Consider the following 57,538-nt stretch of genomic DNA (forward strand, 5'->3'; position numbering starts at 1 on the left):
GCTAGCTGGTCGGCTGTAGGAACTGCCTCGCCGTTCTGATCTGTGGCGGATGGAGCGGTACTGGGTTTCTTTTTCGCCATGAGTGTAGATTCCTTAATGCGACTAAGTTCACAACCTTTGCTTTACCCTCTCTTAACGTTAGCAGGCGACTGGCGACCTTTCGGCAACTTCGCATACCGTTTTATTCAAGAGAGCCTGTCAGTAGTCGGGGGCAGTAGATTTTATGATGGGTGAGTTGATGATAGGCAAAACTCATGCAGGTTGGAATATTAGGGACAGGGCTGATGGGTGCGCCGATGGCTTTACAGCTGCACCAGGCGGGCTTTGAAGTGACGGCCTGGAACCGGACGCCTGAGAAGCTCGCGCCCTTACAGCAGGCAGGCATGACGACGGTCGGGTCGGCGGCAGAGGCGATTGCGTCCTCCCCAGTTACCATCACCATGCTAAGCGATGCCGCCGCTATTGAATCGGCTGTACTCGCTGAACCCGCCGCGCTAGAAGGCCGTACTATCCTGCAAATGGGCACGATTGCCCCGGCAGAAAGCCGTGAGCTAGATCAAAAAATTCGAGCAGCGGGCGGGGAATATCTGGAAGCACCGGTACTCGGCAGCATTCCTCAGGTGAAAGCGGGTTCGCTGATCGTGATGGTAGGGTCAACGACTGAGCAGTACGACCAGTGGCTACCCGTACTGAAGTGCTTCGGGCCAGCGCCTCAATGGATGGGCGCAGTGGGGACGGCAGCCGCCACTAAGCTGGCGATGAATCAGCTGATCGGCACGCTAACGGCAGCATTTTCGATGAGTCTGAGCCTGGTTCAGCAGGAGGGGCTAGACATTGATAAGTTTATGGACATCGTGCGGGAGAGTGCGCTGTACGCGCCGACCTTTGACAAAAAGCTAGCGCGGATGTGCGATCGCAATTTCACCAATCCTAACTTTCCCACCAAGCATTTGCTCAAAGACATGAACCTGTTTGTCAAAGCGGCCCAAGATCAGGGGATTGACGCGACAGTAGCAGCAGGGGTGAGTCAGATGGCAGAAAGCGCGATCGCTCAGGGCTTAGCCGACCAGGACTATTCGGCTATCTATAGCGCGGTCAATCCTCCATCGGATCAACCTGAATCGACCTGATTAGAAATTTCCGCTTTTCTGAGGTCAGCCGGTATATTTTGGGTTCGGCTTTGCCGATGATATATCCCTGCGCATAGGCCACCCCTAGCTTATGCAGTTGGTGCAGTGTGATCGGTGACTGTTCATCTAGCCCTTCGACAACGATTTTTGCCAGATGGAGTTCGCTAGATTTGGTCACTATTTCGCGCACAAAGCGAATGATGATTTCGGCTTGCTGCTGATGTAAAATTTCTCGGTCAATTTTGACATGGGGCGGCCTGAGCCCGGCTAGCCGTGAGACGGATGCATAGCCAACGCCGAAATCATCAATGCCAAACTGAATTCTCAGCTCCCGAACATACTGTATGAGCTTTGCTTTAAAGGCTTCGAGCGGAAACTTTAAGCGAACACCATCCTGATAGGCTGGCAGGTCAGCTTTTTCGGAAATCTCTAAAACTAGACTGTCAGATGGCAGCAGCGTATAGCCGTCTCTATCGGGCGTGGTAATTTCACGAACGGCCTTAAAATAGGCCGGTCGCATCAGTGATTCTGGATAGACATTGACCGACAGCGGGATGATCTCATTGACTCTTCTATTCCGGCGGGCATTGAGACCGGCCTGACGATAGCTCGTAGCCGCTAGCTTGAGCAGTTGCATATCTAGCTGAACGATAAACCGACTGCCCCACAGCTCTGCGGCTTCAAAGAGATCAACCGGGGCTCTCAGGCTGAGCGGATCTCTTGCCAAAGCTTCCCAGCCAGTAATGGCAACTTTTCTCAGGTCAAGAATAGGTTCAAAATAGATGACTATTTGGGAGAGGCGATCGCAAAAAAGCTCAAATCTGCGGTTATAAAACGAAAGCGGTAAAAATCCGTGATCACGCTTAAGGTCATCTAGAATGCTCGCTTCTACCCTTGAAGGCTGCCAGTGAGGATAGGCATGAAAGCACTGAGCGGCGCTATAGAAACTGGTGATAATTTTCGTACAGGCATCGTTCAAATAGTGGGAATCTTTTGACAAGCCGCAAACGCCTATGAATTCGGGATCATCCGACGAATCTAGAGGAATTAGGATAAATGCTTTGGCCGCCTCTGTTGTTTCGTCATAGACTATACGGTATGTGCCGTGATGACCAGCCATAAAAACAGATTCGCTAGCAATACTCGCGAGCACTTCGGCTTTGAGCATTTCGGTATAGTCACCGCTGTCTATCTCCCTGCTTAATCTACTTTGCGCTTTGAGCTGCCAGCTATTTTGCCCCTCAGATTGGCTCATTAAAAAGACCCAATCTGCATTGGAAGCCAGCCGAATTAGCTCAAGCGTATCGCCTGTTGTCACAGCGCTAGAAACGTCGCCAGATCGACTGTGAGAAAAACAATAATTCTTAAGCTGTTCTATCAATCTCTCGATCAGCGGCTTGAGCGGCAGCAACAAACTAGGGATGGCATTATAAGCTGTGTCTTCTTCCGATCTACTCTCTAACAGAACCTCTCCTAGATCTATCTCTTGTTTTTTGGTATCAGGTGATTGATCGCCTTTAGCCCTCGTTTTAGATAGGATAATTTCCCAGCCTTCATCTTCCCAGCCTTTATCTTTGACAATAACAAGTTTAGGCGTCACATCAGAAATGTCTTCCTGAACCTTTTTAGTCGCATATTCATGTAGCTCTAAAATAGAAACTTGCCCGTCTTGATTCAAGTCTCCAGCGCCTGTTTCGATACCTTCAATTAAATGGCGGGTGTAGATAGAGAGACCTGCACGCTTATGTTCACAGGAGTACTGAGTAGCGTTAGATGACGCTAAGACAACCCTGCCCTCGGCACCGAGCTGCCCTTGCAGATCAAATGAGCCATCATCTTTCGCCTGTAGCGCCGGATCAAAGGCACCGCTAAAGCAGCAGTCTAAAATGATGGCCTGTTGCCTGGCACGGCTATAGGCCATAATCTCATGAATAAACTGCGCGGGTACTGCAGTTGACCGGCTGAGACCTCCTTTAGCATTTTTGCGAGTGATGCGAGTGGCAAAATAAAGTTGGTTTTTTTCGTCTTTAAGCCCGTGTCCAGAAAAAAACAGCAGAACGAGATCATCCTGGCTACAGCCTGTGAACAGCGTCTCGATTTCATCTTTCATCGATTGACAATCGGGATCAGCTAAGACTTTTACCTGATCAAAGCCTCCTAAGTCGGGGGCTATCAACACTCTGTACATAGCTTCCACATCGTTTGTGGCAGCAGGCAGCGGACTGAGTGCTCGGTCGTGCGCTCGGTCGTATTTACTTACCCCAATCAACAACGCTTTCTTTGCCATCTCCGCTGACCCACCCCGCAATAAAACCCTGCGCCGCTGCGCTCTAAGGCTTTATCTTACTGGTATTCGCCTAGTCAGTGCCAGAGAGATGTGTTGCGAACATAAAGCTTTGCTAAAGAGGATCTGCTGCAAGGTGAGTTCGAACTGTGAGCCTCTGGTCACATGTTATTTTTAGCAATTTCCTATTTACCTAATTCTATTTTAGGGCCTATTTTTGGTCCATTTTTGGGGCCTATTTCTAGGGCTCTGGCAAAAAACGCTTCAGCAGGCTCTGCCAGTCTGACTCACTTTGCTCTTGCAAAACCTGAGCGCTAATGGTCTCTGACATAGGCGAGTCTTCGGTCATAGCAAACACGTAGCGACGAGCCTGCAGGCCAGTAGACTGCACGGCGAGCCGGTTTTTGAAAGATTTTTTGTTGAGGTAGCGCAGCAGCGCCGCATCATAAACGAACGCATTGAGCTGGCCTTGATCGACTGCGTTTAGCCCATCTGTTGGCGTTTTGACTGGCTGAAATGAAATCTGCTGCTGCTTTAATGCCTCAGCGGCACTAGAGCCTTCTATACTGCCGACCTTAATCACTTTGAGATCGGCAAACTGAGTGAGCTGACTGCTTTGGTCTTGCGTTAAGACCGAGGTAATAGTTGCCGTCAGGCTAGCGATAATGCCCATAGCCACGAGCATCCACAGTAGGGCGACGATTCGTCCGCCCACAGAGATCGGGGCTTTGTCTCCGTAGCCGATGGTCGTCATGGTCACCCCAGCCCACCAAAAACTATCCCAAATGCCCGATCTTGGCTTGCTATCGAACATTTCTTCGTTAGGCCCGCGTTCAAACAGCCAAACAATGACGCCCACAATCAATAACAGTCCCGATAGCCACAGGCAAATCCAGAGAAAACGCGGCGATAGTACGGAGCCTACGGTATCCAGCAGGCTTTGCCGCCGGGTTTGGGCAATGCCTAGAGAGGAGATGTAGTAGCTCTGGGTAAAGTCAACCTGCTGCTCTGCTTCAGCCGGGTGAGGCGTCTGCCACTCATACTGAATGTCAAGTTCTTCGGCAACTTCTCGCCAGAGATGTACGCCAATGCCATCCCAATCGCTGCCGCTATCAGTGGAGGTCTCAATGGCAAAGGGCGGCGTATGGCTGACGCCCACTTTCATCCGAGTCGATGCGTCTGTCGTGGGTGCGTCTGTCGCGGGCTGGCCTACAGCAGGTAACGAGCAAGCAATCCAGCTGGCTAATAAGGTGAGGCTCCAGCAGAGGGGCTGAGCGATCGCCTTAGTAGTGGGCACTAAGCCACCAGCCGGCACAAAGAGGGATAGTCACATAAAAGAAACACTCGAAAAGATTTCGCTGCCTGCTGAAGCAGCCACAGGCCACAATTCATCAGACCCTATCGCCTTCTTAGCGTCAGTCGCGTCTGTAAAAAGGCCAATTGCCACAAGACCCTTTTACGACGCTTTAGGCCGCTAGCGTTGGGGCATGACTTTGGAGAGAACGGTGCTGGCAGACCAGTGCTATACACTTCTGTCTATAGGCTTAGTGGCTTATCCTAACCTAAAGCACGTCAGAGACTCTGTAATGACTACAGTTCAGCAGTGGCACGCCCTCGATATCGACCAAGCGGTAGAAGCGCTAAGCGCCAGCCCTGAGGAGGGTCTGTCGGCGCAAGCGGCAGAGCAAAGACTCGCTGAGTATGGCACCAACGAACTCAAAGAGACCGGTGGACGCAGTCGTTGGCAGATCTTGCTTGATCAGTTCGCCGATGTCATGCTGCTGATGCTGATTGGGGTGGCAGTGGTGGCAGCGGTGCTGGATATCAGAGCAGGTGATTTTCCGAAGGATGCGATCGCCATTACCGCCATTGTCTTGCTGAATGCGGTGCTGGGCTACTTTCAAGAAAGCCGGGCTGAGCAGGCGCTGGCAGGGCTTAAAAACTTATCGGCTCCTAGCGTACAGGCCATTCGAGACGGTCAGCGGCAGCAGGTGCCTGCCAAAGACTTAGTCCCCGGCGACGTGGTGCTATTAGAAGCTGGCGACCAGGTCGCCGCAGATGGACGGCTGCTAGAAGCGGCAAGTCTGCAAGCGCGGGAGTCGGCGCTCACAGGTGAAGCGACGGCGGTAGAAAAGCAGGCTGATACAAAGCTGTCGCCAGAGATCGATCTGGCCGACCGCAAGAATTTAGTTTTTCAAGGTACAGAGATTGTCCACGGGCGTGGCAGAATGCTGGTCACCCGCACGGGCATGAAGACTGAGATAGGGCGAATTGCCGAAATGATTCAGTCAGTATCAGTGCTGGCGACGCCTCTGCAACAGCGGCTGGCGCATCTGGGCAACACGCTGGTGATCGGGTCGCTGACGCTGGTGGCGCTGGTGGTGGTTGGCGGTTGCCTGGCACTGGGCTGGCAAGCATTTGAAGATCTGCTGACGGTATCGCTAAGTATGGCCGTAGCCGTCGTGCCAGAAGGACTGCCCGCTGTGATCACTGTGACACTGGCGATTGGCACGCAGCGCATGGTCCGGCGACACGCACTAATCCGGCGGCTACCGGCAGTAGAGACGCTGGGATCGGTAACGACGATTTGCTCAGATAAAACCGGGACGCTGACGCAAAATAAAATGGTGGTGCAGTCGGTGCATGTGCCGGGGCTGCCGTTTGAGCGCGACTTTACGGTGAGCGGTGAGGGCTATACGCCGGAGGGATCGTTTCAGCTAGGCGAAAAGTCGGTTGAGCCTTTAGAGAAGCCGACACTGGCTATGCTGCTACTAAACTGCGCGCTGTGTAACGACGCGGCTTTGCAAACTGAAGCGGGAGAGTGGGCGATTGTCGGCGACCCCACTGAAGGGGCGCTGGTGACGCTGGCGGCTAAGGCGGGGCTAGAGAAAAAGCAGTTGGAATATGAGTTCACCCGGCAAGATGAGTTTCCGTTCTCTTCTGAACGCAAGCGGATGAGCGTGGTGGTGACGGTGCCCGAGAGCAACCGCCTCGGCATTGAGGCAGCGGCGGTCGTTTTTGCTAAGGGATCGGCGGAGCTGCTGCTGGAGCGGTGCGATCGCATCGGGCGAGAAGGGCAATCGCTCACCGATGCGGCCCGTCAAGAAATTTTGCAAAAAGCGGAATCGCTCGCGGCTGACGGTGGGCGCGTACTGGGCTTTGCCTACCGGCCTTTAGGCAAAAACGAGACCACCACCGAACTCACCGAAGCCGCTGCTGAGCAAGATCTCATTTGGCTAGGTCAGGTGGCTATGCTCGACGCCCCCCGCCCCGAGGTTCGCGACGCCGTCAAACGCTGTCAGAGAGCTGGCATTCGCCCGGTGATGATTACCGGAGATCACCCGCTGACTGCCAAAGCGCTGGGTGTAGAGTTGGGTCTGCTAGCAGATGGTGAGACCAAGGCGTTGACCGGCCAGCAAATAGAGGCCATGAGCCAGGATGAGCTAGAAGCCGTCGTAAAATCGGTCAGCGTTTACGCGCGGGTGTCGCCAGAGCACAAGCTGCGGATTGTGCAGGCGCTGCAAGCACAAAATCAGGTGGTGGCCATGACCGGAGATGGGGTCAACGATGCGCCAGCGCTGAAGCAGGCAGACATCGGCGTGGCGATGGGGATTACCGGCACCGACGTTAGCAAAGAAGCCAGCGACATGGTGCTGCTAGACGACAACTTCGCTTCTATCGTCTCCGCGACCGAAGAAGGGCGGGTGGTGTATAGCAACATCCGCCGCTTTGTAAAATACATTCTCGGCTCCAATATTGGCGAAGTCATCACCATTGCCCTTTCTCCCTTATTGCTGCCGATTGTGGCAGTGCCGCTGACGCCGCTGCAAATTTTGTGGATGAACCTGGTGACTGACGGCTTTCCGGCCCTGGCCCTGGCTCTAGAGCCGCCCGAGCCGAATATGATGGACAGACCGCCACACGATCCCAAAGAGAGCATTTTTGCCCGAGGACTGGGGTTCTATATGGTTCGGGTGGGCATTGTCTTTGCGATTTTGGCAATTACCCTGATGCTCTGGTCTTATGGCTACACGCACAGCACACCCGGTAACCCAGACCGCTGGAAGACGATGGTATTTACCATGCTATGTCTGTCGCAGATGGGGCATGCGATCGCCGTTCGCTCTGACCGACGCTTAGCAATCGAAATGTCGCAGTTTTCTAATCCCTACGTGCTGCTGGCAGTCGTGGTTACAACGATATTGCAACTGCTGCTAATTTACGTGCCGCCGCTACGCAATTTCTTTGGCACTCACTATCTTTCGCTGACAGAATTGACGGTCTGTGTGGGCTTTAGCACGCTGCTATTTGTGTGGGTTGAGCTAGAGAAGTTGTTTATTCGCAGTCGCACGGCTGCCAAGTAGGCAAGAAGTGACGGGGGCAACGACTAGCGACCTGAGGATACCGGCCTCGATCCCAGAAAGTTCCCTGTAAGATAGGAAGTGTCGTCTGGTTTTATGTTATGAAGTCTCGCTTGCCTGATCCTTACCGCCAGCAGCCTGCTCCATTGAAGCGCGATCGCTTCTCCAAAACGAAGCGATCGCCGATTTTCCGCTCTTTGCAGCTATTGGCAATTGCGATGACTGGCGGCGCTGTGATCGTGGCAAGTCTGGCTGGGCTCGCCTTTTTACGCTCAGGCAGTCGGTTTATAGAAGGCATCCAGCTAGCGCTCACTCCCAAGCCACCCGAAGAAACGGTCGATGTGCGTACTGTGGTGATCGAACAGGTGCAGAATGTGAGTGAGCTGACGACGGCAGTCTTTACGATGGAAGCAGTGGTGCCGGCGCAGAGCGATCGCAAGCTGGGCGAATACACTATTGGCCAAACCAACCTGCTCTATGTTGCCTATGGCGAAGTGCGAGCGGGTGTAGATTTGGCTGAGATGAGCACCGCCGATGTCAGCACTTTTACAGCGGCAGATGGCGGACAGGGCGTCAGGCTAGTATTGCCGCCGCCCCAACTGCTAGATACCAAGATAGACGTAGAGCGCTCTAGCGTATATGACTACAGCCGGGGCTGGTTTAACCTGGGGCCAGATCGAGCGCCCGAACTACAGGATCTAGCTCAAAGGGAAGCGCTCACTAAAATTGAGCAAGCCGCTTGTGAACAAGACATCTTAGGCCAGGCTAACGACCGCGCCGAACTGGTTGTCAGAGAGCTGCTTGAGAGCACAGGCTTTGAAACGGTGACTGTCGAACCGTCTCCCAATGACAGCACTGCTTGTCAGACCGCTAGCTAGCTCGGTTTGCCGTCGTATGTTCAGCCACTCGCTTCATCTCACCCCGGTTCCCATGTCCGACTATGCAAAGTACAGAGCGCTGTCGCCGACTGCCTACGCTGACGGCTTAGGCCGCGAGCAGTTTATGGATATTGGCCTGCAAGAAATTTGGCCGCAAATGCGGCGCATAGCCGGGCCTGCCTATACCGCTCGCTGCGCCCCCGGTGACAATTTGATGTTTCACGCCGCAATCTACCGGGCTCAGCCGGGCGATGTGATTGTTGTCGAAGCCGGAGATAGTGACTACGCTCTCTGTGGGGGTAACGTATGTGCGATCGCCCAAAAAAGAGGCATCGCTGGTTTTGTGATTGATGGCGCGGTGCGAGATCTCGCTGAAATCAGAGCAGCCCGCTTTCCGGTGTTTGCGAGAGGCTGTATCCCCATTCCTGGAGCAAAAGAAACGCTGGGTTCACTGAATACGCCAGTTGTCTGCGGCGGTGTGCGTGTGTCACCCGGCGATATCATCATTGCCGATGAAGAGGGGATTGCGGTTGTGCCAATAGCCCGCCAGGAAGAAGTCTGGCAGATTGCCAAAAATAGAACAGAAAAAGACGCGGCTCAGTCTCTGGCTGAGTGGGAGAACGCCCACCAGGCAAAAGTGGAGAAAATTCTAGCCGAGAAGGGCTTCAAATAGAGGTTGAATCTGCTTTTAAGACAAAGCTAACGCTTCTGCAAGGCTATGCCGGTCGGTCTAATAAAGGCTTTTAAAGAGCAGCGACTCACTGATGCCTGGACGGTCGGCTAAAGCACGTCAGCTCATCCCTTCACACGTGAAAATTTTCTTGATGATTAAGCTAATTACCTCTACGCAGGTATAAAGTATGTGGGCCTTATAAAGCCTCCTCAGGTTTACGGACATCTAATATTTTTTGTGGATAGATATAGCAAGGGCATAACTGTTACGAGGTAGCTGCTTCAGTAACAGTCCGCATTTCTGTCTGTTCTTAATAAATTCTCAAATGAAGGTGTCTATGAACCCAATGATTACATTCATGAAGAAGCAAGGGCTGAAGGTATCTTTACCGCTTCTTCTGCTGGCGACTGGCTGCGATACTCAGAGTCTGTCGGCTGCTCTTCGTCCTAGCAATGTAGTGTCAAGCGACTTCACTGCTGATGTTGTAAGGCCTGGCTCAGGTACTCCTGAGACTAGCAGCACTGCTACCATGCCCTCTCCTGCTGTAGCTTCTGATGGTTCAAGCAAAGGAACGGCAACGGAAGCTCCCGTGCCCTCTCTTTCGGTAGCTGGTGACACAGCTGCTTCAGTGCCCGAGCCTGCAACTTTAGCAGGTTTGGCGATCGCCGGACTAGGTATGGGCGCAATCAAGCGAAAGCGCACTGCCTAGATTGCTAATGAACAGTCAGTGGTTTTAGCATCAGGTGTTGACTTGCAGATTAGGGGCTGACGCCCACGAGCTATTAGCCCTACCCAGCTAGACATCTGAACTAGAATCACGCTTGCTTATCTGATATCTAGCGCCCAGCAAGACACCGATGAGTTCGTTAGTACCGGATCACCGAAGCCTTGTTTGAGCTATTTAGAGTCGAGATTAAAGTAAGCGGAAGACCCCAGCTCGGCCAGCCACCCGGTAGCCGAGCTTTTTTCATGCGGGCTCAGCGCTCGCCTACTGTCTTGATGTATTCCTATCTCTATATAACCCCGAGCTGACCCATTGCTATCTCAGGGGATAGACCGATCTCACCAAAGCTATAATAACTTGAAGTTAGTCGTTGCTACGGAGTGCGACAGCTATCTTTTTGCCTCTCAAATCTTTTGTCAATGAATCCGATGGAGCATTCTTCGCTTGAACAGCTGCTAGCTGATCTCAAACAGTCGGATGCAGCCGTCCGCGATCGCGCCTCAGCCACCCTTTGGCACCTGTGGTTTCACCAAAAAGGCGTCTATGGCTTCCAGCAGCTCATGCAGGCTCAGAAGCTGCTAGAAGAGGGCCAGCCCGATCAGGCTGAAGCGCTGCTAGACGATGTTATTAGAGTCCAACCCGATTTTGCCGAAGCCTGGAACCGGCGGGCTGTTTTACACTACACCCGTGGCAATTACTGGCAGGCGATCGCCGACTGTCAAAAAGTCATTCAGCTGGTGCCTCACCATTTCGGTGCGCTTCACGGATTAGGGCTTTGCCATTGCGCCGTTGGTCATTACGCTGCCGCTATTCAGTCTTTTCGACAGGCGCTCATCGTGCAGCCCTATGCGACGGCCAACCAGCGAATGATTTTAGAATGTACCGCCCAGCTAGCGTAGCTGACGCGCAGTCTTCCTGACGATCTGCGGCCAGTCGCACAGATCACATCTAAATTGTCAGCAGCAAAACGTGAACTAGATACTCAAGAGAAACCGCTCAAAGCGGTGCATTCTATGGCAACCTGAAAGGGAATCCCTGACCTGATGTACCGGGTTAACTGCACTCGATCCTCACTATGCCAACTCTGTCTTCTCCCCCTGCGCCTATCAGCACTTCATCTGATACCCCTGCTGAGGCCGCTGACTTTGAGACCACCATCATCCGGCGCAAGACTCGCCCGGTAAAAGTGGGCGATGTCACCATCGGCAGCGGGCACCCGGTCGTGGTGCAGTCGATGATCAATGAAGACACGCTCGATATTGACGGCTCGGTAGCCGGCATTCGGCGGCTGCACGAAATTGGCTGTGAGATTGTGCGGGTAACGGTACCTAGCATGGCTCATGCCCGCGCCTTAGCCGAAATCAAAGACCGGCTGGCCAAGACCTATCAGACTGTGCCGCTGGTCGCTGACGTTCATCATAACGGCATGAAAATCGCGCTAGAGGTGGCTAAGCACGTCGATAAGGTACGGATTAATCCGGGTCTGTATGTCTTTGAAAAACCGGCGAGCGATCGCACCGAATACACCCAGGCCGAATTTGACGGCATCGGCGCAAAAATCCGCGAAACCTTAGAGCCGCTCGTCATTTCGCTACGAGATCAGGGCAAAGCCATGCGCATTGGCGTCAATCATGGCTCTCTGGCAGAGCGAATGCTCTTTACCTACGGCGACACGCCCGAAGGCATGGTGGAATCGGCCCTAGAATTTATCCGCATCTGTGAGTCGCTAGATTTTTATAACATCGTCATCTCGCTTAAGGCTTCGCGGGTGCCCGTTATGCTAGCGGCCTATCGGCTGATGGTAAAACGCATGGACGAACTCGGCATGAGCTACCCCCTGCATTTGGGCGTCACTGAAGCGGGCGATGGCGAATATGGCCGAATTAAGTCAACCGCAGGCATCGGCACGCTCCTGGCGATGGGCATTGGCGATACCATCCGCGTCTCTCTGACCGAAGCCCCCGAAAAAGAAATTCCGGTGTGCTACAGCATCTTGCAGGCTTTGGGATTGCGCAAAACCATGGTGGAGTACGTCGCTTGCCCCTCTTGCGGTCGTACCCTGTTTAATTTAGAAGAAGTACTGCATAAAGTACGTGAAGCCACTAGCCACCTTACCGGCTTAGATATCGCCGTGATGGGCTGCATCGTCAACGGCCCGGGTGAGATGGCTGACGCCGACTATGGCTACGTCGGTAAGCAGCCGGGTACCATTGCGCTCTATCGAGGCCGCGAAGAGATTAAGCGCGTGCCCGAAGCCCAAGGGGTAGAAGAATTGATCAACTTAATCAAAGGCGACGGCCGCTGGCTAGAGCCCGACACAGAAACCACAGCTGCACCGGTCGGCGCTACGGTGTAAAAGCCTGGTAGCAGTTGGGCGGCTATAGTTTGCTTGCGGTTATATAGCGTTGGTCACTTGGCTTGAATACAGCAACGCAGGCAACCCCTTTGCATAACAACAGGCCAAGTGACTCGCGCTACCCAAATGCATCCGGGTAACGCTATATGTTCGCTTAGAAAACTGGTCTAAACCCCAGATAATAAGCCTTGACTTTGTCTTACCTTATATACTTAAGTACATCCTTTAAACGAGCGAGGTATCTCTTTACCCTAAGCTCAGACTACTAATAAGGGGTGTGTGCTAAATTGGGCATATTGATGTCCTCCTCACAGGATTCTTAATCTTTATGGCAGTTACCAAGCGCGGTCTTATCCTTGGAGCAACCGCATTAGCGAGTGTCGCCGTCGTCGTTACAGGCACCGGTATTCACCTGGCCGATGGCCAAGCATTCTTTAAGGAAAGCCCCAAAGAGCTGATCGACGAGGTCTGGCAGCTCATCGATCACGAATATGTCGATGGGTCATTTAACTCCGTTGACTGGGAGGGCGTTCGGACGACATATCTCAACCGCACCTACACGGACCAAGAAGAAGCTTACACAGCTGTGCGCGAGATGCTAGAGCAGCTTGAAGATCCCTACACCCGGTTTATGGATCCTCAAGAATTTAGCAACATGCAAATCGACACCTCGGGCGAGCTGACCGGGGTCGGTATTCAAATCACTCAAGAAGAAGAAACCAAAGAAATAGTCGTCGTTTCACCGATTGCGCAAACGCCCGCTTACGAAGCCGGACTGCTCTCTGGCGATGTGATTACCGCTATCGATGGGCAAAGCACTGAGGGTATGGCGCTGAGCGACGCAGTCAACCTGATTCGCGGGCCGGTTAACTCGCAGGTACAGATCTCGGTCAATCGTGACAGTCGTCCGATGGAGTTTGAGCTTACGCGGGCACGCATCGAAATTCATCCGGTTGAATACTCTGTAGAGACTGGACCTGAAGGGTCGGTGGGCTATATTCGCCTGACGCAATTTAGTGCTAACGCTGCGGCTGAAATGCGCGAGGCGATTCAGTCGCTAGAGAAGCGTGATGTGACTGGCTACGTGCTTGACTTGCGCTCTAACCCGGGCGGCCTGCTCTTCTCCAGTATTGACATTGCTGAGATGTGGATAGAAGAAGGCACTATCGTCTCGACGGTAGATCGCAATTCGATAAGCGATGAAGAGGTGGCGCACAATCAGGCGCTGACTGACCGGCCCCTGGTGGTGCTGGTTGACGGCGGCTCAGCGAGTGCCAGTGAAATACTCTCTGGCGCACTGCAAGACAATAATCGAGCTACGCTGGTTGGTACCCAAACCTTTGGTAAGGGATTAGTACAGTCGGTTCGCGGCCTGGCAGACGGCTCGGGTGTAGCGGTCACCATTGCCAAATACCTGACGCCAGACGGTCGAGATATCAATAAGCAGGGCATTGAACCTGACTTTGTCGTGGAGTTAACCGAAGAACAGCGCGACATGCTCGCAGAAGATCGCGAGAAGATTGGCACACCAGAAGATCCGCAGTACGCTAAAGCGCTGGAAGTGCTTACCGACTCTATTCGCGCTCAGCGACAGTCGGCTAGTGCTGTAGGGACTGCTAGGCAGTAGTTGCTTTTAGTGGGTAGTACGCAGTAGGCAGTAAATAGTAACCAGTAGAGTTCCCTCTACTGGTTCACTTTCAGGTTTACCTTTTAGATAGGGCTAGCTGGGCTGACATTTTCCTGCTCTAATCAGGCCGACGCGCTTGGCAATGGCCTGACTTTGCGTTTCAAAGGGTCCCCAGCGCTCTGAACCTTTATCCTCTGAAGTTTCTAGCGCCTGCGCGGAGACAATTTCGCACTGTTGAGAGGCTTGTTTGACGATGTACCAGTTTTCTTCAGGGGGCATCATGCTGGGTTCTTTTTCTGTGGGGATATTCAGACAGCTCTACTATTTACTTTTAGCAGAGTTTGATAGGGCTTTCTAGAGATCTGTGCTATTTGTGACTGGGCGATAGGCTATAGCTGAGGGCAGTGCGTAGGCTGTAGGTGATGATGGCGGCAAGTATGCAGATCAGGGCGAGCGATCGCAGTAACCCAGCCAACCCAATACTCTCTTGCAATACAGGTAAACCCAAGGCCCCCAGTACCGCACCTGACTTAGCAACAGCACCCGCTAACCCGGCTCCGCTTGCTCTAATGGCCGGAGGAAACACCTCACCCGACAGTAGAAACGTCGTAGAGTTAGGCCCTAGATTCATCATCAGATTGAACACGATAAAGCCAGTGAACAGTAGGCCGATCTGCGTCGAGCCCGCAAAGGAGAGCAAACAAAGACCTGCTGCCATTCCCATAAACCCCCCTATCTGTAAAGGAATACGGCCCACCCGGTCAACCAACAGCACGGCTATCAAAAAGCCAATCACTAAAAACACGTTGACCATTGCCGCCCCCCGTGCCGAGGCCATCTCCTGCATCAGCAGACTGCTCTCTTGAGAAAAGGCCAGGGTGGCGATGATCGTCGGCGTGAAGATGCCGATGCCGTAAGTGGCGATATCTTGTAGAAACCAGGGAATAGCGGCCAGTGCCGTTTGGCGACTGTAGGCAGGTGAGAACAGATCGCCATAGCCCAGAGTTTTTGAAGTATCCGCCTGCTCACCGGCTTCTTGAGGAGCATCGGGTTTGAGAACAATAGATTTCTCTAACAGCTGAGAAGCCGCCTCAGACGCGGCTGCATACTCTCCTTTTGCCAGATAGTAGCTAGGGCTTTCTAATAAAAACAACAGCCGCAGTCCGCCGACTAAGATAGATAAAGCAATGCCGACACCCAGCATCCACCGCCAGGCATAGCCAACTGCCAGATCTGGCGCGGTCTGTTGAAAGGCCCAGATAATCGCCCAGCCGACCAGTGCGCCCAGCAGCGCCCCTACCGACTGAAAGCTGAACGCGCCAATCACCATGCGACCGCGCAGCCGAGCGGGCATATTTTCGGTAATGTAGGCGACGCTAATTGGGTAGTCTGCGCCAATGCCAACGCCGACTAAAAAACGAAAAATCAACAGCGACCAGGCATTCCATGCTAGCGCTGTCGCGGCTGAGGCGACGATAAACAGCCCGATGTCGACTACCAACATGCGCTGACGGCCCACTTTATCGGTGACGGGGCCAAGGGTGAGTGAGCCGATGAGCGCGCCGACTAGCGCGGCAGTGGCGATCGCCCCCACCCACCCCGTATTCAGGCCAAAGTCTCTTTGAATAAGCGGCATCGCCACACCGATGACAAAAAAGTCGAAGCCGTCTAGCGCAATCAGCCCAGCAGAGAGAATCCACAGCATCCACATCGGGCGAGTGAGAGGGGCGCTGTCAAGCTCAGCCTGAAACTGCGCTTCTAGATCATCTGTTTCTAAATGAGCCGACGCTGGCGAGTCTGTCTTTACAGCGGCAGGGTCTAGAGACATAGCATAAGTGACTAATCGACAGTTCCCTGAGCATAGAGGGCGCTTGTCACCCGCCAAACTACCTGTGGAGATAACTGGCGTCATGTCTCCATGAGCGTATCAGCCCCATTATGAACCTTCCGATGAGACATCAACGACGGAATTGAGCGGGTTAGGACTCACAGTCGCGGGCGGTGTCGTCGGGACGACTTTTGGGTAAACCTCCAGGCTGTCACCTTCTACCCAGCCAGAGTAATAACGGACTTGAGTACTTTCTTCTGTCAAGAGAAGCAGATCAAAATCGCCTCGGATGGCGTCAGCGTCTTGCGTAATGCCGATGGGTTCATCAGATGAAGTGAGTCCGTAGGGGCCACCACCGAACAGACTGAGGGAGACTTCGTCGAGACCGCGCACGAAGCGATCGCCATTCCAATGCCACTGTCGCCCAGCCCAGAAAATAGAGTTTTCTTCAGATGAGCCGAATGCCACTTCGTTTATCTGATAGCCACCGGGCACTAGCTGCGTCTCAAATCCCGGCTCGTAGACCACTTCATAGCGAAGCTTACTCAGCTCGCCGTCTCGGGTATATGCCTGGCTGAGCCACAGCACTTCAACCTCGGATTGGGTGAGTGTGGTAGCGGATTCATCGGCTAGAAAGCTGGGGTACAGATCTACGCCCGTTGCCGGTAAGCTTGCCGTAGCCGTAAACTGCCAGCAGTTCCAGCTTTCGGCATCGTCGGGCGTTTGCCACGGCACCTGACAGACGCCGTTACCCGTACCTACCCAGAGTGAGTCGCCCGCGACGGCTAGCTGAAAGGGAATAGCACCCACCATTGGGCTGTTGCTGACGGTGTAGGTCGTCAGGTTTTCAGTAGTTGGTTTGTAAGCTACCAGGCCGTGGGCGGGGATGTAAGGATTGCCTTCACCCGCGATTTGAGTGCCAAGCCATAGCGTCGGGTCTTCGGGGCTGCCAGTGGCGGCGATCGCATTAAACTGATCGCCCTGAATCTGATCGGGCTGTTGAACGGTCAGATCACCAGTTCCGGTGCGGTAGCGTATCAGGCTGGCAAAGCCGCTGTTACCCTCGCCCTGTTCGGCAGTGGCAGCTAGCCAGATGTCATCACCCACAGCGACAGCCCCAGCGATTCGAGGCGGTCCGAGGGAGGCTCCTAAATCGGCAGCTTTCAGGTCTTCTAAAGTGTAGAGCTGACGGTCGATAGTGATGCCATCAGGCGTTTTTAGCTCAAAGTGTACGGCGTTGTCTCCGTCAGAGCGATCAACGGGTGGTGACACTGCGGATGGATCTGACTCGGAGCGAATCTGCTCGTCGAGCCAATCAGCCTGTAGCCGAATGCGGTATTGGTAGGGCTCTCCGTTGACTTCGATAGTTTTGTAGGTAGGGTTGGCCATCTCCTGTAAGAGGCTGCTGTAGCTATCTTCCTCTGGCACAGCTTCGGTAGAGGTGATTGACCAGGTGGAATCGCCCTGACAAAAAGAGAACGTGTAGTAAGGTGTTTTGACTGCAATAATACCATCGGTAATTTCGATGCTCTGCGGTCTGAAATTAAACTGCTCGTAGGCGGGTTGATTTTCTCGTGTGGTCAGCGGTGAAGGGGCATCGGGAAGATCGCAAGTTACTGGCGCTGAGGAGTCAGTAGCTGTGTCACTCACCGTTTCAGCTTCAGGGCTGGCTGCTGGCGTACTTGTACTTGGCACCTGGCAAGCCCCTAGCAGCCAAAGCAGGCTCACAGCAGCCAGTAGATTTCGATTTTGCATGGGATGTTGTCGCCGCTGTCGGTCAGGTTAAAACAAACCGAGATGCGGTTCTGATAGTCTTCTGTTGTGATCCTAACGACCCATTCAAAAACTGTAGTCTAAGCTACTGACACCTGACAGATTGGCTTCTGCTCTAAGGCCCTTGATTTTGAGGTAAGTCAGCTGCCATCTTAGTGAGCGGATTGGGCGCTGCTTTATCAGGAGGCGTGACGGCGATAAGCTTGGGATAAATTTCCAGTTCAGCGCTCTCTATCCAGCCAGAGTAGTAGCGTACTTTGGTCGCTTCCTGACTCAGACTCAGCAGATCAAAACTGCCGCGAATGGCGCTGTGATCAAACGCCAGGCGGTCGTCATCAGTCGATGAGACCAGGCCATAGGGGCCACCGCCTACCAGGTTTAGGGCGACTTCATCAAAGCCGCGCACGAAGCGATCGCCCTCCCAGTGCCACTGCCGTCCCGGCCAAAAAATCGGCTCTCCTCGAACCGCTCGCTGAGCCACCGGATTAGCCACCCGATAGCCGCCCTGAGAGAGCTGCGCCTCAAATCCTGGTTGATAAGCGACTTCGTATCGAATGGGCTCTGTATTAGCCTGATCAGGCTGATCCGACTGAGCTTGTTCGGCCCAGAGCACTTCTACTGCGGATGCGCTCAGGGTGGCAGCGGGCTCGGTTGCGAGAAAAGTGGGATAGATCTTTGCCCCCTCTGCCGGTAGGGTGGCTGTGGTCGTGGTCTGCCAGCAGCGCCAGCTTTTGGCCTGATCGACGGTTTTCCATCGCACCTGACAGATGCCGTTGCCAGTCGCTACCCACAGTGACTCGTTAGCGACTGTCAGCTGATGTGGAATCGCTCCCACCAGAGAACTGTTGGTGACGGTGTAGCTTTTGAGTTTTTTGGTTTTGGGTTGGTAGGCAACCAGGCCATTAGCGGGTAAGTAAGGATTGCCTTCACCTGCGCGCTGCGTGCCTAGCCAGAGTATTGGGTTTTTGGGATTGCCGGTGGCGGCGATCGCCGTAATCTGGTCGCCTTGAATGTCTTCGGGCTGATCAACAGTCAACTCGCCCGTATCGGAGCTGTAATGTAGCAGACTGGCAAAGCCACTATCGCCTTCTCCCTGGCTAGTCGTCGCTGCCCACCAAATTGTTTTTCCGGTGACTATCGAGCCTGCAATCTCGGGCGTCCCTAAGCTGGCACCAAGCTGAGCCTCTCGCAATTCGGCTAACGTATAGAGCTGACGGCTGATAGTCTCGCCATCGGGCGTTTTTAGCTCAAAGTACACGGCGTCATCGCCTTCGTCATTGGATGCAGCAGCGGGATCGGTTGCTGAATTCAGTTGTTCGGTGAGCCAGTCGGCTTCTAGTCTGATCCGATATTCGTAAGTCTCACCATTCACCTCTAGTGTTTGATAGGCGGGGTTGGCTAGCTCTGCCAGGAAGCGCTCGTAGTCAAAGTCTTCTTCTGTGGTGGGTTCAGTTGAGGTGATGCGCCAGGTGCTATTCCCTTTGCAAAGAGAGAATGTGTAGTAAGGCGTTTTGACCGCTACGTTGCCGTTGGCGATCGCCATCGCTTCAGGCTGAAAATTGAACTGTTCGTACACCGGCATATCGGCGGGTGTGGCTAGAGGGGAAACGGTGGGTTCAGGGCGATCGCAATCGGCAACGGCCAAACTGACATCTGGGTCAGTTTCAGTCTCGGGCGGGGTAGCGCTAGGTGTCGGCGCGGGGGTCGCCACTTCAGGACTCGCCACCTCAGGCTCTACAGGCGTTCGCGTCTGACAAGCGCCCAGCACCCACAGCAGGCTCACAGCAGCTATCAGGGTTTGAGTTCGCATAGGTCAGCCACCGTATCAGCTAGTTTGAAGCAAACCAGCACAGTCCTCTGTGAAAAGTTTTTCTACTTCAATGATATCGACCGGCCTCACAATCACCTAATGCCCAATCATCTAATGAGGGAAAAATCTCAGCGATAACTCAGTGATAGATTCTAAAATAAAACCTCACAGCCAGACTGCCAGGACAGATTGGCCATCATCCACCCACGTATCCCCCACGAGGACATTTTGAGCTATCTAGAAACCGTTGCCGACTTTTATACAGAAGTTGCTGAAACCCCTGACGTTGGGCTTTGCTGCGTGCAGAGCACCCCTCTAAAAATGCCGGGACTCACTGTCCCTTGTCAGATGCAGGAAATGAACTATGGCTGCGGTACGACCGTTCATCCGGCTGAGCTGACGGGTGACCCGACGGTGCTGTATGTCGGCGTGGGCGGTGGTTTGGAGGCGCTCCAGTTTGCCTATTTTTCTCGTCGGGCTGGTGCGGTTGTCGCCGTTGACCCGGTTGAGTCTATGCGGGCGGCGGCAGTGCGTAATTTGGCGATCGCTGCTGAGCAAAATGACTGGTTTGACCCTGCCTTTGTCAGCATTCAGGCCGGTGATGCTTTTAATTTGCCGATGCCCGATAATTCGGTAGATGTAGTGGCTCAAAACTGCCTTTTTAATATCTTTGAGCCGGAAGACCTTGCCAAAGCTTTGGCCGAAGCCTACCGGGTGCTCAAGCCCCGAGGCCGTCTGGTGATGAGCGATCCCATTGCGACTCGCGAAATTCCGGCACATTTGAAAAAGGATGAGCGACTGCGGGCGATGTGTCTGTCAGGCGCGCTCACCTACGAAGGCTATACCCAAAAAATCGTCGATGCGGGGTTTGGTCAGGTTGAAGTCAGGGCTCGTCGTCCTTATCGCTTACTTAACGCGAAAACCTATCAGATGGATAAGGACCTGATGTTGGAAAGCTTAGATTCTGTTTCCTTTAAAGTGCCCGTTCCGGCGGATGGGGCCTGCATCTTTACTGGGAAGATGGCTGTTTATGCCGGTGATCAGCCCTATTTTGACGATGGTGACGGCCACATTCTACAGCCGGGTTTGCCGCTAGCGATTTGCGACAAAACGGCGAATGCTCTAGCAGCCTCTGACGAGGTTACCGTTACTGACTCTAGCTGGTACTATGACGGCGGTGGCTGCTGCTAAAGATATCTCTTACCGTGCTGACACTCAGCAGATAATGATGACCAGAAACGTTGCCATTCTCATTTTCAATGACGTTGAAGTTTTAGACTTTGCTGGCCCTTTTGAAGTGTTTTCAGTCACAGGGAAGCGAGATGGCAGCAATCCTTTTAATGTCTGTACCGTTGCTGAGTCTGCGACTATTTTGGCTCGGAATGCGCTGACCATCAACGCTCACTATATGCTGCACGACTGCCCGCCGCCTGACATTTTGGTTGTGCCGGGCGGGGGCGGCTACCGGGCTGATGGCACGCCGTATGGCACTCGTACTGAAAGTGGTCACTGCTTAGAATAGCGCTGCCTTGTATGGGTACGGCTAGTTTCTACGCCTCCCTAACTCGGCAATGGACAACTGAGCCCTTGAGACTGTTTGCTAAACAACAGATTCTCTCGATAGTCAATTGGGCAGTCAATCACAGCAGGAACATTCTGTTCTAACGCTTCTTTGAGCGTAGGCACAAAGTCTTCTGCTGATTTGATGCGGTAGCCTTTCAGGTTCATACTTTCGGCAAATTTTACAAAATCAGGATTGTTGAACTTAATGTAAGAAGACTCGTGGTAATGAGATTCTTGCTTCCATTCGATCAGGCCGTAACCACCGTCATTGAAGATAATGGTGACAAAGGCGGTGCTGATGCGGTGGGCGGTTTCTAGCTCCTGGCAGTTCATCATAAAGCCGCCGTCTCCGGTGACAGCGACTACTTTACGAGAAGGATGCACGAGTTTGGCTGCGACGGCTCCTGGGATGGCGATTCCCATTGAGGCAAATCCGTTGGAAATCAAGCAGGTATTGGGCCGAGCGCAGTGGTAGTGGCGGGCAATCCACATTTTGTGCGCACCCACATCGGAAATCACAATGTCTTCAGGATCGAGCACCTGGCGCAGGTCGTACAGCAGCTTTTGAGGCTTGATCGGGAAGCCCGTATCGGTAGCGTATTTTTCGTAGTCGGCCTGCATTTCGGCGCGAAGACTGGCGAAGGGAGTGCCGATAGTGTGCGGCTGATTGGTATCACTTTGGGGGCGATGGATGCGTTTGCCAATTTCGTTGAGCGCGTCAGAGATATCGCCCAGCACTTCTACGGTGGGAATGTAGCTGCTGTCAATTTCAGCCGGAGTGACGGCGATATGCACAATCGGCAGGTCGCCCTGAGGATTCCACTTTTTAGGGCCATATTCAATCAGGTCGTAGCCGATCGCAATAATCAGATCGCTTTCATCGAGGGCGCAAGCAATGTAGTCTCGCTGCTGCAGTCCAACGGTCCAGAGCGATCGCTCATCTCGATAGTCAATCACCCCCTTGCTCATAAAGGTATTGGTCACCGGAATATTTAGCGCCCTAGCAAAGCGAGTAATGGCCTCGCTGGCCCGATTGCGAATCGCCCCATTACCAACCAAAATCATGGGGTTGCTGGCCTGGGAAATCGCGATCGCCGCCCGCTGTAAACTCTCCACAGATGCCACCGGAATCGTCGGCGGATCGGCCCGCAGGGGGGCTCCTTCAGCCGTCATCTCAGCAATATTTTCGGGCAGGTCAATATGCACCGCCCCAGGCAGTTCGCTCTGCGCTAGCTTAAAGGCCTTACGCACAATCTCGGGCGTATTGCTGGGCCGTACAATCTGCTTATTCCACTTGGTAACCGGCGCAAACATAGCGACCAAATCTAAATATTGGTGAGATTCGATATGCATCCGATCAGTGCCCACCTGCCCGGTAATCGCCACCAGCGGTGCCCGGTCTAAGTTAGCATCGGCGACGCCGGTCATCAGATTGGTCGCGCCTGGCCCGAGCGTCGAAAGGCAGACGCCCGCTTTGCCGGTGAGCCGCCCGTAGACATCGGCCATGAAGGCTGCGCCCTGCTCATGACGAGTGGTAATGAACTGGATAGAAGATCGTTTGAGCGCCTGGAGAAAATGCAGGTTTTCTTCGCCGGGTAGGCCGAAGATGTATTTCACACCTTCGTTTTCCAGGCAGCGGACGAGGAGTTCGGCGGTGTTCATGCGTTCTATTTAACCCAGACGGTTTTGGCATTGACAAACTCTAGCAGGCCGTAGCGGGCAAGTTCGCGGCCATAGCCAGACTGCTTGATGCCACCAAAGGGCAAGCGCGGGTCAGATTTTACCAGGCCATTGATAAAGACAGCCCCGGCTTCTAGCTCGTTAATTAGCTGCTGCTGCTCGGTTTCATCAGTAGTCCAAGCGCTGGCTCCCAGGCCAAACGCGGTGGAATTTGCCAGGGCGATCGCGGCCTCAATATCCGGCACCCGAAAAACCAGCGCCACCGGGCCAAAGAACTCTTCCTGATCGGCTGGCGTGCCAGGAGGGATGCTGGTGAGAATCGTGGGCGGGTAAAAATTGCCAGCTTGCAGCCGGTCGGATAACTGCTGCTTCAGCGCTTCAAAATCGCCGCCAACCAAGACAGTTGCCCCTTGATCGATGCAGGCTTGCACCTGCTCGTGCAAATCTTCCAGAATGCCAGGCGTTGCCAGTGGCCCGATGTCGGTCTCAGGATCTAGCGGATCGCCTATGGTCTGCTGAGCAAATTTTTCGGCGAGCCCTTGCTCAAAAGCATCGGCAATATCGCCAACCAAAATGAATCGCTTGGCTGCAATGCAAGACTGGCCATTGTTCAGCAGGCGGGCGGTGGTAGCAGTGGCGATCGCACTCTCCAAGTCGGCACTCGGCAGCACAATAAACGGATCGCTCCCCCCCAGCTCCAGCACCGCTTTTTTGATATGGCGGGCGGCAGTAGCGGCGACGGCGGCACCCGCAGGGCCACTGCCCGTCAGCGTGACGGCCTTAACTCGCTCATCAGCAATCATCGCCTCTACCTGATCTGCGCCGATTAGCAGGGTTTGAAACATCCCAGATGGGAACCCGGCAGTGGTGAAAATGTCGGCGATCGCCAGCGCCGACTGCGGCACATTAGAAGCGTGCTTCAGCAAAATAGGATTACCGGTCATCAGGGCCGGAGCCGCCGCCCGAAACACCTGCCAAAAGGGAAAATTCCACGGCATCACCGCCAGCAATATGCCGATTGGGAAAAACCGGACATAGCTGTGGCTAGCATCAGTGGTAGCGGATTCGTCTTGCAAAAAACCTTCGGCTTCGTCTGCGTAGTAGCGGCACACCCAGGCGCACTTTTCTACTTCGGCGATCGCGCTACTCAGCGTCTTACCCATCTCCAGGGTCATCAGTTTGCCCAGATCGGCTTTTTGGGCAGTTAGTTCTGCTGCGGCCTGGTGCAGCCACTGACGGCGCTGACTGAAACCCACCTTTTTGTAGTCAACAAACGTCGCCTGAGCCTGAGTCAGAGCCTGCTCTATTTGCTCGGCAGTCAGCGGTGAATAGGTTTTGAGCGTTTCCCCGGTGGCTGGATTAATGCTGGCGATCGCCATTGTTCCCTTCCTTACCCATTGGCTGTAACACTCTTCTTTTACTGTCGCTCCAAAGCAAAGGCAGTTAGGAGAAAACAGGGAATTTATTATAGGTTCGTATAGATTGTTTATCAATCGCGGCTGACCAAGCTCAGCGCAACTGCCTCCGCGACTTTAATCCCATCTACCGCTGCCGAGAGAATGCCGCCTGCATAGCCCGCCCCTTCTCCAGCCGGATAGAGCCCGATGGTGTTGAGGCTTTGATAGTTTTCATCGCGCTTAATGCGAATAGGAGAAGACGTTCTCGTTTCTACGCCAGTGAGGACCGCGTCGTGCATGGCAAAGCCTGGGATCTTTTGGGCAAAGGCAGGGATGGCTTCGCGAATGGCGGCGATCGCATAGTCTGGCAAACTCGTACTCAAATCGCCCAAATGCACCCCAGGCCGATAAGACGGCTTCACCGCTCCCAGCTCAGTCGAAGGCCGCCCCGCTAAAAAATCTCCCACGAGCTGCCCCGGTGCTTCGTAAGTACCGCCGCCTAGCTCAAAGGCCCGCGACTCTAACTGACGCTGAAGCGCAATGCCTGCCAGCGCATCATCCGGATAGTCAGCGGGCGTAATGCCGACCACAATGCCGCTATTGGCGTTTTTACCGCTGCGCTCATACTGGCTCATGCCATTAGTCACCACCCGTCCCGGTTCGGAAGTCGCTGCTACTACCTGACCACCCGGACACATGCAAAAGCTATACACCGAACGCCCATTGGTGCAGTGATGCACCAGCTTATAGTCGGCAGCGCCCAGCACCGGATGGCCCGCCTTTTCTCCAAAGCGGCACTGATCGATCAGTGGCTGCGGATGCTCTATGCGAAAACCCACTGAGAAGGGCTTAGGCTCAATGTAAACGCCCTGCTGCTGGAGCATCTCGAAGGTGTCACGGGCGCTGTGACCAACGGCGAGGATAACGCGATCGCTCCGAATAAATTCACCGCTCTCCAGGGTCACCCCTCGCACCCGCCGATTTTCTTGGGTGCCTTCTACCTCTACGGTCTCCACCCGATTTTGAAAGCGAATCTCGCCGCCTAGCGCCGTAATCTGATGGCGCATATTTTCAACAATCTTCACCAACCGGTAAGTGCCAATATGCGGCTTGCTAATATATAAAATCTCTGGCACCGCGCCGTGATTGACCAGCTCTGCGAGCACCTTACGCCCGTGATGGTCGTTGTCTTTGATCCGGCTATAGAGCTTGCCGTCTGAAAACGTACCGGCCCCGCCCTCACCAAACTGCGCGTTTGACTCAGGGTTAAACTTGCGCTTGCTCCAAAAGCCGAAGGTATCGACGGAGCGCTCATGTACGGCTTTGCCCCGCTCGACAATAATGGGCCGAAACCCCATCTGCGCCAGCAGCAGCCCAGCAAACATGCCACAGGGCCCGAGCCCAATCACTACCGGACGGGAGCCGTCAGCGAGTGTAGTAGGCGCTTGAGCTACATACCGATAGATCGTGTCAGGCGTCGGCAAAATTCGCGTATTTTTTTTGAACTGTTTGAGCAGCTGCTTTTGCTTTGGCGTCTCTATATCAAGCGTGTACACCAGAGAGATGGCATCGCGCTTACGGGCGTCATAACTCCGTTTAAAGACTTTGTAGCCCTGCAAATCGTTTGCAGAGAGCTTAAGCTTTTGAAGAATAGCTGCTTGCAAATCTTCCTCAGTATGATCGAGAGGGAGTTTGACTTCGGTGAGGCGCAGCATAGGCGAAAAGGTACGAGAGGCAGGATACGTAAAAAGCAGACGGTGTAAAAGACAGAGCGTGCAGGAAACAGGGCCAGACTGCCCGCCCTTCCATTTTCTCATAGCGCTTCAAATTCATGTTGCAATTCGGACGACTGGCCGCAGGCAATCCATAAACGATCTAAACTATGGCCCGAGCCATTCAGCTAAACAATGAAATCGCTGAGCAGCGCTATCTTTTAGAAGGGACGGTCAAAAATCACGTCACCAGCATTTTGAGTCGGTTAGGGCTGCGCGATCGCACCCAAGTTGCCCTGCTAGCCCAGTCCATACAGCGCCCCTGAATAGCCGCAAGATCGCATTACCCATCAAAAAAATTAAGCACGATCAATAGAAACGAAACAAAATAGGGTACAAATAGACAGCCATTCGAGCTGCCGCCTGCTAGAACCCTTGACTGCAATTTCTTCCCAATCGCCGAAAACATCCCAATATCTATCAAATTCCACCTTGACGAATGTCACCGATATTGCTCTAATTTGACTACTTATCCGGCACTCATCTGGCGTAATTTGTCAATTGAACGGTGCCTGAGCCCTCAGCGCTCATCACTGCATCGCCTGTCTCTTAAATAAAACCCAAGCAAGAAAAACCGAACCTAAACGACTCCCTTTCCTATGAAGCCTTCTCATCCCGCTGAATCTGCTCAGTCACCTCAGGCCCACTACGCTCCGTCTGTTCCGATGTCAGTGTATCGGGAGTTAGCGGCTGAGTTGAGAGCTGATAAAGCTGTGATCGATTCACTCAACAGCCGCAATCAGCTCCTCCAGCAGCAGAATCAACGCCTCAAGCAGGAAATTCACAGCGTTGTGCAGGCAACGCTGACTTTAGGCCAGTTTGCAGGCGTAGCCCGGCAGTCGTCTCCAGAAGGGTTTCCGAGTGCGATCGCGCCTGACACTTTGGCCAGACTGGTTCGCACCGAAGCCTCAGCCACGGATGCTGCCCTTCCAGAAGAAACGGGCTTATCGCTGTTAGATAGTCTTCAGTCAGAGACGATTACCGCCCAGACAGCACCGCCTGCGCCTGCCCGTCAGCGTGTGCCTCGGCCAATTTCACCTCAGTCGTCTTTACAGGCCGCGCCCTATCCGGCGATCGCACCGGCTCCCCAGCCCGCGAAGCGCCAACGCTCAGACCAGCCCGCCAAAAAGTCAGCCGGTCGTCAAGGCAGCCGCCGCACCGAATCGGTTTTGGGAATTGGCGCGCTAGCACAGAACGCTTCCAAACTATTTACTGAGAAATCTGGAGAATATCGTAGCTCTGCGCTAGATTCTCCAGAAAATAAGGAAATTAGCAGTATTTGGCTGGTATTGTCCATTATCTTGATAATTGTGACGGCTTTTGGCGCAGGGTTCTTAATCATGAAGCCACTGTTGAACGATCGCTAAAATCTCTTATGGTAGTAATGGATACAGAGCCGGGGGGTGAAACTTCTGGTATAGACTATGTAGCGCTACACCGATTCATCCAGTCTCATGCGAAAGCTAGTGCCTGAGCCATTTGCTCAAGCGATCGCACCTGAAGACCTGGTACAGCGCCGTAGCTATCCAAACGGGCCAATATTGGGAGAAATATATTTAAGCCATGAAAAGAGTTGAAGCTATTATTCGTCCCTTTAAGCTAGACGAAGTCAAGATTGCTCTCGTGAATGCGGGTATCGTAGGGATGACCGTTTCGGAAGTACGCGGCTTTGGTCGGCAGAAGGGGCAAACAGAGCGCTACCGGGGATCTGAATATACGGTGGAGTTTTTGCAGAAGCTGAAGCTAGAGATTGTCGTTGAAGACGCTCAAGTACAGATGGTGGTCGATAAGATCGTGGAGTCTGCTCGCACAGGCGAAATCGGCGACGGTAAGATATTTGTGAGCCCGGTTGATGAGATTGTGCGGATTCGGACGGGTGAGAAGAATTTGGAAGCGGTTTAGGAGACAGGAGTCAGAAGTCAGGAGTCAGAAGTCAGGAGTCAGAAGTCAGGAGTCAGTACCTGAACCGTTGGGGGGTAGCGAGAGCTATGCCCCTTTATTTTTAGGAGTTTTTTATGCAGACGCCTTCTGCGCCGCAGCCAACCATTCGGCAAAGGGTCGAAGCTCGTCTGGAAACCTACGCCCGCTTTGGTGTTGAATTGGGGCTAGATCAGATTAACAGCCTGCTAGCGGCGCTGGGCAATCTGCAGCAGCAGGTGCCGATTATTCACGTAGCAGGAACCAATGGTAAAGGCTCGGTTTGCGCGTATTTGTCTGCGGTACTTAGCGCTGCAGGCTACCGCACCGGTCGCTATACCTCACCTCATCTGGTGAATTGGACAGAGCGCATCTGTATAGACGGCGAGCCGATTAGCTGGGCAGATTTGCAGTCTAGCCTCGCAATCGTCGAGCAGGTGATTTCATCTGACGGCTCTACCCCCACACAGTTTGAAGTCTTCACTGCCGCCGCCTGGCAATACTTTGCCCAGCAGCAGGTTGATATTGCCGTGATAGAAGTGGGCCTGGGTGGTCGGCTCGATGCCACCAATGTCTGTGCAAACCCACTGGCTACGGTGATCGTATCTATTGGCCTTGATCACTGGCAGCGATTGGGGCCAACGCTAGCAGATATTGCCGGTGAAAAAGCTGGCATTCTCAAACCTGGCGTTCCGGCGATCGCTGGCCCTCTGCCACCAGCAGCGCAAGCTGTCATCACCACCCGCGCTGCCCAATTACAGGCCCCCCTGACTTGGGTTACACCGGCTGAAGTCGCTGTCGCAGCTGACAATTCTCTAGCGCCAGAACTAATTTATGACGGTATTCAATATCCTCAGGCCCTGCTCGGCGACCATCAGCGGGTAAACTCGGCCTGTGCGATCGCCACTCTCCAGATCCTCCGCGCCCAGGGCTGGCGTATTCCTGATGAAGCAATTGTCAGCGGCATGGCTCAAGTACAGTGGCCCGGACGCCTGCAAAAAGGGTGCTGGCAAGGCCACGAGTTGCTGATTGACGGGGCTCATAATGCTGACGCGGCGCGATCGCTCAGAGCCTATATCAACCGCACTTTTCCAAACCAGTCAATTACCTGGCTGATGGGCATGTTGGCAACTAAAGACCATGCTGACGTTTTTGAAGCGCTGCTGCGGGAGGGCGATCGCCTGCATCTGGTACCAGTACCCGGACATCTCAGCGCTGAACCCTCAGAACTCGCCGCGACAGCGAGGCAGATCTGCCCCAATCTTCAAGTGGCAACCGTTCACTTTGATCTCAAGGCAGGGTTGGCCGCTGCTGTTCAGACGGGCCCTGTGGTCTTATGCGGCTCGCTATATCTAATCGGCCACTTTTTTGAGAATTTTTCTGAGCACTTCACTGGCCTTCATTCGCCCTATATGAAATCTTCACAGACTTCATGAAGCTATTTGTGTTTTCACTTGAACTCCAGAGAAGCTGCTTCTATAAGGTAGGAGGTCTAAAAAATATAAAAAATGTAGGCAAAAACATTGTGAAAAAGTTTAGGAAAAAGCTGGCGATCGCCACCGGCACGATTGCCATCACGCTGCTGCCCCTTCAGGCTCTAGCCAAAGACTACAGCGCTCTAAATATTTTTGGCGATAGCCTGCTAGACGCTGGCAACCTATTTAACTTAACCGGCCTGCCCCCTTCGCCACCTTATGACCAAAAGCTCTCCAATGGTCCAGTCTGGGTAGAGCAGCTAGCTGTCGAACTCGATCTTGAGCCAGTGCTAGTCACTGAAGCCATCCCCAACTTGCTCAGGGGCAAAGTACCCACCGAAGGCATCAACTTCGCCTTGACCGGCAGTCTCAGCTCAGATGTCAACGTCGTCAGCCCTTTGCTGCCGGGCCTGCAGCAGCAGATCGAGACATTTGGCGGGCTAGCGACTTTCATACCCCCTAAGTCAGACGCGCTCTTTGTGCTGCTAGCAGGCGGCAATGACTATAACGAAGCTATCTTTAGACCCAGCTCAATAGATTCGGCTGCGCTGCCCAACCAGGTAACTGACAATCTTACCAATGCTGTCGCGGCGCTGATTGGCTCAGGGGCCAAGCAACTGCTGGTTAGCAACCTACCCAACTTAGGGCAGCAGCCCTTTGCTGACTTTCTCGATCAGGTCAATCCTCAAAGCTCTGCCCTGCTCACCAGCTTTTCCACCCAGCACAATCTGCTGCTAGACCAAAAGCTCACTGCCCTAGAGACGGCTTCTGGCGCTCATATTACCCAACTTGATCTAGACAGTCTTTTTGCCTCAGCCATTAGCAATCCGGGTGAATTTGGCTTTACCAACGTTGATGATGCCTGTCTGACTAATTTTCAGCCGGGATTTGTGTTTGAAGGGGTCTGCGATAATCCCGACGAGTTTTTATTCTGGGATAACGTTCATCCGACAACTCAAGCCCACGGCCTGATTGCGCAGCTAGCGCTAGAGACGCTGCATAAACAAGAACCCGGTGAAGGCGCTCAGAGCGTTCCTGAACCGAGCGGCACAGTTGGGCTGCTAGCGTTGGGCGGGGGCGCGATTCTCCGAAGGAGAGGCTTCGCCATCGCTGCCTATCGGTCACGCTCCAAATCGCGCAATCAGGCCATGTAGCTCGCCTGATCCGACACCTCCTCAACGGCTGTCAGTCTTCGTCGCCCATCGGTGTCAGATAGCAGCCCGCAATTTTCCAATCGCCCCTGGGCTGTTGCTGCATCATATAGGTCGCCCGAATCAGTTGGCCGTCTTGATCCATCAGCATCACCTGCTGCGAGGGTAAGCCGTCAATTTTTAGCAGCGCTTCAAAGACGACTGATCGCGGTCTATACACAGTCGGGTAGGCAGCTTCTACCATCCGCGCAAAATTTTCAGCCGTGCCAAACTGCCGCTGGATACCGGGGGCCGCCTGAGAAAAAGCCACCAGCACATTGTTCTGCTGAAAAGCCGTAATCTGCTGCTCAATCACTTGGCGAATGGCCTGTGAATCTGCCTGGGTGATGTCTTTATCCATGTTCTATGCTGCTATCTTAATCGCCTCTCCTCGCTGATGCTTTTATCATCGGACAACCGAAAGCCTCAGGCAGCAGCCCTCAGACAGAAAACTCATTAAAAAGGTAATGGTGACCTCAGACGGTTTAGCGATAGTATCTGACCGCTAAGTCGCCAAAGCTATATGCGCTGAGGTGATGCACTATAGAAGTAGGCTCTTAATTACAGCCTACAAACAGGGGCGAAGCACTTCGTATGCCGATTATCGATGTTCAAAATCTAGGTAAAGTTTACCCAGTGGCCGTCAAAGAACCCGGCATGAAGGGGACGCTGCGACACTTTTTCCGCCGAACCTATCGCAATATCGAAGCGGTTAAGCAAGTCTCGTTTGACATCGGAGCAGGTGAAATCGTCGGTTTTTTGGGTCCGAATGGGGCCGGTAAGACAACCACGCTCAAGATGCTCACGGGCCTGATCCATCCCTCTACCGGCAAAGTAAAAGTCGCTGGTTATCGGCCCTTTCAACGAGATTCCAAATTTCTGCGGCAGATCACGCTGGTCATGGGCCAAAAGCAGCAGTTGCTTTGGGACTTGCCCGCGCTCGACTCACTGCGGATAAATGCGGCTATTTACGATTTGACTGACGCTGAATTTCGTCAGCGCGTCGGTGAACTCGCAGACATGCTCTCAATTCAAGACCAGCTCAGACAGCCAGTACGCAAGCTCTCTCTCGGTGAGCGAATGAAGGCAGAGATGCTAGCGGCCTTGCTGCACCGGCCTCAGGTACTGTTTTTAGACGAGCCGACCCTCGGCCTCGATGTCAATGCGCAGGTAGCGGTTCGCAGCTTTTTGCAGGAATACAACCGGCGCTATGGGGCGACTGTCTTGCTAACCAGTCACTATATGGCAGATATCACGGCGCTGTGCGATCGCGTCTTAGTCATTCATCAGGGCAGCCTAATCTACGACGGCCTACTCGATGGCTTACTCACACAATTCGCCCCTTACCGCGAAGTCTCCGTCGAATTTGAGCGACATCAGTCAATTGATCGAGCAAGCCTCTCTCCCTACGGCGATCTTCAAAGCTTAAAAGGCGCTCAGGCAACTTTCCTAGTAAGCACAGATGAGCTAACCGCCACCGTCTCCCGACTGCTAAACGACTTAAAGATTCAAGATCTCACCATCACCGAGCCACCGATAGAAGATGTAATTGGCAAAGTCTTCCAAACTGGTGAACTAGGCTGAACCTTCCCCTTTTCCCTCTTTCTCTTTTTCCTCTCCCCATGCGCCGCCCCTTAAAAATCGCCCGCACACTCCTCTCGGTCTACTACGCCTACATGGCAGAATACCGGGCCGAACTAATCTTCTGGGTGCTCTCTGGCAGCTTTCCGCTGATCTTTTTGGGTCTATGGAATCAGGCTGCGCAGAGCAGTGATTTGGGCTTTACGCCGGCTGAATTTGCCCGCTATTTTTTAGCGGTCTTTCTCGCTCGCCAGTTTTCTGTGGTCTGGGTAATCTGGGATTTTGAAAAAGAAGTGGTTCAAGGTAAGCTCTCTCCCTTGCTCTTGCAGCCGATTGACCCAGTCTGGCGTCATTTCTTTGGGCACCTGGCTGAGCGCTTTACCCGGCTACCTTTCATTATGCTGCTGGTGGGTCTCTTTTGCCTGCTCTACCCAGAGGCGACCTGGATACCAACGCCCTATGCCTGCTTTTGGGGGTCGCTGACGCTGCTGCTCTCTTTTTTCCTGAGATTTCTCATTCAGTACACCTTTGCCATGCTTGCTTTTTGGGTAGAGCGCGCCACGGCTATTCAGCAGTTCTGGTTTTTGTTCTATACCTTTTTGTCGGGCATGATTGCCCCTTTAGAGCTTTTTCCGGCTGCTGTGCGAGAGTTTGCCCTGTGGACGCCTTTTCCCTACCTGGTTTATTTTCCGGCGAGTCTGTTGATTGGTCTACCGGTTGATCTTGGTAGGGGGTTGTTGACGATGGCGGTTTGGGGAGCGATCGCTCTAATTGTAAACCGCAGACTGTGGCGAGCGGGTCTCAAACATTACTCGGGTATGGGGGCATAGCGACTGAAAGAAGATTGTTTCGGTACCATTATTTACGTAATGTTGCCTCTTCCAAAAGTCAGATAAAAAACTGGCTGCAAAGCCGCGCTTCCCTTACCCTGTATAGCATCTGATAAGCTCGGTCGCAGTTTAGATATCACCGACTTTTAACACGCTAGTAATAATACGAACAAGATTAGGCTGTTTAGCTGATGTGCGGCTTCAGTAATATCTACTATGTTAACTGAAACAAAAACTTACATACATCGTTAAGTAATTGTCCGCACAGTCATTACAGTCGTTTCGCTAAATGCTCATCTTGCCAGGTGCCCGCTTTCTAAAGAACGGCCATCTCTAATGCAGAAGACCTTCTCGATAGACGAAGCCTTTTTCACAGAGTGCAGACGTATCTATAATTGAGTCCTGAGAATTAATGAGTAGCCTAGCTTCCTTAAACAAGACTGTCTCTCTTCACAAATCGCCTCAGCAGGTAATTAAATTACCGGCCTGTAGCCAGCATCCCATCTCCACTGCTAAAACTCCCTTAGCCCGCCTGTCTAATAGCGACCTGGTTCTCCGCTGCCAAAGCCAAATAGACAGAGACGGCAATGCTTTTGAAGAGTTGGTATCTCGCTATCAGCGCTACGTCGATAAGCTGCTCTATCATCTCGCCTCTGACTGGTCAGACCGATCTGACTTAGCTCAAGAAGTCTGGATTCGCGTTTATCGCAGCATCCCTCGGTTGAATGAACCCAACCGGTTTAAGAGCTGGCTCGGTCGTATTACAACCAATCTTTTTTATGATGAGCTACGCAAACGTAAGCGCTTTCGGGGGGCGATTTCGCTCGATGCACCCCGTTACTCTAGCGATGGACAGTACGACTGGGAACTCCCTTCAGGTGAGCCGACGCCTGCCGATATGCTCATGACTCAAGAGTTTCACGACCACCTCAAGCAGGCTATGGCAGAACTGCCCGAAGTTTTTCAAAAAACCATTGCTATGCGTGAGCTGCAGGGTCTCTCTTATGAGGAAATTGCTGACATCACCGGGGTTTCTCTAGGGACGGTCAAGTCTCGTATTGCCAGAGCTCGCCAGCGGCTACAGGAAAATCTGAAGGTTTATTTAAACGTAGGCTAAGCCATATGGCTGATATGCCATTTGGGAGTAGCCGGTTAAGACGCGATAAACTGAGAAGCGAACATCGGCATCAGCCATTAGAGCAATATGAGAGTGAGGCAATACCTGCGGGTGCTGCGACTGTTTTGGCAAGTGGCGATCGCTGCTGAGCTAGAGTACCGTATTAACTTTGTAATCTCGGTCATTAGCAGTCTAGGCGGGCTGGTAGGCAGTCTGTTTGGCCTGTTTTTGTTTTACCGCACTGGCTATACCTTTGATGGCTGGTCCTGGGAACAGGCGCTGGTCGTGTTGGGCATTTTCACTATTTTGCAGGGCGTTTCAGCCACTTTCTTAGTGCCCAACCTCAATAAAATTGTGGGGCATGTGCAGGAAGGCACTCTCGACTTTGTGTTGCTGAAGCCGATTAGCTCCCAATTTTGGCTGTCTACGCATACGGTCTCGCCCTGGGGTTTGCCCGATCTGATTTTTGGGGCGATTATTGTGTTTTATGCTGGCGGACATTTGGGGCTCGCACCAACGGCTTATTTAGCCATGCTGCCGCCGCTAGTGCTAGGGGTAATCAGTCTCTACAGCCTGTGGTTTATTTTGGGTGCGACCAGCATTTGGTTTGTCAAAATCTATAACGTGACGGAGGTACTGCGATCACTGCTAGAAGCCGGTCGCTTTCCGGTAGAGGGCTATCCTGCCGCCTACCGGGTTTTCTTTACCTTTATTATTCCGGTGGCTTTTCTCACGACCGTTCCGGCCCAGACGATGATTGGCCGCAGCGATTCTGGCTGGCTGTTGGGGTCGGCGCTACTGGCAGCCGTCCTTTTTCAGGTCTCCCGATGGTTTTGGCAGTTTGCGCTACGGTTTTACACCAGCGCCTCTAGCTAGCTCTGCGATTTATCTTTACGGTGAGACACTTCAATCACCGTATGGACGTTTCCTCGGGGCAAAAAGTCGCCTTTGATAGCCACTGAGAGCGGATCGCAAGCTGCAACAAAGTCATCCAGTATCAAGTTGATTGACTCTTCGTGAGAGATATTGCGATCGCGATAACTGTTGATATACAGCTTAATGGCCTTCAGCTCGACCACTTTTTGATCAGGCACATAGCTGATGTAAATCGTTGCAAAGTCTGGATAGCCAGAAAAAGGACACTTGCAGGTGAATTCGGGCAGCGTAATGCTGACGGTATAGTCCCGCCCCGGACGCGGGTTCGGAAATGTGATCAGCTCGCCTTCGGCGATCGCTCTTTCGCCGTATAGCAAAGGTTCTGACGGGTTAGTAGCCGGGTCTTGAGTCATCATATTCATAGCGGCAGTCTGGTCGGCCTTCTAGAATATCAAGCTTTGAGGTAATCCAACATATAGCGTTGGTCACTTGGCTTGAATACAGCAACGCAGGCAAAACCTTTGCATAACAACAGGCCAAGTGACTCGCGTCACCCGAATGCATCCGGGTAACGCTATAAGTCGAGCGCAAGCGTTGGGTCGTTCCCTAGATCGTTTGAGTGCTAGCGGGCGTACAGCAAATGGCGCGGGGCCGTGAACTTTAAAATCTGCTCCAGCAGCCGGGGCGATAGACGGCTACACCACACAGCCAGGTGAGACTGCCAGCCGACCAAAACTTCGGGCGAGTCTCTGCTGAGTCCTTCTAAACAAGCGCGGGCCACCTGCTCAGCGGTCACTGGTATCACCCCGCGAAATTTTTGCAAGTCTTTGGCCATGTCGGTGTCAGTTAGCGACGGTAGCAGGGTCATCACTTTGATATTGTGCGGGGCCAGCTCCAAGCGCAGGGCATGGGTAAATCCGACGATGGCAAACTTGGTAGCTGAGTAGGTCGCCATAGTGGGCGCGGCAATCTTGCCCATCAGGCTAGAGACATTGACAATAGTGCCGCTGCGCCGGGAGACCATGCGCCGGGCAATCAGGCTAGTGACGGCGTACATGCCCATCACGTTGGTATCCATCTCTTGCTGCACGTGGGAGGCCCGCGATCGCAAAAAAGGCGTCTGGTGCGCCACCCCCGCGCAGTTAATCAACAGGTCAATTGCGCCATAATCGCGCCAGGCTTGCGCCATGATGACGCTAACTTCTCGCTGGGCCGTGAGATCAATGAGGAGAGGAATCGCTTCAACGCCCATTTGCCGAATGTCAGCAGCTACCTGGTTCAGGCGCTGATAGTTACGAGCGACTAAAATCAGGCGACGGATGCCACAGCGGGCGAGTTCATAGGCGATCGCCTGGCCAATGCCCTTAGAAGCGCCGGTAATCAGCGCGACCTTACCATTAATGTTCATGATGTAGAGACCTCTAAGGTATATCTGTTACTGAGAATTTCGCAGCACAGTGAAACAACAAACAACTTTACGAGCAGTCATCTGTTTGAAAGAGTTTTGGTAATGTTCGATCTGCAGGACTGAAAACGCTTGTCAGCACGGCGCTACAGCAGGCAGACCTGCAAACAACGAAAAATCAGAAAGCAAGCATGACAGGACAAAAAGAGTAACTGAAGAGAGTTTTCATCGCCCTTTTTAAATATTCTGATTGCTGGATTCAACAGATCAGCGTAATTAAGTTAAAGAGGCAACAGTATTGCTATATCGCGCCATCTTCAATTCTAGGAGTGATACGAAAATTCTAGGAGTGATACGAAAGACTTTTCAACTTTCTTAGGCCGACTGGCCAGCTCGATCCTTATCCGCTTTAGAAGTGTCGAGTAAGACTCGGGCGGCAAACAGGCAGAGCTGAAACGAGACGGCTACAGCGAATTTCATCAGTAAGCGCTGAAGATAAAGTACACAGCCTCTCAAGCTGGGTTGAATCGCCGTTAGACGAGTACGAAAGATATTCATGGGTAAGCAGACCTCCTGAATGTAGATCAATCATTGGCCGCGTGAGTAAAGACCAACGGTAAGTTGGCACTGGGGGCAGCGGGAGTCGCTCAAGTACACCTGTCGATCTAAACGCTGTAGCTGGAGGCTAGGAGCACAGTGACCAGACACAGTTTCGAATCAACACGCATACGCTAACAACGGAATCAAGAAAGCGCAACACTTTTTTATATAAGAGGTTTTTCGTTACATTGCTTAACATGTTTTCCCAGTTAGCAAGTCCTTCTACAGGCGGATGGCGATGCGAAAGTCGTTGGGAGAGGCGCTGTGCGGCGGTTCTTTTGAACGGACACTATGAGAAGCGATCGCCCTCACCTGAGAAGACTAAAGAGGGCTAACGCTAAAAATTCGCCCTAAAAATTAAGAAACCTGTAGCTGTTTTGCCGGGCAATCAGGCGATAGCGTAGGCGTCATCACGCCTTTATTCAATCTGTCGGGGCCAGCCGCAGGCTTTTCAAAGCTCCTCTCCACCCAGTAAACTTCATTGAATCCATACGCAGATATATACAGACAAGTTTTGACCTTCTCTTTCTTGATCAAAAATTTGTGCTGGCACAGCCTAATTTTCTTTATTTTTACTGTGTTAGGCTACTTTGCCGCTGCTGGCGGGCTTTACTGGTTCCTCTATCTCCGCCAATCGTCCCGGTTTGTAATTGACTCTACCGAGCAAACCACAAAGGCTATTTGGCAATCAATTCACAGCGACGTAATCTTGTCCGTACTGTCATCGGGCATCTTTTCAGTTTGCGCGGCCCTAATGACGACGGTCTATCAACTGGGCTACACCCGCCTCTATTTGCAGCCTGAGCAATACGGGCTAGGGTATCTTGGCTTCAGCCTGGTGCTCGTACTGATCTTGCAAGATACCTATTTCTATTTCACCCATCGCCTCTCTCACCACCCTCGCTGCTACCGATGGCTGCATCAGGGCCACCACCATTCCAAAAACCCGACGCCCTGGACTGCTTTTGCCTTTGACCCTGCAGAAGCGATGGTGCAGGCGATTTATCTGGTCGGGGTGACGATGGTTATTCCTATGCACCTCTCTGTACTAATAGCCGTGGTGCTAGTCATGACGCTAGGCGCACTGATTCACCACTTTGGGCTGCGCCTGTTTAAAGCTTCGGCAATGGGCAACTGGCTCGGCAGTTGGCTAGTCGGGCCCACTCATCACTGGCTGCACCACCGCAAATACACGGTGCATTACAGCCTATATTTCACCTTTTGGGACAGGGTGCTAGGGACCCAACACCCCGGCTATGAAGACGTTTTGAGTCCGTCTGTGGCTGAAAAAAAAATAGTCCCCAGCGCCAACATAGAAACTGCCCCAGCAGCCCTATCGGGTAAAACCGTGCCGTTTCCCCTGCCGTTCAAAAAGGCTTCCTAAAGATACTTTTGCAGGAGCAAGGCGAGCTTTTCCTTGGTCTGAGTGGGTGCCTTATCTAGCGGTGTAATAATGGCATATTTCAGGGCAGAGTGAGCTTCAGAAGCAGGTGGGTTTTCACTGAGGCGGCGGACGACTTCGCGAATCACTTTTTGGGCATTCACCGCATTTTTTTGCAGGTTGCCAATCACCATTTCTACGGTGACGCTGTCGTGATCGGGATGCCAGCAGTCGTAGTCAGTCACCATCGCCAATGTGGCGTAGGCAATTTCAGCTTCTCTAGCTAGCTTCGCCTCGGGCAGGTTGGTCATGCCAATAACGGTAGCGTCCCAGCTACGATACAGCTTAGATTCGGCTTTGGTAGAAAAAGCAGGGCCTTCCATGCAGACGTAGGTACCGCCCCGGTGCAGCGTGACGCCGGGCAAATCCTGACTTTCTACCGCATCGGCTAAAATTTTAGCCAAATGGCCACACACTGGGTCGCCAAAGGAAATATGGCCGACGATGCCTTCGCCAAAGAAAGTCGAGACTCGGTTTTTTGTGCGGTCAATAAACTGGTCGGGTACGACCATATCAATTGGCTTGGCTTCGGCCTTGAGTGAGCCGACAGCTGAGGCAGACAGCAGATACTCTACGCCCAGACTTTTCATGGCGTAGATATTAGCGCGAAAGGGCAGCTCCGATGGGGTGAGCGTATGGCCGCGACCGTGGCGCGCTAGGAAAGCAACGGGTACGCCATCAACTTTACCCACAATCAGGGCATCGGAAGGATCGCCAAAGGGTGTCTTCACTCTGACCTCCTCTATATCCGTCAGAGCTTCCATCTGATAGAGGCCGCTGCCGCCAATGATGCCAATTTTTACCGGATGCTGGGCCGTCATCAATTTTTCCTGCTGAGGATGTCAAGAGGAATTCTACCGCTCACACCAGCCCTTTAGATGCCAGTGCCAGAACATTTTGCTGACTAAATCCCGTCAACCTCCCTTCGCCCCCTTTCCCCCTTTCTCCCTTCCCCCTCTTGATCAACCCAACCCTCAACCCGCACCCGCATGAATCTGCTTACCTGCCGTCGCCTGCATCAGCCAAAGTCCGGTGTAGGTTTGCCCCGAATCATCTGGGCGCACTAGCAAAAAGTGTAGTCCTTGGGCTGCTTGCTTACGTTCGGTAAATGTCCGTGCTGCGCCGGCTACAGCCTCGTCATCAAAGGTCGCTAAGATCCAGCGATCGCTCAACCCTGCCTCTAGCAACAGTCCATCAGGAACGCCGGCGATATACTGCAGCATGACGGGTCGCACGGAGTGTAGCCACTGGGCGAGCGCCATCGACTTGCGCCCGCCGTCAATAATCACCCCCGGAATCAGCAAGGTACTGGGCAGGCCCAGACTCAAAGGCGCAATCTCAGGCGGAACCGACCGCATCGGAATAGGTTCATGCTCCAGGCGCGTTAGCTGGTCAGGGCTAATGGCCGCAAACTGCCAGCGATCGCCCATCACATAGTCGGCAATTGGCTGCGGGGCGGGCCGCTCGATAGCCAGCGGATCGTAGTTTTGCGGTACGTAGTTTTGTAAATTGGCATACCAGGCTGCTCGCTGGCGCAGCCACTGCTTCAGGGCAAAAAGATCGCGCTGCGGGCGCACCTCTACCGGTAGCTCCCGGCAGGCGACTTCGACCAGGCTCACCGTCTGCGGACGAAACACCGCGATATATTCGGGCCAGCCGCCAGCGCGATCGCAGGCAATTTTTAGCTGCTGACGCAACCAGGGCGCACTCGCTTCTGACTGCGGGCAATCCGCCCCATAGGTAAAAGCCATCTGCGCGTCGCAAATCAGCAGTTCCCAGAGCGGCTGACCTTGAGGATCTTGCAGAGGGCGACGGTAAAAGTCGAGTTGCCAGGGCGGAAGCATGGGTTAGCAAGTGTTATTTTTCACGGGCGATCGCAGATACCGCTGTCGACTAAAGGTTATATTGAATCGAATGAGGCACGAGCGGGTTCACGAAGACTTTACCTGCCTCGTTGCGCCCACTTAACTATTCCACTAGACTCTCAATTCCTATTAAGACCTATCAACCTAGCTCTATCATGACTCCTGCTCTTACCCAGTTCGGCGATCGCATGTCTCACCTGACCGGGGTGCGGGCGATTATGAAAGACATTATCGAAACGCTGAACGCGAGCAAGGCATCCAATTCGGATCAGGAGTTTATCAACCTCAGTGCAGGCAATCCGGTGATTTTGCCAGAAGTTGAGCAGCTCTGGCGCGACTGTACCGCAGATTTGCTCACCAGCTCAGAATACGGCGAAGTCGTCTGTCGCTACGGGGCCAGTCAGGGCTACGAACCCTTCATTGAGGCCATCCGCGATGATTTTAATCAGCGTTATGGGCTCGCCCTGACCACTCGCAATATTTTAGTCACGCCCGGCAGCCAAAACCTCTACTTCTTAGCGGCCAACGCGCTAGGAGGCTACAGCACAGCCGGTCAGCTGAAAGACATCGTGCTGCCGCTCAGCCCAGACTATACCGGCTATGGGGGAGTCACCCTCTATCCGGAGGCAGTCAAAGCCTACCGGCCTTCTATCGAACTCGGCAGCGATCCGCATTCCTTTAAGTATCGCCCTGATTTCGACCAGTTAGAGATTGATGAAAATACGGGATTTGTGCTCTTTTCTAGGCCCTGCAACCCGACTGGCAATGTCATCAGCGGCGCAGAAGTTCAGGGCATCGTCGATTTGGCCGCGCCTCATAACGTACCGGTCTTCATCGATTCGGCCTATGCGCCGCCTTTCCCCGCGCTCAATTTCACCGAGATGACGCCGGTTTTTGGGCCAAATATCGTCCACTGCATCAGCCTTTCAAAAGCGGGCCTGCCTGGGGAACGGGTAGGCATTGCCATCGGTGACGAAAAAATCATTCAGATCTTAGAGGCGTTTCAGACGAATTTGTGCATTCACTCCAGCCGCTATGGTCAGGCGATCGCCGCCCGCGCCATTCGCAGCGGTGCCCTAGCCGATATTTCGCTCAACGTCATTCGTCCTCACTACCAGAGCAAATTCGCGGTTTTAGAAGAGGCCCTCACGCAGGCTATGCCCAACGCAGTGCCCTGGCGGCTACACCGGGGCGAAGGGGCGATCTTTGCCTGGCTGTGGTTTGAAGATTTGCCGATGAGTGACTGGGACTTTTATAACGAGCTAAAAAGCTATGGCGTGATCATTGTGCCCGGTAGCCCTTTCTTCCCGGGGCTAAAAAATAGCCTCAAGGGCGAAGACTGGCCTCATATGCGCCAGTGTTTCCGCATCAGCCTGACCGCGTCAGATGAGCAAATCGTCACGGCGATCAACCATCTGGCAACCCTGACAAATCGGGTGTACTCGGCTCAGCCTGCCCTGGCGACGGTGTAGCAGAGATGACAGCAGCGCAGGACTGGTTGATAATCGGGCGGATCGTTGGGGCGCATGGGCTAAACGGCCATGTGAAGGTCTATGCCGAGAGCGATTTCCCGGAGCGGTTTACAGAGCCGGGCGATCGCTGGATCAAAAAACCAGCCGACTCTCAGCCAGGCTTGATCAAGCTCGTCAGTGGCCGCTATTTAGAAGGAAAGAATCAATATCTGGTTAAGCTCGCGGGTGTGGACTACCGCGATCAGGCTGAAGATCTGCGGCAGGCTGAGCTGATGGTGCCGGAAAGCGATCGCCTCTCTTTAGCACCGGGAGAATTCCACGTCTCTGACCTGATCGGCCTGACAGTAGTTGTAAAGACCGACCAGACGACAATAGGAACGGTGACAGATGTCTTTACCACTGGGCATGACATGCTAGAAGTAACCGTCGCGGCCCCGCCAGAAAATTCAGAAGAGACAGCCGAAGCAGATTCAGCGCTAGCAGCAGAGAAAGCCATTCCTCACGATTCTATGCGAGCAAAGGCGGCTCAAAAGCTCAAGCGTCAGGCAAAGCGCAAAGCCAAGAAAAAAGCGCCTAAAACGCTGCTGATTCCCTTTGTAGAAGAAATCGTACCGGTAGTAGATATTGCCACAGGCCGAATAGAAATTACCCCACCACCTGGATTGATCGATCTTTAGCTTTTCATCTTTAGCTTTTCATCAGTGGTGAACATGACACAATAGGCTCAGTGGGCGAATCTCATTTTGGCATCGCCGACAAAGGAAGAAATGATCAGGTATCTTCTAGAGCCTCCGACCAAACCAATTGGGGAAAAACGGGTAGCCTTCCACGACTTAGAATGGCCAGCGTTCAAACAGATCCAAAAATTATTGACTGAGCGCACTCGCGCTAAGTTCACCTATGACAATGGTGTTCTAGAAATTACCATGCCTCTTGAAAGTCACGAGCGCTCTGCCCGGCTGATCGAACTTTTTATCAGGATTTTGGTCGTAGAGATGGGTCTGATGATAAAAACTATGGGCTCCACCACGCTCGACCGCGAAGACCTGCGTAAGAGCGCTGAGCCAGATAACGCCTACTACATTCAAAACTTCGACTTGGTCGCTGACCATACAGTTGATCTAGCGGTCGATCCTGCACCTGATTTGGTTGTAGAAGTTGACATCACAAACACAGATATCGACAAAGATCTGCTGTACGCAGGGATGGGTGTGCCGGAGTTTTGGCGGTTCAATGGGCGGGAATGGCGGATTTTGTGCTTGGAGAACGGGGCTTATGTTGAGTGCGATCGCTCTCCTACCTTCCCCCTAGTCAAAAAGGCAGATCTGTATAAATTCTTAAAAGCAGCACTGCTAAACGAGGTATCTGCTGAAATCAACTTTCGCCAGTGGGTACGCGAACAGCTATAGCAGCCGGTATAGAGTAATGAGCACAGAAAAAGAGGCGATCGAGCACTTCACAAGACCCTGGGCTGAGCGACGAGGACTGGAGTCGATGGAAAGCCATTCGGGGTCTATTTTAGTCAGAGCTTCTATTGATGAGCTAGCAGATGCCCTGACGCCGGTTGCAGTAGAAGCCAGGCGGGGTGTGCTGGGCACTGAAGTCGAAAGCTCAGGCTGTTTTGTCTTGACCTATCAGATTGTTGGACAGAGCTGGTCGATGATTCTGCCCGATGAAATCTACGATCCTCAACACTTAGCGCGATGTTCACGACCTGGCGAAGCTGATCTTTCAGCGATCATTGGCCAACCCGTCATAGATTTTCAGGTGAGTGATACGGTTGGCTGCATTGGCTATCAGTTATTTGAAGGCGGCGAACGGGTGGAATATTTCAGCGGATCTGAAGAGGAAGATCCTTCTGAGGGAGAAGGTGAAAATGGGATAGAGGCTCGATATTACGAACTTATGCCTTATCCCGACGAGAATGAAGACGGGCCGCTGATACAGATGGCCAGATTTTGGTCACGCGATCGCCAGCTAACAGCCGAACAGATTGGTAACATATGGGATTTCCCCGACCGATTCTTGCGCGATCAGGGTGCCTACGATCCTGCCCTCGACTCCAGATATTTTCTAGGAGACTATGCGCCAAAGCGAGGTAAGCGCTATCGAATTCAGAACCCTGGAATTACCCTGGTGACAGGTCGGCGAGAGGTCACTGCTGTTCCCGATCTTGTGCGAGTTGATTATTTCAGATTTGGCAGCTGAGCAAAGGAGTATGCTCTAAAAGCTAGCCAGAAATCACAATACCATCAGTCCCGCTGATCCGCTTGCGGAGACGAGAGAGCATCAGGTCATCTTCCATGCGCTGCTCTTTGTAACTGCGCTGCCACACAGGAGAGCCGGGCTGGTTACGCACCAAGTTGATTCGCTTAGCAGTAACCGCTTTGAACTCTGCAATAAAAGACGTTAGCAGTCGCGGCTTGCCAACCGTGACCCTATTGTTATGATAGTCCTGCAAGCATATCAAGGCGTGCAGCGCATCTGGCACAATTGCCCACTGATCTAGCAAAATCCCTTCGTGGTCAGCCGCAGAGAGTAATAGCTCATCAGCCACAATCTTTGCATGAGAAGAGACGAAGGCTGACGTGCCTGAGTATTCGGCAGGCAGGTTTTTCTGGGGTTCAAACAGGTTTTGGCCGCCGTGCGTTTTCAGCCGCACATAGTAGAGCGCTGTCTCGGCGGAGCAGTGATAGATCTGGGATATGTTTGTCAACAGATGACCTGAACCCTTGAAAAGTCTCTGGTGTTAGACTGCCCAGCCAAGCCAAAAACTTACGGCAGTATTATAAAAATAAATCGGGTAGCAAAACGCACTAGCAACTCAGAAAGTCAATGTCTGCAGTGAGGGGCTTGACCCCCCTTGTCTATATAAACAAGGTTAAGAGGCCACTATCCGGTAATCTTTTAGCTCGGTTTTGAGCAGCTCGTTTCTCTAGAGAGTGGCATTGCTACCCAGCAATTCCAAATTCCAACTTACAGACGTTCATTTTGCCTCAACGAGGAACGAGATTACTGGGTTTCAGCCGCTGAGCTCTGCTAGTCAAATTTGACCCTGATGTGAGGTGAACGATAAATCAAGGGTTTTGAGTGTCCGTAGTCTGGAATTTGGAATTGCTGATTGCTACCTGAATCTCTAAGCCTGTCCTTTGCTCGTCAGACCAACCCTACAAAAGAAACTTACTCGCCCGGCTATCTTTTTGCTCGGCAAGTCATCGTTCTTAGCGTAGACTTTTTGATGGGCAAGGAGAGACTCGAACTCTCACGACCGAAGCCGCCACATTTTGAGTGTGGTGCGTCTACCAATTCCGCCACTTGCCCAGTAGTAGGCCCCCAGTATACCGAATTTGCAGCCACTTAGCGGAGCAAATTTAGGAATCAAATTTCAGTGTCAAAACGCTACCAGTTTCGCCATCCGCCAGGGTGCTGGTCGGTTTGCGTAGTGACTAAAAGACGGCTGTTCAACAAGTCCTGATAGTCTGGGGTGCTGGCCCAGCGGTCAATCTCTCTGGCCCTGAGAACCGGTACCGGATGGCTGAGTTCGTCTGTTTTTAGCTGCTTGAGCATTTCGCCAATTTCGCTGTTGCTGATGGCGTCGTAAGAGCGGGCCTGGTCAATAAAGGCATCTAAATTGAGCTGGGGTGAAAGCGTGGGCGAGCCGCCGGAGAGTTTCATCAGTACCGAGGCGACTGTGCGGGCGTCTTGAGTGGCAAGCAGGGCAGCGCGATCGCAGGTAAACTCAGCGCAGCGCACCCACTCCATAATCTGTGACTGCCAGCTTTGCATTAGCAGACCGCCAAAAGGGAGCTGACTGGTCGCGAGCGACAGCAGGTTAGCCAGCGTCAAATAAACGCCATGATCACATTTGAGATGACCCAGCTCGTGACCAATAACGGCCTGCACTTCTGCCGGATTCAGCAGCTCGATCAGCGCAGTATGTACCACGATAAAGGGCTGCTTGCCCCGCATCGCAAAGGTGTAGGCATTGGGCACAGGGTGCTGCTTGATATAGAGCTGAGGCACTTCTAAATCGAGCACCTGGCAGGCTTCTAAGAGTAGGTCATGAATATCTGGCAGCTGATTAGGCCCGACCAGAACGCTAGCGGCAATATTTTCTAGATAGAAAAACTGCTCGCCCATCGGCCCTAGCAAGCTGCGAATGGCCACATCCAATCCGGGCAGACGCTTTAGCGCCTGAGTGGCCTGCCGATCTAGCGGGTGGCGAAAGTGATCGGCATTGAGACCAATCAGCGGAGACTTAGAGAGGACCATAAAAAATCGCTAGCCTGAGGGCACTCACAACAGACAAAACTGACCGCTCAAGCAGCCCTGATGTTTGCCTTATCTCGTTAGTATAGCGAGATCTTACAGGCGTCTTTTGAGAATGCCTCAGGCTAGCTAATAAGCGTCACTTAGCCTGTCAACCTGGGGCTAATTGGACTGTAACGGCGAGGTGATTGCCGCAGCGAGCGGTGCCGCTACAGGCTGACTGCCATTTACAGCAGGCTGCGTAGCATCGTCTGCTTCACTGAGCGGAATGCGCCGCAGTTGGGCCCCGACGTTGCGCAGCTTTTCTTCAAATTTTTCGTAGCCCCGGTCAAGGTGATGCAGGCCGTGCAGGGTAGTTTTGCCTTTGGCGGCGAGGCCAGCGATCGCCAGCGCTGCTGAAGCCCGCAAATCACTGCCCGTCACGGGAGCCCCAGAGAGATGACTCACCCCGCGCACAATGGCACAGTCTCCTTTCACCCGAATATCCGCGCCCATCCGGTTAAATTCGGCGACATGCTGCAGCCGATTTTCAAAGACGGTTTCGGTCACCATGCTATTGCCATCTGCCAGGGTCAGCAGCGCCATAAACTGAGCCTGCATATCTGTCGGGAAACCGGGATAGGGTAGGGTCTGCACATCAGCAGGCAAAGTCCGCTCACCCGGCGAGAGCCGAATGGTGCTGCGCCCTTCTATCTCGATTTGAGCGCCTGTTTCCCGCAGCTTCGCCAGCAGCGGCGTCAGATGGGTCGGATCAACCGGCCCTACGGTAATTTCAGAGCGAGTTAGCGCCCCGGCGACCAAATAGGTACCGGCTTCAATCCGGTCAGGAATAATGCTGTAGTCGGTAGCATGCAACCTGGGCACGCCAATAATCGTAATCGTGTTGGTGCCTGCGCCCCGAATTTTAGCGCCCATCGCCCGGCAGAAATTAGCCAGATCGACAACTTCTGGCTCCTGCGCAGCATTTTCAATTACCGTCTCGCCCTCGGCTAGCGTGGCGGCCATCATCAGAGTTTCGGTGGCCCCAACGCTGGGATAATCCAGATAGATGTTGGCCCCTTTGAGTCGATTTCTCGCGCCGGGCACGTAGGCATGAACCACACCGTGATCCATATGCACATGGGCACCTAGCGCCTGCAATCCGCGAATGTGCAACTCTACCGGGCGGGCTCCAATCGCACAGCCGCCGGGCAACGGGACCCGCGCCACCCCCAAGCGAGCTAGCAGCGGACCAATGACGAAAAAGCTAGCTCTGAGCTTGCTGACGATATCGTAGGGCGCTTTTGAATGGCTGACGTGGCTACCGTCTACCTCTAAAATATCGCCGCTGCGGACAACTTTGAGCCCTAAAGCCTGGAGCACTGCCGCCATCCGACCAATATCCATCAGGTCGGGAATATTGCGAATGCGGCAGGTCTGTGAGCAAAGGAGCGTGCCGCCCAAAATCACCAGTGCCGAATTCTTAGCACCGCTGATGGGGATGTGGCCGCTGAGCGGCGTACCGCCCCAGATCTCAATCACAGATTTGGAGCTGTCTGTAGCAGAATCTTCTACCGGACGGTCGCTAGCAAGCTTTGGAGTGATGATGGGAGTAGCCTCCATAATTTTCGGGCTGAAATAATTTAGGTATGGATTCTACCCGAAACCTCCGAGTTTCTCCCGGTAGGTTTGAACAGTTTTGACCCTACCATTCTTTTAGATTGTCTGCGCTCTAGTGATTTTTGCGCAGGTAGGCGGAGAATCTACCCAGATAGGCTCAAAATGCTGTTGACGAATGTGCCTTACTGCTAGATTATTGTTAATCGCAGCCTTGGGCAGATTGCCGATGCACTACGCCCTGGATGCCATGCGGGACTGGCGGAATTGGTAGACGCGCTAGATTCAGATTCTAGTGTTCGCAAGGACTTCCGGGTTCAAGTCCCGGGTTCCGCATCAACACAGGTTAAGCAAAAAGCTCCTTAGCATCTACCAGCTGAGGAGCTTTTTTATGCGATCGCTCCTACCTACTCATCTCTTCGGGTATTGTTCGAAACTTCCTATCATTCAGTGTAAGTACATAGCACTTTAAATATATATATCTCATGCTCACCAGCCTGCAAAATCCGACGGTTAAGCAGTTGCGCAAGCTCCAGCAGCCAAAAGAACGCCGTCAGCAAGCCACGCTTTTGCTGGAAGGCACTCATCTGGTCGAAGCAGCCTGCGCCGCCAACTATCCGCTCCAGGTGCTGTGCTACACCGAAGCGTGGCAGCAGCGGCATCCGCAGGTTTGTCAGCAGGCCATCGATCAGGCCGAGCAGGTAGAGCTAGTTTCGGCAGCGGTGCTGAAGTCGATTGCCAGCACAGTGACGCCCGATGGGGTAGTGGCGACCGCGCCGCGCCGCTCAGTCTGGCAAGACTCTCGGGATAGAACAGAGCAGTCTGAGCCTGCTGTGAGCCTCGGTCTCATGCTAGAGACGCTGCAAGATCCCGGTAATCTTGGCACGATTATTCGCACGGCGGCAGCAGCAGGGAGCGATCGCCTCTGGCTCAGCCCTGACAGCGTTGATTTAGGCCATCCCAAAGTGCTGCGGGCGTCAGTCGGGCAGTGGTTTCGTCTGCCGATGGCAACTGTAGATGTCGTCACCCAGGCGCAGCAGCTTCAGCAGCAGGGCGTTCAGCTCGTAGCGACCACAGCGACGGGTGAGCTGGACTACTGGCAGCTAGATTTGCGTCAGCCCACCGTTTTTATGATGGGCAACGAAGGCGCAGGGCTCTCTGCTGAACTGATGGCCTGCGCGTCGGTGACGGCTAAAATTCCGGTGATGCCGGGTGTAGAATCGCTCAATGTGGCTGTTTCGGCGGCGCTTTTACTGTATGAAGCGCGGCGGCAGCGGTTTTAGGGGGGAAAGGCAAAGGGGAAGGGGAAAGGCAAAGGGGAAAGGCAAAGGGGAAAGGCAAAGGGGAAAGGCAACCCCTGAAACCTGAGTTGTCTAAAACCACCGCTCTAGTTGAGAATAGGAAAGAACCTAAGGAGAGCGCAGTGGATTCAGCATTTGATTATGACTTGGTGATTATTGGCGCAGGTGTTGGCGGTCACGGCGCGGCCATTCATGCGGTCAAGTGTGGTCTGAAGACGGCCATTATTGAAGCCGGTGATATGGGCGGCACCTGCGTTAATCGGGGCTGTATTCCTTCTAAGGCGCTGCTGGCAGCTTCGGGCAGAGTGCGCGAGATGAGAGATGCCCAGCACCTGAAGGCCTTAGGCATTAGCCTGTCTGGGGTCGGGTTTGACCGAGAAAAGATTGCCGATCATGCGAAGAATTTAGTCGGGAAAATTCGGGGCGATCTGACTAATAGCCTCACTCGTCTAGGGGTAGAGACCATTCGCGGCTGGGGTAAGATTGCCAGCGGCCAAAAGGTTTCGATAACTGATGACAGCGGTACTCGTACTATCACTGCCAAAGACATTATTCTTTCACCGGGATCTATCCCTTTTGTGCCCAGAGGCATTGAAACCGACGGCAAAACTGTTTTTACCAGCGACGAAGCCATCCGGCTTGACTGGCTACCTGATTGGGTGGCCATTATCGGCAGCGGCTACATTGGCCTGGAATTTTCTGACATCTATACGGCGCTAGGCTCAGAAGTCACGATGATTGAAGCGTTGGATCATCTGATGCCGACTTTTGACCCTGATATTGCTAAACAAGCAGAGCGCGTCCTGATCAAGCCGCGCGATATTGAAACGAAGGTGGGGCTGCTAGCAAAGAAAATTACGCCGGGATCGCCGGTCGTCATTGAGCTGGCCGATCCGAAGACGATGGAGATAGTGGAGACGCTAGAGGTGGATGCCTGCCTGGTTGCTACGGGCAGAATTCCGGCAACCAAGAATCTAGATCTGAATATGGTGGCGGTGGAAACTGACCGACGCGGCTTTATCCCCGTAAATGACCAGCTAGCGGTGCTGCGCGACGGTAAGCCGGTGCCTCATCTGTGGGCGATTGGCGATGCGACTGGCAAAATGATGCTGGCTCACGCCGCTTCTGCTCAGGGCATTGTGGCGGTAGACAATATCTGCGGTCAGCATCGCACTATTGACTACAGCGCTATTCCGGCAGCGGCTTTTACGCACCCAGAAGTTAGCTTTGTCGGCCTCACTGAGCCTGCGGCTAAAGCGGCGGCTAAGGAAGGCGGCTATGAAGTGGCCTCTGTTCGCAGCTACTTTAAGGCAAATTCTAAGGCGCTGGCGGAAGGAGAAACGGAAGGTCTGGCGAAGGTGATCTATCGTAAGGATACGGGCGAGGTGATGGGGGCTCATATTATTGGGCTGCATGCGGCTGATCTGATTCAGGAAGCGGCTAATGCGATCGCCCAAAAGCAATCCGTCATCGAACTCTCTCAGTTTGTACATACGCATCCCACGCTGTCTGAGGTGCTAGATGAAGCGTACAAGCGAGCTACCGTCACGGCTTGAAAGGATGAAGTGTGAACGATGAACGATGAGTTAAATCGTTTTTGACCTGACTGGTTGCGTTCACACTCTTCTCCTGCTTTTTATTCATCGCTCATCGCTCATACTTTCTACACTCGTCCTATGGAAATTCGCCGCCGTCCGCCCAATCCGGCGATCGCTGTTGCCAGTTTGCAATATCAGATCAAATCGCCTGACGCCGAGCCGCGCAATATCTTAGAAAAGATTGTCTGGCACAAAGAGACAGAAGTTGCCCGTCAGCGCGAAAAAGTGAGCCTGCAAGATTTGCAACAGCAGGCACAGGGATTGCCGCCTACTAAAGGCTTTGTCGAAGCGCTGCGCTGGCAGGCAGATCAGCAGCGCCCGGCTCTGATTGCGGAAGTCAAAAAAGCTTCGCCCAGCAAAGGCGTGATTCGATCTGATTTTGATCCGGTGGCGATCGCTCGCAGCTACGAGTCTGGCGGCGCGACCTGCCTCTCGGTACTGACTGACAGCGAATTTTTTCAGGGCAGCTTTGACTACCTCGTACAGATTCGCCAGGCGGTCAACCTGCCGCTGCTGTGCAAAGAATTTATCCTTTACCCCTATCAGATCTACCAGGCCCGAGTTGCCGGAGCCGATGCAGTGCTGCTAATCGCTGCCCTTTTGCCGGATAAAGATTTGAACTACTTTAAGCGGATTGCCAAAGCGCTGGGCATGGCTGTCCTAGTTGAAACGCATACCGCTGAAGAGTTTGAACGGGCGCTAGGATTAGAAGACGTGCGGCTGATCGGCATTAATAACCGCAACTTAGAAGACTTTACTGTTAGCCTGAAGACAACCGAGCAGATTTTAACGACCTACCGCGAGGCCATTGCCGAGAAACAGACCCTCATCGTCAGTGAGTCCGGGCTGCATACCCCAGCCGATGTCAAAACGGTAACGGCGGCGGGAGCGCAGGCTATTTTAGTCGGTGAATCTCTGGTCAAACAGCCTGATCCCGGTGGGGCGATCGCGCCACTGATAGGCCGCCCAATCTAAGCGCTTTCCTTCCTCTAAAGCTTCCCCGGACGGCAACTGCCTGAACGGGTAAAACTGTACACATGCCCCCAGCGGTCAATCAGCATGACCACAGATCGTTCGCCTTTACCGCTTCCTTCTCATATTCACTATGAGCTGCTGCTACAGCTACTAGAGCGCCAAACCGCCAGAGGCGTCCACCAGCAGCCTCAGAAAGAACAGCTACAAACGCTGATTGTTGCGTTACGCAAGGCTTTTTCTCAGCAAAAGCAGCTCGAAGAAAGCTGTCAGCGCGCCCAGATTCCGATTGAGTACCACTGGTCACTGAATGGGGAGGCTGGCCAAACTCAGGGCAATCACAGCGGTACCCCCGTAGAGAATGCTGCTGGGCTGGAGTAAGGGCAGGGCGATCGCCCAAAGACAGCCATCCCAACGGACAACCGGGCTAAAAACAGGTCTATACTAAAGATATGTAGAGTCAGTAAAAGTACCGTATGAGTCGTCAGCAAGCCATCATTATTGGGTCTGGGATCGGTGGATTATCCTTAGGCATTCGATTGCAGAGTTTAGGATTTGACACCACCATTTTTGAAAAGCTAGACGCTCCTGGCGGGCGGGCCTACGTGCGCCGGGCCGACGGCTTCACCTTTGATATGGGGCCGACTGTGCTGACCGTACCGCACCTGATCGAAGAACTCTTTTCTTTAGAACGGGATGCCGCCGCGCTACATCTGCCTGACTTCCCTAAAGAAATCATGGATCCGGCTGACCGCATTAGAACCGGCATCAGCGGTGGGCCTAACACCTCCAAATATCTCAAAATTGTTCCTGTCCTGCCGTTCTATCGCATTTATTTTGACGATGGCACCTACTTCGACTACGACGGCGATCCTGAAAGCACTCGTCGCCAAATCGAAGCCATTGAGCCCGATGACCTAGAAGGCTACGAAGAATTCCACAAGGCAGCGCGGGCTATTTTTGATCGAGGATTCATTGAGCTGGGCTACACCTACTTTGGGGACGTGTTCTCCATGCTCAAAATCGCGCCTGACCTGGTAAAACTAGACGCGGTTCGCCCTCTGTTTTCCTTTGTAAAACGCTACTTCAAGAGCCCCAAGCTCCAGCAGGTGTTCAGCTTTGAACCTCTGCTGGTGGGGGGTAACCCGCTAAGCGTCCCGGCGATCTATGCCATGATTCACTTCGTGGAAAAAACCTGGGGCATCCACTTTGCGATGGGCGGCACTGGCGAACTCGTGCGCAGCTTCGTGCGCAAGTTTGAGGAGCTAGGCGGCACCATTCGCTACAACAGTGAAGTAGCCAAAATTGACGTAGAAGGCTCCCTCTTTGGCAAGAAAGTGGCTAAAGGCATCACCCTGGCCGATGGCACTACGCATGCTGCCGACATGGTGATCTCCAATGGAGACTACGCCAACACCTACATGAAGCTGATCGATCCAAAATATCGACTGATCAATCAGGATCTAAAGGTGAAGCTGACCCGGCAGTCGATGTCGATTCTGGTCATTTACTTTGGGTTTAGAGCCGATGGTCTAGAAGATTTAGACTTGCGCCATCACAACATCATTTTGGGGCCGCGCTACGAGCCATTGCTCACAGAGCTGTTCGATAAGAAGATTCTTAGCCCTGATTTTTCGCAATATCTGCATGTGCCGTCATTGACTGACCCAAGCATGGCACCGCCGGGCCACCACGCCGCCTATACGTTAGTACCCGTCCCCAATAACGCTAGCGGGATCGATTGGGGTATAGAAGGGCCTAAGCTGACTGAGAAAGTTTTGACCTTCTTAGACGAGCGCGGCTACATTCCAGATCTTAAAAAGCGACTGGTGTACCAGAGCCATGTTACGCCTGATTATTTTGAAGGGACGCTTAACAGCTACCTGGGCAACGGTTTTGGCGTAGAACCTGTTCTGGTTCAGAGCGCGTTCTTCCGGCCGCATAACCGGAGTGAAGACATTTCTAACCTTTATCTGGTGGGGGCTAACACCCAGCCTGGCGGCGGTACGCCTGCGGTGATGATGTGCGCCAAGATGACCGCTCGCGAAATTGCCAAAGACTTTGACGTGCCCACTGCAATCTTTGAGGGCGTAGCTGCTGAACCTGAAGTTGCCAAAGTCTAAACAAACATCACAAAGTCACATCACAAAGTCTGAACACCACGCTTAACTGCTTTTATGCTCCCAAAAGAAGACCTGCTCAAACGGGCGGAAAATCGTGAAGCCCTCGCCCGAATTATTGATCGGGCAGAGCAGGCCATTCAGACATGGGAGCCGGTGGCTACCGATTTTCTGACGCCGCCTGAACTGTTTGAAGCGCAAGCCCTATTTAAAACGCTGACAGATGTGCAAACGCTTGCTGGCGGCGGCTATCCGCAGGCAGAGCGGCAGAGACTCATGATTTCTCGCAGTGAGATTCCGTTTGACGAAGCGGCTGCCGGTGGTCCGGTGCCCTTAGCAGCGCTCAGCATTGCCGGAAACTTTCTGTTTGACACGGCTTCTCACCGCGATTTTTTGGGGTCGCTGCTGGGCACGGGGATTGTCCGCGAAAAGTTGGGCGATATTATTGTGTTGGGCGAGCGCGGGGCGCAGGCGATTGTGGTACCGGAGCTGGCAGATTTTTTGACAACGAGTTTGGTGCAGGTGCGCTCAGTACCCGTGAAAACTCAGCCAATAGATATCAGTGAGCTGCGGGTACGCGAGCCCCGACGCAAAGAAATTACGACCGTAGAGGCTTCTATGCGGCTAGATGCGGTGGCTTCTGCTGGTTTTGGTATGTCGCGCAGCAAGATGGTCGATTTGATTACGGCTGGCGATGTGCGGGTGAACTGGCAGCCGGTGACTCAGAGCAGCCACAGTTTGCAGACTGGAGACCTGGTAGCAATTCGAGGCAAAGGCCGCTTAGAGATTGGCGATGTGGCAGTCACTAAAAAGCAGCGATATCGGGTGCAGCTAACGCGCTTGGTCTAGCCCCGCTGGCTTGGTGGCAAAGGCTTTCAGCAAAGGCTTTGAGAGAATCTACGGGAGTTTTATCAGGCTGACGAGCTGACCTGATAAAACTCCCGGGTAATGGTGGAATGGGTCTGTATAAAAAGATGACGCTTTTACCAGTTACTGGGTTTTGATATGCCTCGCCTGAGCGATCGCGCCTTCTACATCCTCAAACACGAGATCGAAAACCAATCTCAGGCCGGTCTCGATCCGGTTGAGCAATTCATCCTGACAGCCCGGCCAGCGCCTTTAAAGCTGCTAAAAGCTATGGCTGGCAGGCCGCTTTAAAGGGGCAGCAGCCGGTGCATAGGGATCAACAGTGGCAGGAGGCCGCGCCGCTGTTGATCCCACGCCCGCCTCAGCGCCTCGCTTTTCGTCACCGTCTCAAAATTGACAGCGCCCACCCCCAATACAGTGAAGCTCAGCCGGTAAAAGCTCGCTACCGGCAAAATCTGAGCGAAATTCGTCAGCGCTACCGGCTAGAGCAAGCGGCCAGTCAGCGGTTGGCGTCCTAGCGAAGCCGTGCTCTTCAAATAAGCCCTTCAAATAAACAGCCCTGAGGTGCGATCGCTGGCGCGTGAGCGCACCAAATCAGACAAAGCGATCCCTAAACACTAAAACATTTTTATTTGACTAAAGTTTATATTTCGTGACCTTTTCCCCCCAAAGCATCACGAAGAGGCGGACAGGTTGTGTCAATATAAGAGCTGTTTGCCAAATGGTCTGTTCCAGGTCTATCGGCAAAAAACAGTGGCAGGAAATGGAGTAAGGAATGGAATCCGTAGAGGCCATCTATAAATACACCTGGCTGATACCCGTGATGCCTTTACTAGGCGCAGCGATTGTCGGTACAGGTCTGATCAGCTACAACGAGGCGACCAATAAGCTTAGAAAGCCCGTCGCCGTTTTCATCGTCAGCCTGATTGGGGCGGCGATGACCCTATCTATTTTGCTGTTGGTCAGCCAGATTCAGGGGCACGCCCCCTACACCTATCTGTTTGAGTGGGCTTCGGCTGGCGACTTTCAGATCAATATGGGCTTTACGGTCGATCACATCACTGCGCTGATGCTGGTGATTGTTACCACCGTGGCCTTTTTGGTGATGATCTACACCGACGGCTACATGGCTCACGATCCGAGCTATGTGCGCTTTTATGCTTATCTGAGCCTATTTAGCTCGTCGATGCTGGGCCTGGTAATTAGCCCGAACTTGCTTCAGGTTTATGTTTTTTGGGAGCTGGTGGGCATGTGCTCCTACCTGCTGATCGGCTACTGGTATGACCGCGACGGTGCTGCCGATGCCTGCCAAAAGGCGTTTGTCACTAACCGCGTCGGCGACTTTGGCCTGCTGCTGGGGATACTGGGTCTGTTTTGGGCAACGGGCACCTTTGAATTTGATTTGATGGGCGATCGCCTCACTGACCTGGTCACGACAGGGACCATTTCTGGCTCTCTCGCTGCTCTATTTGCCATTCTGGTCTTCATGGGGCCAGTCGCCAAGTCTGCTCAGTTTCCGCTGCATGTGTGGTTGCCCGATGCGATGGAAGGCCCCACCCCTATTTCTGCGCTCATTCACGCAGCAACGATGGTGGCAGCAGGCGTCTTTTTAATTGCTCGTATGTACCCCGTCTTTGAAGGTATTCCGACGGTGATGACGGTGATTGCCTGGACAGGCACCATCACTGCCTTTTTGGGCGCATCGATTGCGATTACGCAAAACGATATTAAGAAAGGACTGGCTTTTTCGACCATGTCGCAGTTGGGCTACATGGTGATGGCAATGGGCGCGGGCGCTTATACCGCTGGCCTATTTCACCTGATGACGCATGCCTACTTCAAGGCCATGCTGTTCTTGGGATCAGGATCAGTCATTCACGGGATGGAAGAAGTGGTCGGTCACGACCCGGCCCTTGCTCAAGACATGCGCTTAATGGGCGGACTGCGCAAATATATGCCAATCACAGCTATTACCTTCTTGGTGGGCACGTTGGCAATTTCTGGTCTGCCTCCCTTCGCCGGTTTCTGGTCAAAAGACGAAATTTTGGGCTCTGTATTTGAAGTCAACCCAGTGATGTGGGCGATTGGTTGGATTACTGCCGGCGCTACCGCCTTTTACATGTTTCGCATGTACTTTTCTACCTTTGAAGGTGAGTTTCGCGGTAACGACGCAGAGATTAAGCAAATGGTGAAGCGGCAGTCGCTACAAATGGCGGGTGCCTCTCTCGGGCCTGGTGCTATGAGCACTCAAGAGCGTGCCCTAGAGGAAACTGGCCACAGCGATCATCACCATGCCGAAGCGCCTCACGAGTCAGCCTTGAGCATGACTTTTCCGCTGATCATGCTGGCTATTCCTTCAGCTCTGATTGGGTTGGTTGGGACGCCTTTCGCCAATTACTTTGAAGAATTCATTCACCCGGCGGGTGAGGCGATGACCGTCGTCGAATTAGCTGAGGAGTTTGACTTGGACGAATTTATCAGAATGGCAGGGGCTTCGGTGGCGATCTCGGTGGCGGGGATTATCCTGGCGGTGCTGATGTATCGCAGCAAGGCGATTAATCCGGCAGCGATCGCCCAAAAAATCAAACCTCTGTACAACCTCTCCCTCAACAAGTGGTACATCGACGATATCTACCGCGAGGTCTTTGTTAAGGGCACCCGAAACCTGGCTAAAGGCGTGCTGAATGTCGATGTCAAAATCGTCGATGGCATTGTCAACCTCACGGGCTTTGTTACCCTGGTCTCTGGCGAAGGGTTGAAATATCTCGAGAACGGTCGGGCTCAGTTTTATGCGCTAATTGTATTTGGGGCGGTGCTGGGTTTGGTGTTTGTCTCGGGGCTGACATAAGTCTCATACAAACGAAAGCGATTCGAGGGGGGCTGAAACTGGGTTTCAGTCCCCTTTTTTTGACTAAATTGCGATCGCACTGTGCCGAACTAAGCCAGTTGGGTTAAGCACACATCGGCTTGCTGATGCCATTCGGACTTTTCCCTGTGCGGCGTAGATGAGAATGTTGGTATCGATTGCAATCATCCACCGTGAAATCGTAACGCCAGATAACACCCAGGCAGCCCATAGTGAGGATAGGCTGGAGGTACAGACCTACCAGCCAGCAGAAAGGTCATCAGCAGAAAGGTTTTAAGCGGAGACCAGTACCGGCCCTCTAAGTCGCTGGCTGACTGCCTTCGC

Annotated in this window: 52 protein-coding genes and 2 tRNA genes (1 of these 54 only partly in view); 34 read left to right on the forward strand and 20 right to left on the reverse strand. The window is 53.1% G+C overall.

Features of this window, described 5'->3' with window-relative positions; genetic code table 11:
• Window positions 1-80 carry the 5' end (the start) of a polyphosphate kinase 2 gene (gene ppk2 / locus CKL79_RS05515; protein WP_121968588.1) on the reverse strand. 907 nt of this gene lie to the left of the window's left edge, so 80 of the gene's 987 nt are visible here — the first part of the coding sequence; the start codon lies at window positions 78-80; its stop codon lies off the left edge, out of view.
• 174 nt (window positions 81-254) lie between these two features.
• Here ppk2 and CKL79_RS05520 point away from each other — a divergent pair, with 174 nt between their 5' ends.
• Window positions 255-1,130 carry an NAD(P)-dependent oxidoreductase gene (locus CKL79_RS05520; protein ID WP_121968589.1) on the forward strand — a complete coding sequence of 292 codons (876 nt, stop codon included), beginning with the start codon at window positions 255-257 and terminating at the stop codon, window positions 1,128-1,130.
• On the opposite strand, the gene CKL79_RS05525 is transcribed toward CKL79_RS05520, so the two are convergent.
• Together CKL79_RS05525 and CKL79_RS05530 are read right to left on the reverse strand one after the other, a co-directional pair.
• Complete coding sequence (locus CKL79_RS05525; RefSeq protein ID WP_121968590.1) at window positions 1,096-3,417, reverse strand: EAL domain-containing protein; 2,322 nt, start codon at window positions 3,415-3,417, stop codon at window positions 1,096-1,098. The two genes, CKL79_RS05520 and CKL79_RS05525, sit on opposite strands and share 35 nt — an antisense overlap.
• 238 nt (window positions 3,418-3,655) lie before the next feature.
• Entirely contained in the window at window positions 3,656-4,711 is a 1,056-nt protein-coding gene (locus CKL79_RS05530; RefSeq protein WP_141242156.1) for a transporter substrate-binding domain-containing protein, read from the reverse strand.
• Between the two features lie 289 nt (window positions 4,712-5,000).
• Here CKL79_RS05530 and CKL79_RS05535 point away from each other — a divergent pair, with 289 nt between their 5' ends.
• From CKL79_RS05535 to ctpC, 7 genes are all read left to right on the forward strand, one after another.
• Complete coding sequence (locus CKL79_RS05535) at window positions 5,001-7,778, forward strand: cation-translocating P-type ATPase (RefSeq protein WP_121968592.1); 2,778 nt, start codon at window positions 5,001-5,003, stop codon at window positions 7,776-7,778.
• 98 nt (window positions 7,779-7,876) lie between these two features.
• Window positions 7,877-8,653, forward strand: a complete 777-nt coding sequence (locus CKL79_RS05540) for a DUF4230 domain-containing protein (protein ID WP_121968593.1) — start codon at window positions 7,877-7,879, stop codon at window positions 8,651-8,653.
• 52 nt (window positions 8,654-8,705) lie between these two features.
• Complete coding sequence (locus CKL79_RS05545) at window positions 8,706-9,326, forward strand: RraA family protein (protein ID WP_121968594.1); 621 nt, start codon at window positions 8,706-8,708, stop codon at window positions 9,324-9,326.
• Window positions 9,327-9,855: 529 nt separating this feature from the next.
• Window positions 9,856-10,035: a PEP-CTERM sorting domain-containing protein gene (locus tag CKL79_RS23105; RefSeq protein WP_170943982.1), complete on the forward strand. Its 180-nt coding sequence runs from the start codon at window positions 9,856-9,858 to the stop codon at window positions 10,033-10,035.
• Window positions 10,036-10,478: 443 nt separating this feature from the next.
• A complete protein-coding gene (locus CKL79_RS05555) occupies window positions 10,479-10,949 on the forward strand; it encodes a tetratricopeptide repeat protein (RefSeq protein ID WP_121968596.1) in 471 nt (156 codons plus the stop codon).
• A gap of 167 nt (window positions 10,950-11,116) precedes the next feature.
• Entirely contained in the window at window positions 11,117-12,406 is a 1,290-nt protein-coding gene (gene ispG / locus CKL79_RS05560) for a (E)-4-hydroxy-3-methylbut-2-enyl-diphosphate synthase (RefSeq protein WP_121968597.1), read from the forward strand.
• Between the two features lie 328 nt (window positions 12,407-12,734).
• A complete protein-coding gene (gene ctpC / locus CKL79_RS05565) occupies window positions 12,735-14,033 on the forward strand; it encodes a carboxyl-terminal processing protease CtpC (RefSeq protein ID WP_121968598.1) in 1,299 nt (432 codons plus the stop codon).
• 93 nt (window positions 14,034-14,126) lie between these two features.
• Here ctpC and CKL79_RS05570 read toward each other — a convergent pair whose 3' ends face one another.
• From CKL79_RS05570 to CKL79_RS05585, 4 genes are all read right to left on the reverse strand, one after another.
• A complete protein-coding gene (locus tag CKL79_RS05570; RefSeq protein ID WP_240518688.1) occupies window positions 14,127-14,315 on the reverse strand; it encodes a hypothetical protein in 189 nt (62 codons plus the stop codon).
• A gap of 85 nt (window positions 14,316-14,400) precedes the next feature.
• Window positions 14,401-15,744, reverse strand: coding sequence for an MFS transporter (locus tag CKL79_RS05575; RefSeq protein ID WP_346427047.1), 1,344 nt, complete (start codon window positions 15,742-15,744; stop codon window positions 14,401-14,403).
• A gap of 225 nt (window positions 15,745-15,969) precedes the next feature.
• Window positions 15,970-17,616 (reverse strand): hypothetical protein, encoded by a 1,647-nt coding sequence (locus tag CKL79_RS05580; RefSeq protein WP_121968600.1) that lies wholly within the window; start codon window positions 17,614-17,616, stop codon window positions 15,970-15,972.
• 133 nt (window positions 17,617-17,749) lie between these two features.
• Window positions 17,750-19,444: a hypothetical protein gene (locus tag CKL79_RS05585; RefSeq protein WP_121968601.1), complete on the reverse strand. Its 1,695-nt coding sequence runs from the start codon at window positions 19,442-19,444 to the stop codon at window positions 17,750-17,752.
• A gap of 228 nt (window positions 19,445-19,672) precedes the next feature.
• Here CKL79_RS05585 and arsM point away from each other — a divergent pair, with 228 nt between their 5' ends.
• The gene (gene arsM, locus CKL79_RS05590) at window positions 19,673-20,635 is read left to right on the forward strand and encodes an arsenosugar biosynthesis arsenite methyltransferase ArsM (protein ID WP_121968602.1); all 963 of its coding nucleotides are present in this window, start codon (window positions 19,673-19,675) and stop codon (window positions 20,633-20,635) included.
• Window positions 20,613-20,966: a hypothetical protein gene (locus tag CKL79_RS05595; protein ID WP_205879007.1), complete on the forward strand. Its 354-nt coding sequence runs from the start codon at window positions 20,613-20,615 to the stop codon at window positions 20,964-20,966. The genes arsM and CKL79_RS05595 overlap by 23 nt, the downstream gene beginning before the upstream one ends.
• Before the next feature lie 38 nt (window positions 20,967-21,004).
• On the opposite strand, the gene CKL79_RS05600 is transcribed toward CKL79_RS05595, so the two are convergent.
• Genes CKL79_RS05600 through CKL79_RS05610 form a run of 3 tightly spaced genes read right to left on the reverse strand, consistent with a single transcriptional unit; the run spans window position 21,005 to window position 25,799 of the window.
• Window positions 21,005-22,669 (reverse strand): acetolactate synthase large subunit, encoded by a 1,665-nt coding sequence (locus CKL79_RS05600; RefSeq protein ID WP_121968603.1) that lies wholly within the window; start codon window positions 22,667-22,669, stop codon window positions 21,005-21,007.
• A 5-nt stretch (window positions 22,670-22,674) separates the two neighbouring features.
• Window positions 22,675-24,180 (reverse strand): NAD-dependent succinate-semialdehyde dehydrogenase, encoded by a 1,506-nt coding sequence (locus CKL79_RS05605; RefSeq protein ID WP_276299185.1) that lies wholly within the window; start codon window positions 24,178-24,180, stop codon window positions 22,675-22,677.
• The gene (locus CKL79_RS05610; protein WP_121968605.1) at window positions 24,177-25,799 is read right to left on the reverse strand and encodes an NAD(P)/FAD-dependent oxidoreductase; all 1,623 of its coding nucleotides are present in this window, start codon (window positions 25,797-25,799) and stop codon (window positions 24,177-24,179) included. Before CKL79_RS05610 ends, CKL79_RS05605 begins: the two co-directional genes overlap by 4 nt.
• Window positions 25,800-25,966: 167 nt before the next feature.
• On the opposite strand from CKL79_RS05610, the gene CKL79_RS05615 reads away from it, so the two are divergent.
• The 5 genes from CKL79_RS05615 to CKL79_RS05635 all read left to right on the forward strand — a co-directional run bounded on the left by CKL79_RS05615 (window position 25,967) and on the right by CKL79_RS05635 (window position 30,402).
• Entirely contained in the window at window positions 25,967-26,122 is a 156-nt protein-coding gene (locus CKL79_RS05615; protein WP_346427046.1) for a LuxR C-terminal-related transcriptional regulator, read from the forward strand.
• A gap of 333 nt (window positions 26,123-26,455) precedes the next feature.
• Entirely contained in the window at window positions 26,456-27,223 is a 768-nt protein-coding gene (locus CKL79_RS05620; RefSeq protein WP_141242157.1) for a hypothetical protein, read from the forward strand.
• A gap of 196 nt (window positions 27,224-27,419) precedes the next feature.
• Window positions 27,420-27,758 (forward strand): P-II family nitrogen regulator, encoded by a 339-nt coding sequence (locus CKL79_RS05625; protein ID WP_121968607.1) that lies wholly within the window; start codon window positions 27,420-27,422, stop codon window positions 27,756-27,758.
• A gap of 113 nt (window positions 27,759-27,871) precedes the next feature.
• Window positions 27,872-29,209: a folylpolyglutamate synthase/dihydrofolate synthase family protein gene (locus tag CKL79_RS05630; protein ID WP_121968608.1), complete on the forward strand. Its 1,338-nt coding sequence runs from the start codon at window positions 27,872-27,874 to the stop codon at window positions 29,207-29,209.
• A gap of 89 nt (window positions 29,210-29,298) precedes the next feature.
• The gene (locus CKL79_RS05635; RefSeq protein ID WP_170943983.1) at window positions 29,299-30,402 is read left to right on the forward strand and encodes an SGNH/GDSL hydrolase family protein; all 1,104 of its coding nucleotides are present in this window, start codon (window positions 29,299-29,301) and stop codon (window positions 30,400-30,402) included.
• A gap of 31 nt (window positions 30,403-30,433) precedes the next feature.
• On the opposite strand, the gene CKL79_RS05640 is transcribed toward CKL79_RS05635, so the two are convergent.
• Window positions 30,434-30,799 (reverse strand): DUF4864 domain-containing protein, encoded by a 366-nt coding sequence (locus CKL79_RS05640; RefSeq protein ID WP_121968610.1) that lies wholly within the window; start codon window positions 30,797-30,799, stop codon window positions 30,434-30,436.
• A 233-nt stretch (window positions 30,800-31,032) separates the two neighbouring features.
• Between CKL79_RS05640 and CKL79_RS05645 the strand changes: the two genes are divergently transcribed.
• From CKL79_RS05645 to CKL79_RS05660, 4 genes are all read left to right on the forward strand, one after another.
• Window positions 31,033-32,022 carry an ATP-binding cassette domain-containing protein gene (locus CKL79_RS05645; protein ID WP_121968611.1) on the forward strand — a complete coding sequence of 330 codons (990 nt, stop codon included), beginning with the start codon at window positions 31,033-31,035 and terminating at the stop codon, window positions 32,020-32,022.
• 38 nt (window positions 32,023-32,060) lie between these two features.
• The gene (locus tag CKL79_RS05650; RefSeq protein ID WP_121968612.1) at window positions 32,061-32,849 is read left to right on the forward strand and encodes an ABC-2 family transporter protein; all 789 of its coding nucleotides are present in this window, start codon (window positions 32,061-32,063) and stop codon (window positions 32,847-32,849) included.
• A 412-nt stretch (window positions 32,850-33,261) separates the two neighbouring features.
• On the forward strand, window positions 33,262-33,966 hold the full coding sequence (locus tag CKL79_RS05655) for a sigma-70 family RNA polymerase sigma factor (protein ID WP_121968613.1): 705 nt from the start codon (window positions 33,262-33,264) through the stop codon (window positions 33,964-33,966).
• Between the two features lie 93 nt (window positions 33,967-34,059).
• Window positions 34,060-34,842, forward strand: a complete 783-nt coding sequence (locus tag CKL79_RS05660; protein WP_121968664.1) for an ABC transporter permease — start codon at window positions 34,060-34,062, stop codon at window positions 34,840-34,842.
• Here the strand turns inward: CKL79_RS05660 and queF are convergent.
• The 3 genes from queF to CKL79_RS23455 form a co-directional block, all read right to left on the reverse strand.
• Window positions 34,839-35,255 carry a preQ(1) synthase gene (gene queF, locus CKL79_RS05665; RefSeq protein ID WP_121968665.1) on the reverse strand — a complete coding sequence of 139 codons (417 nt, stop codon included), beginning with the start codon at window positions 35,253-35,255 and terminating at the stop codon, window positions 34,839-34,841. The two genes, CKL79_RS05660 and queF, sit on opposite strands and share 4 nt — an antisense overlap.
• A 209-nt stretch (window positions 35,256-35,464) precedes the next feature.
• Window positions 35,465-36,250 carry an SDR family NAD(P)-dependent oxidoreductase gene (locus CKL79_RS05670; RefSeq protein ID WP_121968614.1) on the reverse strand — a complete coding sequence of 262 codons (786 nt, stop codon included), beginning with the start codon at window positions 36,248-36,250 and terminating at the stop codon, window positions 35,465-35,467.
• A gap of 372 nt (window positions 36,251-36,622) precedes the next feature.
• Entirely contained in the window at window positions 36,623-36,805 is a 183-nt protein-coding gene (locus CKL79_RS23455) for a hypothetical protein (RefSeq protein WP_121968615.1), read from the reverse strand.
• Between the two features lie 619 nt (window positions 36,806-37,424).
• Between CKL79_RS23455 and CKL79_RS05680 the strand changes: the two genes are divergently transcribed.
• Window positions 37,425-38,231 (forward strand): sterol desaturase family protein, encoded by an 807-nt coding sequence (locus tag CKL79_RS05680; RefSeq protein ID WP_240518693.1) that lies wholly within the window; start codon window positions 37,425-37,427, stop codon window positions 38,229-38,231.
• Here CKL79_RS05680 and CKL79_RS05685 read toward each other — a convergent pair.
• Both CKL79_RS05685 and CKL79_RS05690 read right to left on the reverse strand, forming a co-directional pair.
• A complete protein-coding gene (locus CKL79_RS05685; protein WP_121968616.1) occupies window positions 38,228-39,109 on the reverse strand; it encodes an S-methyl-5'-thioadenosine phosphorylase in 882 nt (293 codons plus the stop codon). The genes CKL79_RS05680 and CKL79_RS05685 overlap by 4 nt on opposite strands.
• A gap of 153 nt (window positions 39,110-39,262) precedes the next feature.
• Window positions 39,263-40,132: a Tab2/Atab2 family RNA-binding protein gene (locus CKL79_RS05690; protein WP_121968617.1), complete on the reverse strand. Its 870-nt coding sequence runs from the start codon at window positions 40,130-40,132 to the stop codon at window positions 39,263-39,265.
• A gap of 176 nt (window positions 40,133-40,308) precedes the next feature.
• Here CKL79_RS05690 and CKL79_RS05695 point away from each other — a divergent pair, with 176 nt between their 5' ends.
• From CKL79_RS05695 to CKL79_RS05710, 4 genes are all read left to right on the forward strand, one after another.
• Window positions 40,309-41,625 carry a valine--pyruvate transaminase gene (locus CKL79_RS05695; protein ID WP_121968618.1) on the forward strand — a complete coding sequence of 439 codons (1,317 nt, stop codon included), beginning with the start codon at window positions 40,309-40,311 and terminating at the stop codon, window positions 41,623-41,625.
• A gap of 5 nt (window positions 41,626-41,630) precedes the next feature.
• The gene (gene rimM, locus CKL79_RS05700) at window positions 41,631-42,302 is read left to right on the forward strand and encodes a ribosome maturation factor RimM (protein ID WP_121968619.1); all 672 of its coding nucleotides are present in this window, start codon (window positions 41,631-41,633) and stop codon (window positions 42,300-42,302) included.
• Between the two features lie 90 nt (window positions 42,303-42,392).
• A complete protein-coding gene (locus CKL79_RS05705; RefSeq protein ID WP_121968620.1) occupies window positions 42,393-43,034 on the forward strand; it encodes a Uma2 family endonuclease in 642 nt (213 codons plus the stop codon).
• 16 nt (window positions 43,035-43,050) lie between these two features.
• Complete coding sequence (locus CKL79_RS05710; protein WP_121968621.1) at window positions 43,051-43,833, forward strand: hypothetical protein; 783 nt, start codon at window positions 43,051-43,053, stop codon at window positions 43,831-43,833.
• Window positions 43,834-43,855: 22 nt separating this feature from the next.
• On the opposite strand, the gene CKL79_RS05715 is transcribed toward CKL79_RS05710, so the two are convergent.
• The 4 genes from CKL79_RS05715 to murA form a co-directional block, all read right to left on the reverse strand.
• Window positions 43,856-44,341 (reverse strand): hypothetical protein, encoded by a 486-nt coding sequence (locus CKL79_RS05715; protein WP_121968622.1) that lies wholly within the window; start codon window positions 44,339-44,341, stop codon window positions 43,856-43,858.
• A 523-nt stretch (window positions 44,342-44,864) separates the two neighbouring features.
• Window positions 44,865-44,946 (reverse strand) — tRNA-Leu (locus CKL79_RS05720).
• Between the two features lie 78 nt (window positions 44,947-45,024).
• A complete protein-coding gene (locus CKL79_RS05725; RefSeq protein ID WP_121968623.1) occupies window positions 45,025-45,897 on the reverse strand; it encodes a M48 family metallopeptidase in 873 nt (290 codons plus the stop codon).
• A gap of 159 nt (window positions 45,898-46,056) precedes the next feature.
• Window positions 46,057-47,496: a UDP-N-acetylglucosamine 1-carboxyvinyltransferase gene (gene murA, locus CKL79_RS05730; protein ID WP_121968624.1), complete on the reverse strand. Its 1,440-nt coding sequence runs from the start codon at window positions 47,494-47,496 to the stop codon at window positions 46,057-46,059.
• A 246-nt stretch (window positions 47,497-47,742) separates the two neighbouring features.
• Here murA and CKL79_RS05735 point away from each other — a divergent pair.
• The 10 genes from CKL79_RS05735 (at window position 47,743) to CKL79_RS05775 (ending at window position 57,196) form a co-directional block, all read left to right on the forward strand.
• A tRNA-Leu gene (locus tag CKL79_RS05735) sits at window positions 47,743-47,826 on the forward strand.
• 149 nt (window positions 47,827-47,975) lie between these two features.
• A complete protein-coding gene (locus CKL79_RS05740) occupies window positions 47,976-48,773 on the forward strand; it encodes an RNA methyltransferase (RefSeq protein WP_121968625.1) in 798 nt (265 codons plus the stop codon).
• A 140-nt stretch (window positions 48,774-48,913) separates the two neighbouring features.
• Window positions 48,914-50,347: a dihydrolipoyl dehydrogenase gene (gene lpdA / locus CKL79_RS05745; RefSeq protein WP_121968626.1), complete on the forward strand. Its 1,434-nt coding sequence runs from the start codon at window positions 48,914-48,916 to the stop codon at window positions 50,345-50,347.
• 120 nt (window positions 50,348-50,467) lie between these two features.
• The gene (trpC, locus tag CKL79_RS05750; RefSeq protein ID WP_121968627.1) at window positions 50,468-51,364 is read left to right on the forward strand and encodes an indole-3-glycerol phosphate synthase TrpC; all 897 of its coding nucleotides are present in this window, start codon (window positions 50,468-50,470) and stop codon (window positions 51,362-51,364) included.
• Between the two features lie 84 nt (window positions 51,365-51,448).
• Complete coding sequence (locus tag CKL79_RS05755; protein ID WP_121968628.1) at window positions 51,449-51,742, forward strand: DUF5340 domain-containing protein; 294 nt, start codon at window positions 51,449-51,451, stop codon at window positions 51,740-51,742.
• Window positions 51,743-51,837: 95 nt separating this feature from the next.
• Window positions 51,838-53,484, forward strand: a complete 1,647-nt coding sequence (gene crtI, locus CKL79_RS05760) for a phytoene desaturase family protein (RefSeq protein ID WP_121968629.1) — start codon at window positions 51,838-51,840, stop codon at window positions 53,482-53,484.
• Between the two features lie 54 nt (window positions 53,485-53,538).
• Entirely contained in the window at window positions 53,539-54,330 is a 792-nt protein-coding gene (locus tag CKL79_RS05765; RefSeq protein ID WP_121968630.1) for a photosystem II S4 domain protein, read from the forward strand.
• A gap of 156 nt (window positions 54,331-54,486) precedes the next feature.
• The gene (locus CKL79_RS23110; RefSeq protein WP_170943984.1) at window positions 54,487-54,639 is read left to right on the forward strand and encodes a hypothetical protein; all 153 of its coding nucleotides are present in this window, start codon (window positions 54,487-54,489) and stop codon (window positions 54,637-54,639) included.
• A gap of 14 nt (window positions 54,640-54,653) precedes the next feature.
• Window positions 54,654-54,866 carry a hypothetical protein gene (locus tag CKL79_RS05770; protein WP_121968631.1) on the forward strand — a complete coding sequence of 71 codons (213 nt, stop codon included), beginning with the start codon at window positions 54,654-54,656 and terminating at the stop codon, window positions 54,864-54,866.
• Between the two features lie 257 nt (window positions 54,867-55,123).
• A complete protein-coding gene (locus tag CKL79_RS05775; RefSeq protein WP_121968632.1) occupies window positions 55,124-57,196 on the forward strand; it encodes an NAD(P)H-quinone oxidoreductase subunit 5 in 2,073 nt (690 codons plus the stop codon).
• Window positions 57,197-57,538 lie beyond the last annotated feature (342 nt).

The sequence above is a fragment of the Leptolyngbya sp. BC1307 genome, assembly GCF_002286735.1.
In the GTDB taxonomy this organism is placed as follows: Bacteria; Cyanobacteriota; Cyanobacteriia; order Phormidesmidales; family Phormidesmidaceae; genus Phormidesmis.

Excerpts from the sequence above, each read along its gene's own strand:
- CKL79_RS05650 (WP_121968612.1), top strand. The coding sequence starts at position 32,061 with ATGCGCCGCCCCTTAAAAATCGCCCGCACACTCCTCTCGGTCTACTAC.
- CKL79_RS05625 (WP_121968607.1), top strand. The coding sequence starts at position 27,420 with ATGAAAAGAGTTGAAGCTATTATTCGTCCCTTTAAGCTAGACGAAGTC.
- CKL79_RS05725 (WP_121968623.1), bottom strand. The coding sequence starts at position 45,897 with ATGGTCCTCTCTAAGTCTCCGCTGATTGGTCTCAATGCCGATCACTTT.
- CKL79_RS05580 (WP_121968600.1), bottom strand. The coding sequence starts at position 17,616 with ATGCAAAATCGAAATCTACTGGCTGCTGTGAGCCTGCTTTGGCTGCTA.
- CKL79_RS05615 (WP_346427046.1), top strand. The coding sequence starts at position 25,967 with ATGGCCCGAGCCATTCAGCTAAACAATGAAATCGCTGAGCAGCGCTAT.
- CKL79_RS05595 (WP_205879007.1), top strand. The coding sequence starts at position 20,613 with ATGACGGCGGTGGCTGCTGCTAAAGATATCTCTTACCGTGCTGACACT.
- CKL79_RS05555 (WP_121968596.1), top strand. The coding sequence starts at position 10,479 with ATGGAGCATTCTTCGCTTGAACAGCTGCTAGCTGATCTCAAACAGTCG.
- CKL79_RS05570 (WP_240518688.1), bottom strand. The coding sequence starts at position 14,315 with ATGATGCCCCCTGAAGAAAACTGGTACATCGTCAAACAAGCCTCTCAA.
- ctpC (WP_121968598.1), top strand. The coding sequence starts at position 12,735 with ATGGCAGTTACCAAGCGCGGTCTTATCCTTGGAGCAACCGCATTAGCG.
- CKL79_RS05695 (WP_121968618.1), top strand. The coding sequence starts at position 40,309 with ATGACTCCTGCTCTTACCCAGTTCGGCGATCGCATGTCTCACCTGACC.
- CKL79_RS05540 (WP_121968593.1), top strand. The coding sequence starts at position 7,877 with ATGAAGTCTCGCTTGCCTGATCCTTACCGCCAGCAGCCTGCTCCATTG.
- CKL79_RS05705 (WP_121968620.1), top strand. The coding sequence starts at position 42,393 with ATGATCAGGTATCTTCTAGAGCCTCCGACCAAACCAATTGGGGAAAAA.
- CKL79_RS05640 (WP_121968610.1), bottom strand. The coding sequence starts at position 30,799 with ATGGATAAAGACATCACCCAGGCAGATTCACAGGCCATTCGCCAAGTG.
- CKL79_RS05645 (WP_121968611.1), top strand. The coding sequence starts at position 31,033 with ATGCCGATTATCGATGTTCAAAATCTAGGTAAAGTTTACCCAGTGGCC.
- CKL79_RS05525 (WP_121968590.1), bottom strand. The coding sequence starts at position 3,417 with ATGGCAAAGAAAGCGTTGTTGATTGGGGTAAGTAAATACGACCGAGCG.
- crtI (WP_121968629.1), top strand. The coding sequence starts at position 51,838 with ATGAGTCGTCAGCAAGCCATCATTATTGGGTCTGGGATCGGTGGATTA.
- CKL79_RS05600 (WP_121968603.1), bottom strand. The coding sequence starts at position 22,669 with ATGAACACCGCCGAACTCCTCGTCCGCTGCCTGGAAAACGAAGGTGTG.
- CKL79_RS05655 (WP_121968613.1), top strand. The coding sequence starts at position 33,262 with ATGAGTAGCCTAGCTTCCTTAAACAAGACTGTCTCTCTTCACAAATCG.
- CKL79_RS05710 (WP_121968621.1), top strand. The coding sequence starts at position 43,051 with ATGAGCACAGAAAAAGAGGCGATCGAGCACTTCACAAGACCCTGGGCT.
- CKL79_RS23110 (WP_170943984.1), top strand. The coding sequence starts at position 54,487 with ATGCCTCGCCTGAGCGATCGCGCCTTCTACATCCTCAAACACGAGATC.
- CKL79_RS05520 (WP_121968589.1), top strand. The coding sequence starts at position 255 with ATGCAGGTTGGAATATTAGGGACAGGGCTGATGGGTGCGCCGATGGCT.
- queF (WP_121968665.1), bottom strand. The coding sequence starts at position 35,255 with ATGACTCAAGACCCGGCTACTAACCCGTCAGAACCTTTGCTATACGGC.
- CKL79_RS05765 (WP_121968630.1), top strand. The coding sequence starts at position 53,539 with ATGCTCCCAAAAGAAGACCTGCTCAAACGGGCGGAAAATCGTGAAGCC.
- murA (WP_121968624.1), bottom strand. The coding sequence starts at position 47,496 with ATGGAGGCTACTCCCATCATCACTCCAAAGCTTGCTAGCGACCGTCCG.
- CKL79_RS05545 (WP_121968594.1), top strand. The coding sequence starts at position 8,706 with ATGTCCGACTATGCAAAGTACAGAGCGCTGTCGCCGACTGCCTACGCT.
- CKL79_RS23105 (WP_170943982.1), top strand. The coding sequence starts at position 9,856 with ATGCCCTCTCCTGCTGTAGCTTCTGATGGTTCAAGCAAAGGAACGGCA.
- CKL79_RS23455 (WP_121968615.1), bottom strand. The coding sequence starts at position 36,805 with ATGAATATCTTTCGTACTCGTCTAACGGCGATTCAACCCAGCTTGAGA.
- CKL79_RS05575 (WP_346427047.1), bottom strand. The coding sequence starts at position 15,744 with ATGTGGATGCTGTGGATTCTCTCTGCTGGGCTGATTGCGCTAGACGGC.
- CKL79_RS05670 (WP_121968614.1), bottom strand. The coding sequence starts at position 36,250 with ATGAACATTAATGGTAAGGTCGCGCTGATTACCGGCGCTTCTAAGGGC.
- CKL79_RS05690 (WP_121968617.1), bottom strand. The coding sequence starts at position 40,132 with ATGCTTCCGCCCTGGCAACTCGACTTTTACCGTCGCCCTCTGCAAGAT.
- CKL79_RS05740 (WP_121968625.1), top strand. The coding sequence starts at position 47,976 with ATGCTCACCAGCCTGCAAAATCCGACGGTTAAGCAGTTGCGCAAGCTC.
- rimM (WP_121968619.1), top strand. The coding sequence starts at position 41,631 with ATGACAGCAGCGCAGGACTGGTTGATAATCGGGCGGATCGTTGGGGCG.
- CKL79_RS05685 (WP_121968616.1), bottom strand. The coding sequence starts at position 39,109 with ATGACGGCCCAGCATCCGGTAAAAATTGGCATCATTGGCGGCAGCGGC.
- CKL79_RS05775 (WP_121968632.1), top strand. The coding sequence starts at position 55,124 with ATGGAATCCGTAGAGGCCATCTATAAATACACCTGGCTGATACCCGTG.
- CKL79_RS05755 (WP_121968628.1), top strand. The coding sequence starts at position 51,449 with ATGACCACAGATCGTTCGCCTTTACCGCTTCCTTCTCATATTCACTAT.
- CKL79_RS05610 (WP_121968605.1), bottom strand. The coding sequence starts at position 25,799 with ATGCTGCGCCTCACCGAAGTCAAACTCCCTCTCGATCATACTGAGGAA.
- CKL79_RS05585 (WP_121968601.1), bottom strand. The coding sequence starts at position 19,444 with ATGCGAACTCAAACCCTGATAGCTGCTGTGAGCCTGCTGTGGGTGCTG.
- CKL79_RS05620 (WP_141242157.1), top strand. The coding sequence starts at position 26,456 with ATGAAGCCTTCTCATCCCGCTGAATCTGCTCAGTCACCTCAGGCCCAC.
- CKL79_RS05630 (WP_121968608.1), top strand. The coding sequence starts at position 27,872 with ATGCAGACGCCTTCTGCGCCGCAGCCAACCATTCGGCAAAGGGTCGAA.
- trpC (WP_121968627.1), top strand. The coding sequence starts at position 50,468 with ATGGAAATTCGCCGCCGTCCGCCCAATCCGGCGATCGCTGTTGCCAGT.
- CKL79_RS05535 (WP_121968592.1), top strand. The coding sequence starts at position 5,001 with ATGACTACAGTTCAGCAGTGGCACGCCCTCGATATCGACCAAGCGGTA.